Here is a 42,419-nt window from a genome sequence, read left to right on the forward strand (position 1 = left end):
CCGCGCCGAGGCGCGCCACGACCTCGGCCTCCGCGGCGGCGCCGGTGCGGGGTTCGCGCAGATACGGCGTGAGGTCGGCGAGCAGAGTGTCGGCGTCCTCGGCGCTCAACCCCGTGTCGGTGAAGCGCCGGTCGTACAGGCGCGCGGCCCGCAGACAGCTCAGCATCGCGGCGTGGAAGGCCGGATAGTCCTCGGCGTGGACGGCGTGCAGCGTGATCCGCATCAGGCCGGCCTTGACGATCCGGCCGTCCGCGAAGGCCGCGTCCAAGTGCTCGGGCGCGAAGTCCGCGACGCGGTTCCACAGCGCGAGATACGGGGAGGCGGGCGTCTGCGCCTGGAGTGCGCACAGGCGCCGTACCGCGTCCGTCACGTCGATCGGCCGGCGCTCCAGGAGGAGCTGCCGGTCCAGGGTGGCGAGGGCGAGGCGGCGCGCGGAGAGGGTCACGTCGGGATTATGCCGCCCGCCCGCGGGCGACGGCCGGGGGTCAGCGCACCGACCAGGACTCGCGGTTGTTGAGGTGGGCGACGTCCGCACCCGTGGTCGTGCGGTAGGCGGCGTGGAACGCGGCCAGTTCCCCGGCGGTCAGCACGTCCTCGATCCGCGCGAAGCCCTCGGGGGCGCGCCGGGCGACCGTGGCCAGGAGCCGGTCGGCGGGCATGGCGCGGTGGGCGCGGACCAGGGCGTCGGTGACGGGGCGGCGTTCGGCTTCGTACGCCTCGAGGCCCTGTTCGGGACCGGGCGCCGTCGCCAGGTGGCGGGCCAGCGCGCGGGCGTCGAGGACGGACTGGGAGGCGCCGTTGGAACCGATGGGGTACATCGGATGCGCGGCGTCGCCGAGCAGGGTGACCCGGCCGCGGCCCCACCAGGGCAGCGGGTCGCGGTCGACCATCGGGTATTCGAGGATGCGGCCGGTGGTTGCGAGCAGTGCCGGGATGTCGAGCCAGCCGAGCCGCCAGTCGGCGAAGTGCGGGAGTACGTCGGCGAGTTGACCGGCGCGATCCCAGTCGGCGGCCGGCCTGCCGGAGCCCGCGAGGCGTACTTCGGCCACCCAGTTGACCAGGGCGCGGCCGCGGATCTCGGCGGAGCGCGACACCGGGTAGGCGACGAATTTGGCGGTCTCGTTGCTGCCCGCGACTGCGAGGGTGCGGCCGCCCAGGAACGGGGCCGTCTCCACCAGGCCGCGCCACATGCGGATGCCGTTCCAGAGCGGCGGGCCCTCGCCGGGGTGCAGTTGCGCGCGGACGGCCGAGTGGAGTCCGTCGGCTCCGATCAGCACGTCCGCCTCCAGGGTGCCGCCGCCGGCGAATTCCACCCGGACGCGGTCGCCTTCGTCGTGGAAGGCGGTCACGGCGGCGTCTGTGCGGATCTCACCGATGCGGGCGAGCACCGCGTCGAGCAGCAGCCGCTGCAGATCGCCGCGGTGCAGGGAGTACTGCGGCCAGTGGTAGCCGAGAGCGCGCCCGCGCGGCTCGCCCCAGATACGGTTGCCGTGCCGGTCGAAATGGACCATCTCGGCGGTGGGGATGCCGGTCTCGGCGAGGACGGTGCCGAGGCCCAGCTCGGTCAACTCCCGTACGGCGTGCGGCAGCAGATTGATCCCGACGCCGACGGGCCGCAGCGAGTGCGCGGCGTCGACGAGCGTTACACCGAGCCCTGCGGCGTGCAGGGACAGGGCCGCGGTGAGCCCGCCGATACCGGCGCCCGCGATGAGGACGTGGGTCATGTCCGCCGTACCGCCCTTCCTCGTCCGTTCGCGGGGCCGCGCGCCGGCTGACCCCGATGACCGACACGGCTATCCCTGCCCACAGTCACCCGGTCCGGAAGCCTCACTGCGCCGGGAACGCCCGCACCGACGGTTCGTAGGCCGCTGGGAGCACCGGCCCTGCGGCTCGTAGGCGGCTGGGAACACCCGCCCCACGGCTCGTAGGCCGCTGGGAACACCCGCCCCACGGCTCGTACGCTCCCTTCATGCTGATCGAACACCGCGGCCACCGGCCCTCCGTCCACCCGTCCGCGTACGTGGCCCCCTCCGCCGTACTCTGCGGCGCCGTCACCTTGGGCGAGGGCGCCCGGGTCCTGCACGGTGCCGTCCTGACCGCCGAGGACGGCGAGGTGCGGATCGGGGCGAACACGGTTGTCATGGAACAGGCCCTGGTGCGCGGCCGCGCCGGGCATCCGGCCGTGGTCGGCGCCTCGGTCCTGATCGGCCCGCACGCCCATGTCAACGGGGCGACGATCGAGGACGAGGTCTTCGTGGCGACAGGCGTGTCCGTGTTCCCGGGCGCGGTGGCCGGCGCGCGCTCGGAGCTGCGGATCAACAGCGTCCTGCACGCCAACTCGACCCTTCCGCCGGACACCGTCCTGCCGATCGGCTGGATCGCGGCCGGCACCCCGGCCCGCCTCTTCTCCCCCGACCGGCACGAGGAACTCCAGCCCGCGCAGATGGAGTTGGACTTCCCCCGCACCGTGTACGGCGTGGAACGCGGCACCCCGATGCACACGATCATGGCCCGCCAGTCGGAGTACTACGGAGCGCATCGCACGGACCGCGTGATCGACGAGCCGTAGCCGGGCTCTACGGTACGCGGATGCTCCCCTTGCTCTTCCTCGACGTCGACGGAGTGCTCATCCCCTTCGGCGGCGCCGATCACCCGACGTACGAGCCCATGCCTGCCAGGGACGCGAACCCGCTCCTGGCCCGGATCAACCCCGCACTCGGCCCTCGCCTGCTCGCCCTGCCCTGCGAGCCGGTCTGGGCCACCACCTGGGGCGAGGACGCCAACGCGGAGGTGGCACCCAGGCTCGGACTGCCGGACCTGCCCGTGCTCGGGTGGGTGGAGAGTGGGCGGCCGGAGGGGCTGCTGCACTGGAAGACGCGGCCGATCGTGGCGTGGGCGGGCGGTCGGCCCTTCGTCTGGATCGACGACGAGATCGGTGAGCGGGACCGGTCCTGGGTGGCGCGGAACCACCCGGGACCGGCGCTGCTCCTGCGGGTCGCTCCGGAACTCGGTCTGACCGAGGACGACCTGGCCGCCGTGGGGCGCCGGCTGGCGGAGCTCGACGGCTAACGTACGACCGGGAGTTGGACCGTACCCGTGTCACCGGGTGCGCTCGTCACCGTGACCGGCTTGACGCCCTTGTTGCCGAGGTAGGCCCCGTCGCTGGCCGCGATCACGAACTGGATGCGGTGACCCTTCTCGTAGCGGTGCACGATGCCCGGCAGGGACACCGTGAACGGCTTGGTCACGTCCGGTACGCGCACGGGGGCGACAAGCCGGTGCACCAAGGTCTTCCCGCCGTCCGGAGCCACGTCGTACAGCTTCGCGAAGAGCACCAGCTTGTCGGCGGCGTCCGACGAGTTCTGGACGCGTTCCGTCCTGGGCGAGACCACCTTCAGCGTGGCCTTCGGGATGCCCACGACGTCCGTCGCCTCGGCGAGCGGCTCGGTGGACCAGTCGAGATACGTGCCGCGGGTGTCGTACGGCGCGGGGTCCGGCAGACCGATCAGGCCGGCGAGCGAGGACTCGGAGTGCGAGGTGGGAATCAGCCAGTTGCGGTACTCACGGCTGCCGCGCACCACCTTGCGCCGGTTGTCGACCAGCTTGCCGTCGCCGGAGAGGTAGTACGTGGTGGTCGGCGACGGGGGCCGGGACGCGGTGGCGTAGGTGCGCTGCGGGTCGGCGACCCAGTCACGGTAGTACGCGAAGTCCGGCCCGGTGTCGGCGCCTTCATCGTCCTGCAGATAGCGGTCGAACCAGGCGAGCACCCGCCGCCCGACGTAGCTCGACTCCAAGTTGCCCGAACCCAGGCTCAGTTCACCGCTCGCCGGGTCCGTGATCCCTCCGCTGTGCCCCCACGACTGCCAGATCATCTTGGCCGTGGTGCCCTGCGCGCGCAGCGTTTCATACGTCGCCTGCGCCTCGTTGAGGTTGAACAGCGAGTCCGCCTGCCCCTGCACGAGCAGCGTCGGCGCCTTCACCTGCTTCAGATACGAGACGGGCGAGACGCTGCGCGCATAGTCGAGCAGCTCGTCGGTCCGCCCCGCCGGGTAGCGGCCGGAGTTCAGCATCCGGATCGTGTCGCAGGCCTGGTCCACGAAGTGCAGACAGCCCAGCTTGTTGATCCGGGAGGGGTCGAGCGAGGGGGCGAGCAGCGGCTGGCCCTCCCCCATCAGATAGAACCCGTTGGCCCACTGCCACTTGTACGCCCCGGGCACGTCGGTGCCCACGGCGTTCTGCGGGTCGAGGGCGTAGGCGAGGTTGTTCCATGTGATCAGCGGAACAAGGGCGTCCACGCGCCGGTCCACGGCCGCGGTCGCCAGCTGGATCGCCCCGCCGTAGGAGCCGCCGATCATCCCGACGCGCGGATCGCCGCCCTCGCCGCCGTCCGCCGTGACGTAGTCGACCTTCGTCCCGTCGTCGGCCGCGCGCTTGCCGGCGAGGAAGTCGATGAGTGCGGAGGCGGCCTTCGCGTCGATACGGGGGTCGTCGAGGGAGATCAGACAGCCGGAGTTCCCGAAGCCGAGCCCGGAGTAGGCGAGCCCGACGTACCCGCGCTGCGCGAACGCCTTGGCCGCACCGGCCGTTCCCCCATCGGCCTTGTTCCCGCCGAACCCGTTTGTGGTGATCACGGCGGGGGCGGTGTGCCGGGCGTCGACCCCCGCGGGCCGGTAGAGGTCGGCGTCGACGACGCAGGTGCGGTCGCCGGTGTCGACGGTGAACTTCAGTGCGGTGACGGTGTATTCGCCCGACCCCGGCGTGGCCGCCGCCGGCACGGTGAGGGCGAGCGGCGCGGCGAGGGCTGCGGCCGCGGTGCCGATGGCTGCGGTGAGGGTGGCGCGGGATCTGGGCACGGCTCGGGGCACGGTGACCTCCACGGGGTTTATACCGACCGGTAGGTTCGGGAATCGAGGTCATGGTGGGGGCACCGTTACTGGTGGGTCAATAAGCGTGCGGTGGGATTTGTGGACCTGCCACGTATCTCCCCAACTTGGGGTTGCTCCAGGGCCTCGGTCGGCGCGACTCAGAGGTCCAGGTCGGTGACCGGGATGACGCGGAATGGCAGGTGGCCGCCGACGGGCGCGACAACTCCCTTTCCTGTGGGCGGGCCTGCGTACCAGATGGCCTGAGGGTCGTCGCCGCCACGTCGCGCAACTGTGTAGCTGAAGGCGACGGACTGGAGGAGCAGCTCATCGTCCGAGCTGGGCATCTCGACGCAAAGGCGGTAGTTGCCTGGGCTGTCCACTCGCCGGCACGACACCTCCTGCCACGGGTATGTGCGCAGGATGCGGCGCGCCCGCCATGTGTTGTATGCGCACACCATGCCCACTTGTACGCCCATGACGGTTGCGATCATCGAGAAGACGAACGCCAGCACTGACCAGCTGCTCGCGATGAAGGCGTAGCCCACCGCAATGCCGGCGGCGATGGCCGAGAGCACCACCAGCGCCCACACCGTCCCGCGTCCCTGCGCACGCTTCAGGCTGTTCGCCGTAGCCGGTTCATCCATCGCGGTCTTGGCAAGGGAATCGGTAGTCACGTGATCAACTCCGCGATGCGAGATGTGGGTTGGCGTGGTGCGGGCGCATGCTTCGGCTCTTCGAAACTGATCGTGTTCGCCACGGCGCGGAGGATCTCCGCGTACGCCTCCGCCTGCGTGAGATCGGTGCTGGTCAGCGTTGCTGTGATCAGAGTCGGATCGCCGGGAACCAGAAAGGTGCACGTGGCCTGGCAGACCCTCGCGGAGCCCTCATCACCGCAGCGAAGTACCCCAGTGGTGAAGGCGGCGGCAGTTGTCCGTGCGACGGTTCGCAGCTCACAGCTGTCTGCGGTCCAGTGAGCCCACCGCTCTCGGGAGATCAGGGCCCGGGCGGCAGCCACTTGAGGATCACTCACCAGCGTGCGGGTGGAGGACAGGATGAACAGCGAGGTGGTCACCTCCTCGTACACATCGGTGCGGTGCAGCCCCAACGCCGCGTAGAAAGTTCCATGTCGGAAGATCTCGTCCAGGGCATAGGCCCACTCGGGAGCACGCTCTCGGATCGGGGCCAGGCCTGCCGGGTCGAACTCTTGGTATCCCGGAGGCAGTCGGAACCACAGTTGTGGCCTGTCATCCATGGACGTCCTCACAGGGTTGTTGCGGCGCGCGACAGTCGCGCGAAGGTGCTGGGGATGTCATCTGCGACGATGCGGGCACCGTCGACGGCCGGCGCTGCGGTTTCGTAGGTCCCGTCGTCCTTCAGCGGGGTCACGTCGCCCAGACTCGTCGCAACACCCGCGGTCGCGATGCCTGCCTCGACCGTTTCCTTCGTCCGCGAGCTGACACCGTGCAAGGCCCATTCGGTCACGCGATTCGTTCCCCTGGCCATCTCCAGACCAGTCGCCTTCGCACCGTCCACAAGACCCACCGCCCCGGCACGAGCAGCGTCATCCAGCGAGCCGGCTGCCCTGACGGCGGTCACCGCACCCTTCGTTCCCCCCGCGGCCAAGCCGAGCACGGGAAGCGCACCGATGCCGTCGCCGATCAACGTGACCGCGCCGTCCCAGAATTTGGCGTCCAGCTTGCCCTCGGTGATGCCGCCCCAGACCGCATCACGGATCTTCGGATCCTTGAGGTGCAACCCGAACGCTCCCGCACTCGCCGTCGTGGCGAGCGTCAGTGCAATGGCGACCCCGACCGGCGGGGTGGCCAGAACGGCGGCGAGTCCGGCGACGGAGGCCGCCACTGACAGGTAATCGCCGAGATCCTCCTCAAGGAACCCCACCACCTCCTCCAGCACCCCCGGCTCCTCCGGAGCCAACCCGTCGTCGGCCGAGGCGAGGGCGCGGGCCGCCTCCCGCGCCGCCTCCTGGTGCACGCCCTCCAACTCCCGCGCCAGCCGCCGCACATCAGCCACCGCGTCCTGCGCCTTGGAGAGCTGCTCGGGGTCATCCGAGGCCCGGGCCTCCGCCTCCGCGAGCGAGGAAGCCGCCGCCCTCGCCCGGTCCTCGTAGGACTGGGCCGTCAGCCTGCGGTCGACGACGCCGTCGTGCCAGCGCAGCAGCGCGCCCGAGGCCTTCGAGAGGGACTGGTGCGCGTCGAGTAACCGCTTGGGCAAGTCCTGCGACAGCGCCCGGCGGAACGCGTCCCCGCCCTCGCCCCGCCAGGAAGAGGCCGACCGCAGCAGACGGTCGACCAGCTCATGCGCCGTCCCCGTCGACTTCGCCGCCTTCGCCACCTGCTTCTGCAGCGCCGAGATCTCGCCGGGATTCCCTGGCACGGGGTTGAACCCCAGGTTCGGATACGGCCCGCCGGCCGGCCCACCGTCATCCATCGACCCGCACCGCCCTGAACGCTTCCGCGATCGCCCGGTTCAGCTCGGCGTACCCGTTGTGGCTGAGCGCCACCGCCGACTGGATGCGGGCGATCCGCTCGCCGAGCTGGTCGGCGCCGTGGCCCCAGGAGTCCTGGAAGGAGTCGCAGGCCGCGTCGAGTTCCGCCGTGCCGATCTGGTCGGCGCGTACGTGGTCGAGCGCGCGCCGCGCCTCGGCCAGCGACTCCACCGAATCGTGCAGGGCCTTGGCGAACCGGCCCAGCTCGGTCGTCTGCACGCGCAGATCGGGGTGATCACCAGTCATGGGCGAGCACCTTGGCAGAGTCGGCGGCTCATCGGGCAATCAGCGCTCACCCGTACGTGGGCCGGGCCGGGAATTCAGGGCGCGGAGCACCAGACCTGGCGCACCGACCCGCCACCCGGACAGGTGGCGCGCAGGACGGCGGATGACAGCCGTCAGGACCTCACAACGCCCCCGCCCGCCGCTCGAACACCTCCGGCCGCGCCGCCCGCACCGCCAGGGTGAGCGCACCCAGGAGGACCACGTCGTCGCCCGCGGTGCTCGCCTCGATGCGGGGACGCAGCGGGGTGAGGCGGTGCAGGGTCTGGGTGACCGTGGTGAGGAAGAGGTCGGCGCCGCGGCCGACTCCGCCGCCCAGGACCACCAGGTCGGGGTCGAGTACCGCGGTCACGGAGGCGACGGCGAGGGCGAGGCGTTCGCCTTCCTGACGGACGGCGGCGACGGCTGCGGGAGCTCCGGTGCGGGCTGCGTCGAAGACGCGTTTCGCCGTGAGCGGGCCCGTCATGCCGAGGTCGCGGGCGGCGCGGACCACGCCGTCGGCGGAGACCGCGTCCTCGAGCAGGCCCCGGCGCGGGGCCGTGCCGGTGGCGGGGACGCCGTCGAGCGGCAGATAGCCGATCTCGCCGGCCGCTCCGTGGGCGCCGAGGAAGAGCTCGCCGTCGGCCACGACGCCCATGCCGAGTCCGGTGCCGATCAGCAGGTACACGAAGAGACGGCTGTCCGCGCCGCTGCCGAAGGTGTACTCGCCGAGCGCCGCCAGGTTGGCGTCGTTGTGCACGGAGAGCGGGGTGCCGAGGCGGTCCCGCATCCGTTCGATCAGGCCGGGACGCCCCCAGCCGGGCAGGTTGACGGCGTAGCGGACCCGGCCGGTGGCGCGGTCGAAGACTCCGGGGGTGCCGACGGCGGTGCGCACGATGTCCGCGGAGGTCAACGCGGCTTCGGCGAGGGACTGTTCGGCGCAGCCCACGGCCGCGTCGGCGACCGACAGGGCGCCGCGGCCACGGTTGCGTATCTCGGTGCGGGCGACGATCTCGCCGGAGAGATCCGCCACCGCCGTACGCAGTCGGGCCCGGCCGATGTCGATGCCGAGGACGAAGCCCGCACGCGGGTCGGGCTCGTACAGGACGGCCACCCGGCCGCGGCTCTGGGCGTGGGTACCGGCCTCCCGGACGAGTCCGGCGCGTTCCAGAGCGGCGAGTGCGGAGGAGACGGTCGGTTTGGACAGGCCGCTGTCGCGGGCGAGTTGGGCGCGTGAGGCGGGCCCTTGCAGGCGCAGGCGTTCCAGGAGCAGCCATTCGTTGTTGCTGCGCAGGCGCCGGCGGTTCCAGGGCGGAATCGTCACGTGGCGGTCCCGGGCGCGGTGACATGGCAGGCGGCCGTGTGCGCGGGGCCGGCCGGCCGCAGCCGTGGGGTGACCCGGTGGCAGATGTCCTCGGCCAGCGGGCAGCGGGCGCGGAAGCGGCAGCTGGGCACGGGGTCGATGACGACCGGCGGGTCGGTCCTCGCGGTGGCGGCGTCCACGTCGAGCGGGGCGCGCGGGTCGGGGACGGCGGACAGGAGCAGTTCGGTGTACGGGTGGCGGGGGCGGGCCAGGACCTCTTCGGTGGGCCCGGTCTCGACGACATGGCCGCCGTACATGACGGCGATCCGGTCGGAGAGGTAGCGGGCGCCGGCGATGTCATGGGTGATGTAGAGGAAGGAGACGCCTTCGCGCTCGCGCAGTTCGGCCATTACGTTGAGCAGCCCGATGCGGATGGAGACGTCGAGCATCGAGACCGGTTCGTCGGCGAGGATGAGTTTCGGCCGGTGCGCGAGGGCCTGGGCGAAGCCGATGCGCTGGCGCTGGCCGCCGGAGAGTTCGTACGGGTAGCGGGCAAGGACGTCGGCGGCGGGTGTCAGCCCGACGGCTTCGACGACCCGCTCCGCTTCCGCTTCCCGTTCGGTGCGGGACAGTTCGGGCCGGTGCAGGGTGAGGGAGCGCAGGATGCCGTGTGAGACGCGGTACGCCGGGTTGAGGGACGCGAAGGGGTCCTGGAACACCATCGGGACGGCGCCGCGGTACGCGAGGCGGTCCCGTCGGCGGCGCAGCGAGCTCAGCGGGCGCCCCTGATAGCGGATCGAGCCCGCCGACGGCTTGTACACCTGCGCGATCAGCCGCGCGAGCGTGGATTTCCCGCTGCCGCTCTCCCCGACGAGCGCCACGATCTCCCGCTCCCCGATGGCCAGATCCACCTCGTCCACGGCGTGCAGGGAGCGGCGCGATAGACCCGTACCGACTTTGAAGTGCCGTGTGAGGCCCGAGGTTTCAAGCAGCGGACCGTCCATCGGCCCGTTCGTGCCGGCACCGCTCATGACGTGGCCTCCGTCGCAGCTGACGTGTGCAGCAGGCACCGCGAGCGCACCGCGCCCACTGCGTACAGCGAAGGCTGCACGGCATCGCACGGCTCGAAGACGAGCGGGCAGCGCGGATGGAAACGGCAGCCGGACGGCGGTGCGGCGAGATCCGGCGGGCTGCCGGGGATGCCGCGCAGCGGGACGCGCGGGCCGCGGATCGACGGGAAGGCCTCGAGCAGGCCCCGGCTGTACGGATGCGAGGGCTGGTCGAAGACCGGGCGGGTGGGCCCTTGCTCGACCACCTGGCCGGCGTACATCACGAGGAGCTGATCGGAGAAGTGGCTGACCAGGGACATGTCGTGGGTGACGAACACGACGGCGAAGCCGAGGAGTTGCTGCAGCTCCTTGATCTGCACCATCAGGGAGCGCTGGGCCACCACGTCGAGCGCGGAGGTCGGCTCGTCCATGATGACGAGGTCCGGGGTGAGCAGCAGTGCCATCGCGATCATCGCGCGCTGCCGCATCCCGCCGGAGAGCTGGTGCGGATAGCTGCGCAGATGGACCGGGTCGATGCCGACGAGCCGGAGTACTTCCACGCTGCGGTCGTGGATCTGCTCCTTCGTGTACGTGCCGTGCGCGGCCATCGCGTCCTTGTACTGGGCGGCGAGCGTGGCCACCGGGTTGAGCGCGTTCATGGCCGACTGGAGGACGACGGAGTAGTCACGCCAGCGCAGTTCGTTCAGCTCGCGCTCGGTCATCGCCACCAGATCCGCGCCACGCAGGCGGACCGAGCCGGTGGAGATACGGGCGGGCGGGCTGAGCAGGCCGGCGATGGCGAACAGGAGGGTGGACTTTCCGCAGCCGGATTCGCCGACCACGGCAGCGAACTCACCTTCCCTGACTGTCAGTTGTACGCCGTCGACCGCCGTGACAGGACCGCGGTCGGTCTCGTACACCACGCTGAGGTCATGAACTGCGAGCAGTGGTTCAGGCACGCTTGCGCCTCCTTCGTACGGGACGCAGAGCGGGGTTGCCGATCTCGTCGAAGGCGTAGTTGACCAGGGCGAACGCAACGCCCAGGAGGGCGACGCAGAGTCCGGGCGCGAGCGACCACAGGGGCAGACCGGTCTGCAGGGCCTGCTGGTTCTGGGCCCAGTAGAGCATCGTGCCCCAGCTGCGGGAGTTGGGGTCGCCGAGCCCGAGGAACTGCAGTCCCGCGGCCGTGAGCAGTGAATACAGCGCCGCACCGAGGAAGTTGGCGACGATGAGCGAGGTCATGTTCGGCAGCACTTCGCGGACGATGATGTACGAGCGCCGCTCACCGCGCGCCCGCGCCGATTCGAGGAACTCCCGGTTGCGCAGGGAGAGGGCCTGGGCGCGCAGCTGGTTGGCGCCGTAGGACCAGCCGGTGAGGACGAGGACGGCGAGGATCACGGTGAGGGAGCCGGTGCCCGCGTACTTGGCGAGGATGATCACCAGCGGGAAGGCCGGGATGACCAGGACGACGTTCGTCAGGAGCGAGAGCAGATCGTCCGCGATACCGCCGAGGTACGCGGCGGAGACCCCGACCAGGACCGAGAGCACGGTCGCGAGGGCGCCCGCCACGACGGCGATGATCAGGGATTCCCTTGTGCCGTGGATGAGTTGGGAGTAGATGTCCTGGCCGAGGCTCGTGGTGCCGAGGAAATGGGCGGTGGAGGGGTCGAGGCCCGCGTCGAAGTTCAGCGCGTCCGGGTCGTCGACGGAGGTGACCAGGCCCGGGAACGCGGCGATCAGGGTGAAGACGAACAGGATCACCGTGCCTGCGAGCGCCTTGCGGTTGCCGCGGATCGCACGCCACAGACCGGATCCCGCGCGGGGCCGGCCCGGCGCGGTGGTGACAGCGGTGGTGGTGGCCATCGTCATCCCTTCGCCCGGGCGCGCGGATCCAGCCATACGGTGGCGATGTCCACGATCAGCAGGGCCACCAGGACGGCGACCGTGAAGAGCATGAACAGGGCCTGCATCAGCGGATAGTCGACGTTCTGCACGGAGTTGTAGAGCAGATAGCCGACGCCGGGGTAGTTGAAGACGTACTCGATGAGGATCGCGCCGGAGATCACGAAGCCGAGGGACATGGCGAATCCCGCGAGGTTCGGCAGAACGGCGTTGCGGGCTGCGTACGCGTACATGACGCGCCGCGGGTTGAGCCCTTTCGCGCGTGCCATCCGCACGTAGTCCTCGGCGAGCGTGGTGATCATGTTGTTGCGCATGGTCAGGATCCAGCCGCCGATCGTCGTGATCAGCAGGGTCGCCGCCGGCAGGATCGCGTGGGTGAGCACACTGCCGACGAAGCCTGGTGAGAAGCCGGGGACGATCGAGGTGTCGTAGTTGAAGTTGGAGGGCAGCAGCCCGCCGGTCCACTCCGAGAACACCAGGATCAGGAGCAGGCCCACCCAGAAGTACGGCAGCGCGGACGTCACCACGAAGATCGGCGGCAGGATCGCGTCAAGCCTGCCGCCGCGCCGCCAGCCCGCGACCGTACCGATGAAGGTGCCGAGCACGAAGGCCAGGACCGTGGTGAGGCCGACCAGGCCGAGCGTCCACGGCAGTGCGCCGCCGATCAGCGAGGTGACCGGTTCGCCCAGGGTCTGGCCGATGGAGCGGCCCCAGTCGCCGGTGAACATATGGCCCAGGTAGTCGACGTACTGGACCAGGACGTTCGTGTCCGGCTTGAAGCCGAACGAGGTCAGCATCCCCTCCAGGGACTCCCGCGAGACCCGGCCGCGGGTGCGCACGATCAGCGCGTCGACCGGGTCGCCCGGCATGAAGCGCGGGATGAAGAAGTTCAGGGTGAGCGCCGCCCAGAGCGTGAGGACGAAGAACCCCAGGCGGCGCAGGATGAAGCGCACAAGTCACCGCCTACTGTGCGGACTTGGAGTAGATGCTGCTCAGCACCTGTCCGTTGTCGGGGAAGTTGTACGCGGCGGGCTGGGCGTACGGGTTCTCCTCGGTGGGCCAGCCGGCGATGTCCTTGGTGTTGTACTGGTACCAGTCCACCGCGCAGACCACCGGGATCACCGGCACGTCGTCCAGCATGAACTGCGAGACCTCCTTGACGATCTCCGCCTGGCGGCCCTCGTCGGCGGCCGCGTACTCGTTGAGCAGTGCGTCCACCTCGGGGTTCTTGTAGCGCTCGAAGTTGCTGGGCGCGTTCTTGCCGAGCGGTGCGGTGTTCGCGGAGTGCAGCATCTGCCGGAACTCGTAGTACGGGGACGGGCCGCTGGTCTGCTGGTTGTAGTACGCGAAGTCGTAGTCACCGGTGTAGAGGCGCCCGACGAAGGTCTGCTGGGCGAGCGTCTGGACGGTGAGGTCGATCCCGACGGCCTTGAGGTTCTGCTTGATGACCCTGAGCGAGGCGTCCCAGTCGGTGTATCCGGTGATGGACAGGATCGTGAGCTTCAGCGGCTTGGACGGCGAGTAGCCGAGGTCGGCGAGCAGTTGCTTGGCGCGGTCGGGGTCGGGTTTGTCGAAGCCAGCCTTCTCGACGGCCGCCGCGTCGTAGTACTTGTCGAAGGTCGGGATCACGACGCCGGACTGGTTCGCGGCGGGCACCTGGCCGCCGACGCCGATCTTCGCGACCTGTTCGCGGTCGATGGCGTACGAGATGGCCTGTCGGACCGTCTTGTTGCTGCTGAACTCCTTGGACGGATCGAGGTTCGGGTAGATGCCGACGTTCAGGACGGGCGGCGACCAGGTGTGGTTGTCCTGGGACTTGTCCAGATAGAACTGCTCGATCCCCGGGATGAACTGGCTGCCCCACTGCGCCTTGCCGCTCGCGAGGTCCAGATTCGCGGGCGCGTTGTCGAGATACGCCGGGTACTGGACCTTCTGGATGTACGGCTTGCCCTGCTGCCAGTAGTCGGGGTTCGCCGTGTACTGGATGTTGTTGGGCGAGCACGGGTCGACCTCGAACGGGCCGGTGCCCACGGGCTTCTTGTCCGCCCAGGTCTCAGGCTTGCCCGCGGCCTCCCCCGCGCCGAAGACATGCTCGGGGACGATCGGCTGCTGGTTCGCGAAGGCGTAGAAATACGGCTGCGCGGCCTGCTCGAACTTCAGGGTGACCTGGTCGCCGGAGGCCGTGGCGGACTGGAGTCCCGCGGTGGTCCACAGCGCGTAGAGGTCGATCGGAGGGTGCTTCTTCATCAGGTTGAAGGTGAAGGCCACGTCCTTCGCCGTGAACGGTTTTCCGTCGTTCCACTTCACGCCCTCGCGGATGGTGAAGTCGATCTGTGTCTTGTCGGCGTTCCACTTGTAGCTCTTGGCGAGCATCGGGGTCTCGGCCGCATCTTTGAGGGCGTTGACGAAGACGAGCGGTTCGTAGACGAAGCCGATCGAGGTGTTGTAGACGGCGGGGTTGAACGGGTTGAAGTTGCATGTCCACGTCTGGCCCGCCGTGTTGGCGATGGTGACCTCGCCGCCTTTCTTGCGCGGCCCGGCACTCTCCGTGGGGTTGCTGTCGTCTTTCCGCTTGGTCTCCGAACAGGCCGTTGCCGTCCATGCGAGTGCGACGACGACAGCGGCGGCGAGGGTGCGCGTGGGCCTCATGGCTGCCAGTCCCTTCGGGGGTTCACTCGGTCATACGGGGTGGTGCGCGGCCTCGACGGCCAGCGCGAGTGCGCCGAGCAGCGGCGCTTCGTAGGGGTGCGCGGCGCGGAGGAGCTCGGGCGGGTAGGGCACGGCGGCGTCCAGGGCGCGGCGCAGCGGACCGTGCAGCGCCTCCCAGGAGCGGACCATGCCGCCGCCGACGACGATCCGCTCGGGATCGAGGGCGATGGTGAGGTTGACCAGATGGAAGGCGAGCTGTTCGAGGAACTCGCCTTCGTGCAAGGGCCGTTGAGCATGCGCCTTTCCGCTGACCACGGCTTCCAGGGGGACGGGGTCCCGCTTGCCGACGTCGGCCGGTGAGCGCAGGTTGTACCCGATCTCCCCCGCCGCCCCGTGCCGCCCGCCGAGCACCGTGCCGCCGACGACGATCGCGGCGGCGAGTCCGGTGCCGAGGTTGAGGTAGAGGCCGGGGTCGGCGCCGGCCAGGGCGCCGTGGTCGTGTTCGTGTCGGGCCGCGGCCTTCACATCGTTGACCAGGCGCAGCTGCGACTGGGGGAACGCCAGGGCGAGTTCACGGCCGAGCGCGAGCTCTTCCCAGCCGGGGATGTTCGGTGCGAGCGCCACCGCGTCCTCGCCGGGGATCCCGATGGTGGAGACGCCGACGGCGATGGGTTCACGTCCGTCGAGGAGGGTGCGGGCGGCGTCGACCGCGTTCTTGAGCCCGGCCTGGGCGCCCTGGTCGGCGTGGGTCTCGACGGTGCGGTCGGCCAGTCGTGCGCCGTGGAGATCGGCGACGGTCAGGGCTGTTTTCGTCCCGCCGATGTCGAGGGCGAGGACGACGGGTAACGGAGCGTTCTCGTTCACTTGGAGCTCCTCGCACGAGGGGAGGCGCCGGTAAGTGCACTGCTGCGTCGGTAAAGTTACGTAACTATACGAGCGACGGCGGCCGACGGTAAGACGCGTGCGCACAACGATCGGGCCGGGCGTTCCCCCGTACGAGGAGACGCCCGGCCCGAGCGGTGCAGCCGCGTGGTGACCGCTACTTCTTACTGCCGCCGAAGTTGCCCAGGCCCTTCGGGTTGAGATGCGCGATGTGGCCGCTCTCGGTGCCGGCCGACGGGTCGATGACGCAGTCGATCAGCGCCGGTCCGCCGGCGGCCAGCGCCTCGGTGAGGGCGGCGGTGATCTCGGCGGGCGTGGTGGCGCGGTAGCCCTTGCCGCCGAAGGCCTCGATCATCTGGTCGTGCCGTGCCGCGCTCATCAGGGCGGTCGGCGCGGGGTCGCTCGAGCCGCCGCCGGGTGCCTCGTCGCCCTTGTACACACCGCCGTTGTTCATGATGACGGTGACCACGGGCAGGTTGTAGCGGCAGATCGTCTCCAGGTCCATGCCGCTGAACCCGAAGGCGCTGTCGCCCTCGACGGCGACGACCGGCTGCCCGGACTCCACGGCCGCTGCGATCGCGTACCCCATGCCGATGCCCATGACGCCCCAGGTACCGCTGTCGAGGCGGTGGCGCGGCACCTGCATGTCGATGACATTGCGGGCGATGTCGAGCGCGTTGGCGCCCTCGTTGACGAGGTAGACCTCCGGGCGCTCGCGCAGCACGTCCCGTACGGCCTTGAGCGCGCCCATGAACTGCATCGGGTGCGGGTCGGCCTCGAGCCGCTTGGCCATCTTGGCCACGTTGTCCGCGGTCTTCGCGGCGAGTTCGTCCTTCCACGCCTGGGGCGCGGCGATCTGGCCGGGCTTGGTGCGCTCGGCGAGCGCGTCGAGCACCGACTCGATATCGCCGACGAGCGGTGCGGCGATGGGCTGGTTGGAGTCCATCTCCTTGGGCTCGATGTCGATCTGGATGAACTGGGCGTCCGGGTTCCAGCCCCGCTCGCCGTGGTTGAGCAGCCAGTTGAGGCGCGCGCCCATGAGGACCACCACGTCGGCGCGCTTCAGCGCGAGCGAGCGCGCGGCGGCCGCGGACTGCGGGTGGCCGTCGGGCAGCAGGCCCTTGGCCATCGACATCGGCGCGTACGGGATGCCCGTGGACTCGATGAACTCCTTGATCTTGTCGTCGGCCTGGGCGTACGCGGCACCCTTGCCGAGCACGACGAGCGGGCGCTCCGCGGAGGCGAGCAGCTCGATCGCGCGGTCCACGGCCTCGGGCGCCGGCAGCTGGCGGGGCGCCGGGTCGACCAGCTTGCTCAGGGTCTTCGCACCCTCGTCCGCGGGCATGATCGAGCCGAGTACGGCGGCCGGGATGTCGAGGTAGACACCGCCGGGCCGGCCGGAGATCGCGGTGCGCAGGGCGCGGGCGATACCGCGGCCGATGTCTTCGACCCGGCTGATGCGGTACGCGGCCTTCACGAAGGGCTGGGCGGCGGCGAGTTGGTCCATCTCCTCGTAGTCGCCCTGCTTGAGGTCGACGAGATGGCGCTCGCTGGAACCCGAGATCTGCACCATCGGGAAGCAGTTGGTGGTGGCGTTCGCCAGGGCTACGAGCCCGTTGAGGAATCCGGGCGCGGACACGGTGAGCGCGATACCGGGCTTCTTGGTGAGGTATCCGGCTATCGCGGCGGCGTGCCCGGCGTTGGACTCGTGCCGGAAACCCACGTACCGGATGCCCTCGGCCTGGGCGAGGCGTGCGAGGTCGGTGATCGGGATGCCGACGACTCCGTAGATCGTCTCGACATCGTTGAGCTTGAGCGCGTCGACGACCAGGTGATACCCGTCGGTGAGCTCGGCCCGGTCTTCATCGCTCGCCGCGGTGTCGGTGGCAGCAGCAGTGTCAGTCATGGTCCGAGCTCCTCCTTGAGCGGTCAAACATGCTTCGGCCTCGAGGGGCAAACATGCTTCGGCGGTCATGCGTGCGGCTACTGGTCTCACCTTGCGCACCCCGCTCGCCCCCGTCCAAGACGTATCGGCGACCAGCCGATAGACGGCGTCTATCGAGCAGCCGACTCCCCTTCGCCACCTGGGGGTTCGCCATGGTTGATAAGCGCCCGCTATCGGCTGGTCGCCAGTGCGTATTGGACGTGCGCCGACGGGCCGCGCACGCTCGCTAGACGGCAGCCTTCCGCGGGCTGCGCCCCGGTGGTTCCTCCGTACGAAGAGGTGGTGGTCATGGCAGCTGCGACCGCAGCATCGGTGCGGGGCGTATCGCTGTACCGTCCGCCGGCGATCACCGGCCTCGCGGATCTCCTCGACCGGCCGGTACGGGAACGGCCCTCGGCCACCGCCCTGGTGTACTCCGCCGACCGGATCAGCCTGTCGTACCGCGAACTGCACACGCTGGTGGACGACTTGGCGGATCGGCTCACCGCGTCGGGCCTGCGACGCGGCGACGCCGTGGTCCTGGTCTCGGCCAACACCGTCGAGTTCGTGGTCGGCCTGCTCGGCGCGGCACGGGCCGGTCTGGTCGTGGCCCCGGTGGACCCGGAGTGGGCGAAGGACCAACTCGGTGGGCGGCTCGCCGGGTTGGCGGCACGGGCGGTTCTGACTTCGCCCGACGTCGGCGTACCGGGGTCCTGGACGCTGACGGTGGATGCGCCGCGAGGGACGGTGGGTCTCTCGGCGGACGCACCGAGGGAAGCGGCTGTTCGTTCGGCGGACGAGCTGCGGGAAGCCCGAGGGGAACACGACCCCGCCGACGCGTTGGTCCTCTTCACGGTCGGCACGAGCGACCGCGCCAAGATGGTGCCGCTCACCGACATCAACGTGATGGCGGCGATCCGCGGGATCTGCGGCACGTATGAACTCGGACCCGGCGACGCGACGGTCGCGGTGATGCCGTTCTTCCACAGCCACGGCCTGTTCGCGACGCTCCTCTCCTCGTTGGCGAGCGGGGGCCGTGTGCTGCTGCCCGACGGGGGACGCTTCTCGGCCGCCGCCTTCTGGGACGACGTACGCACGGTCGCGGCCACCTGGTTCACCGCGGTTCCGGCCGTGCACGAGCTGCTCCTCGAGCGCTCAGAACTCGACTGTCCCGGCCCGCGGGCGGCCCCCCTGAAGTTCGTCCGCAGTTCCAGCGCCCCGCTCAACACCGCCACCCAGCGCGCCCTTGAGCGCACCTTCGGGGCGCCGCTTCTGACCGCGTACGGCATGACGGAGTCGACGCATCAGGTCACGAGCGAGCCGCTCCCGCAGCACGGCTTCCTCAAGCACGCCTCGGCGGGGCGGCCCACCGGGGTCGAGCTGCGGATCGCGGACGCACAGGGCCGGCCGTGCGCGACCGGCACGGAGGGCGAGGTGTGGGTCCGCGGTCCTGCCGTGGCCCGCGGCTACCTCGCCGACCCGGCGGCGACCGCGCGCGGTTTCCAGGATGGCTGGCTGCGCACCGGAGACCTGGGCCGCCTCGACGAGGACGGGTATCTCTTCCTCTCGGGCCGGATCAAGAACCTCATCCACCGCGCCGGCCGCAGAATCTCCCCCGAGTACGTGGAGGACATCCTGGCCGGCTGCCCCGGCGTCCTGGAGGCGGCGGTCTTCGCCCTGCCGGACCCGGAGTTGGGTCAGCGGGTGGGGGCGGCCGTGGTCGCTCGGGAAGGCGAGTACCTGGGCTCGGAACAGGTCCTGCACTACTGCCGGGGGCGGCTGGGGATCACGGGGGTGCCGGACCGGGTGGAGATCGTCGGGTCCTTGCCGCATACGGCGCAGGGGGGCCTGGACCGCCAGGCAATCAGGGCAACCTTCATCTAGCCCCTGCGTCACATCCAGCCCCTGCGGCGCTTGAGCAGATCCGAGCGAAGTGCGGTCTCGGGGGTCCGGGTGCGGAGCCCCCGGTTTCGGGAAGGGGCGGGCAGGGGAGAAAGGCCCGCCGCAGGCGTCCCACCGCAACCACCCACCGGACGCTCACCCGACAGGCTGCCGCACCCGACGCCCGCCCGCAGGCAACGGCTCCTCGAAGAACTCGTCCAAGGACAGGCCTGTCGCGGCGGCGACAAAGGCACGCGCGGCCACCGATCCGGGCGTGGCCGCGTGAATCGCGACGGACACCTGCGCCCGGGCGTCCGGCGACACCAACCGCACCGCCCGCGTCCGCCCGATCACCGGCATCGCCCGCAGCCAGGAGTGCGGCACGATGCTGGCCCACTCCCCCACGCCGACATGCGCGTACAGAGATGCGATCGAGTCGGTCTCGACCTGCGGTGTCGCGACGAGTCCGCAGCTGGTGAGCACCTCGTCGATGAGCTGCCGGATCCGCATGTCCGGGGTCAGCAGCGCCAGCGGAAGCTGCGCGGCCTCGGCCCAGCTCATGGTCGCGGCCGGGGGCAGGAGCTGGTCGCCGGAGACGACCATGTACCGCTCCTCGTACAGCGGCACGACCTGCAGCCCTTCCTGGTCGTCGGCCCCGAAGTAGCCGATCACCGCGTCCAGCTCGAACTCCCGGAGCTGGCGCAGGAGCTCCTTGGTGGCGAGCCGCGAGCGCACCTGCACCTTGGCCAGGGGATGCGCCGAACAGAACGCGCCCACGGGCAGCGCGAGCGTCGTCGACGCCGTGGGTTCCGTGCCGAGCCGCAGCGTCCCGGTGATCCCGGACTGCACGGCGGCCACCTCGGCCTTGAACGCCTCCTGCTCGGCGAGGATCCGCTTGGCCCACACGACGAGCCGCTCACCCTCGGGCGTCAGCCCTTCGTAGGTGTGGCCGCGGTTGATCAGCGTGACGTTGAGCTCGCGCTCCAGCTTGGCGATCGCCGCGGACAGCGCAGGCTGCGATACGTAGCAGGACTCGGCGGCCCGCGCGAAGTGCCGCTCCCGCGCCACGGCGACGAAGTACTCCAGCTGACGAAACAGCATGGGTGGCCCCTCCCGCCCGGCGCATGGCCCGATCCGGTCACCGGATCGCAGATTGCATACAGTAGACGACGCCGTGGGGGGCAACAAGGAGTTGCGCAGAGCGCGAGGTGCCTACCGAACAGCCGCGCCCCGCGGAACAGCCGCTCTACGGAACAGGCGCCGCAGCGGGACGCGGCAGGGCGGGCCTGCGCGGCGACGGTACGGACTTGTGCTCCCAGCGCTTGCTGATCCGCACATAGCCGTAGATGACCGAACCCATCGCACCGAGCACGATCAGGCCGAAGAGCACGGGGTACCGGGACATCTCGACCGATGCGTAGCGGTACATGAACAGCATGACCGTGAAGACGCCCGCGCCGTAGCCGGCGAGCTTGAGCGCCGAACGGTCCCAGCCGTGCTCCTGCGCACGCAGCGCCGCCTCGATCGTCAGGACGAACACCACGCCGGACGCCAGATCGACCCCGTAGTGATAGCCGAACCCGAGCGTCGCGCTGAGCGTGGCCACGAGCCAGAACGTGCCCGCGAACCGCAGCAGGCGCGGCCCCTTGCGGGAGTGGATGAACAGCGCCGTCGCCCACGCGGTGTGCAGGCTGGGCATGCAGTTGCGCGGGGTGATCTGGTCGAAGGGGATCGCCTGCGGAGCGGTCAGCTTCACGGGCGTGTGCGGCCACACCTGGCCGGCGGCCCACAGGCCACCGTCGATCCCGTACGCGAAGACGGGTCCGACCACCGGGAAGATCATGTAGATGCCGGGCCCGAGCAGACCTATGAGCAGGAAGGTCCGTACGAGGTGGTGCCGCGGGAAGCGGCGGGCGGCCGACACGTTCCGCAGCTGGTAGAGCGAGATGACGACCGCGGCCACGGCGAGCTGCACATAGACCCAGTCGAGGACATGCGCGCCGACCGGACCGATGGCCTCCAGGATCCGGCCGGCCACCCACGAGGGATTGCCGAGCGCATGGTCGGCGGTGGCGAGATAGGGGTCGAGCACGGTCGGGCGGGTCTTCGACGTGATCAGCAGCCAGGCGTCACCGGTCTTGCGGCCGGCGACCAGGAGCAGTCCGAGACCGACGCCCTTGAGCAGCAGCACCCGCTCCGGGCCGGTGCGGCGGGTGACCGCTGTGGCGGCGACGCCGGCCATCACCCACAGCGCACCGTTGCCGAAGTTCATATCGGCGCCGACGGCCCAGCGCACCCCCCAGAAGGCCAGGTCGATGCCGACCGCGGCCCCGAAGGCGATGTACCGCTCGCGTTTGGTGAGCACGACCATCATCAGCGCCATGGCCGCGTACAGGAGCGGTCCCGAGGCGGGCGCGAAGATCAGCTCGCGCGCCTGCTGGGTGAGCGGTCCGGGCACGCCGTACCGACGGGCCGCGACCTCCAGACCCACGACGAAGCCGAGGGCGATGACGCCCGCCGCGACCCAGAGCAGGGTCTTCGGCTGCCACCGTGCGGACTCCCGCGTGCGGCTGCTGCTGCGCGACAATTCCCGCGACGGAATCGGTATCAATGCTCCTGGCCAGTTCGCTCGATATTGGCTCGATGGTCGCTATGTGTCCTTGAAGACGTTGCTTCCCGGGAGAAGGTTCATGCGCGCGATCTCCATGCGATCGAACATGCTAACGGAGCAGCTCGGGCCCCTGTGCATCGGCTGTGACCCGTGCCCTCGAAGGGGTGGAAACAAAGTCCTGATCCCCGTGGTTCGCGTGGCCGGGAATCGACCCTGCCCACCCCACGGGACAGGTCAGCGCAGCCGGATCACATTCCACGACAGGGGCTCGAGGACCGCCTTCAACGTGCCGTCCGCCAGGGTCGTGCCGGTGACCTCGTGCGGAGCGACGCGCTCGGGGTCGTCGAGGGTGTTGCGTGCCTGAGGGTCGGCGTCGGCGAGCGCGCTGTGCCCGATGAGCTCGCTCAGACCGAGCTCGCGCAGAGCCACCTCGAGCGGCAGCTCGTCCCTCCGGCCGCGGTTCACGGCGAAGACCGTGACCGTACCGTCCTCGCCGCGTACCGCCGTGGCGTGCAGCAGCGGCACCTGGCCGTACTTCTTCGTCGCGTACGAGGGAGAGTCCACGCGGACGTCGAGGACCTCGCCGCGGCCGTACCGGGACGCTTCGGCGAAAGGGAAGAAGGTGGTCTGCTTCCAGGCCGGGCCGCCGGGCTCCGTCATGACCGGCGCGATCACGTTGACGAGCTGGGCGAGACAGGCGATCTTCACGCGGTCGGCGTGGCGAAGCAGGGCGATCAGGAGCGAGCCGAGCACGACGGCGTCGGTGACGGTGTAGCCGTCCTCGAGGAGGCGCGGGGTCTCGGGCCAGTCCAGGGGGTTGCTCGCCGCCTCCTCCTGGTACCTGGTCATGTACCAGACGTTCCACTCGTCGAAGGAGAGGTTGATCTTCTTCGGCGACTTGAGCTTCGCGCCGACGTGGTCGCAGGTGGCGACCACGCTCTCGATGAAGGACTCCATGTCCACGGCCGAGGCCAGGAACGAGTCCACATCGCCGTCGAGCGGCTCGTAGTAGGCGTGCAGGGAGATGTGGTCGACGACGTCGTACGCCTCCGTGAGGACCGTCGCCTCCCACGCGGCGAAGGTCTCCATGGACCGGCCGGACGAACCGCAGGCGACCAGTTCGACGCCGGGGTCGATCTGCCGCATGGCGCGGGCGGTCTCGGCGGCCAGACGCCCGTACTCCTCGGCGGTCTTGTGGCCGGTCTGCCAGGGGCCGTCCATCTCGTTGCCCAGGCACCACAGCCGGATGCCGAACGGGTCCTTGTCGCCGTGCGCCGCCCGCAGGTCCGAAAGCGCGGTCCCCGAGGGGTGGTTGGCGTACTCCTGGAGTTCGATGGCCTCGCCGACGCCCCGGGTGCCGAGGTTGAGGGCCATCATCGGTTCGGCGTCCGGGCCGAGCTTCTTCAGGAAGGCGATGAACTCGGAGAGCCCGAAGCGGTTGGTCTCCGTGGACCGCCAGGCCGGGTCCAGGCGCCGCGGGCGCTCGTCCACGGGCCCGACGGAGTCCTCCCACCGGTACGCGGAGACGAAGTTGCCCCCGGGATACCGGATGACGGTGACCCCCAACTCCCGTACGAGAGCCAGCACATCACCCCGCAGCCCGGCCTCGTCGGCGGTGGGGTGGCCGGGCTCGAAGACGCCGGTGTACACACAGCGGCCGAGGTGCTCGACGAAGGAGCCGTAAAGGCGGGGGTCGACCCGGCCCACGGTGAAGGCCGGGTCGAGGGTGAGGCGGGCAGCGCGGGACATGAAGGTCCTTTGTTCGAGATTTCGAAGGCTGATCGTCACATCGAACGGGACCGTAGAGTCGTGGCGCTCGCGCGTCAATGCCAGTTGCTGATCCGAACGTCGTGCGGGGCGGGTTCGCCGTTGCCCGTCTCGGTCAGCTTCTTGAGGCTCATCAGGAAGGTGGCCCACTTGGTGCTGCAGTGGTGCATGAACTCCCCCGACTCCGCCCAGCCTTCATGCCGGAACAGCACGATGGTGTACCCGTCCTCCTGCTTCAGCTCGAAGACGATCCGCGTACCGATCCACTCCTCGGGGCCGTCGACGACCTCCCAGAGCACCCGCTCGGCGGGCTCGGCCTGCAGCACCTTCATGTCGAAGCCGTCGGGCATCGGCACTCCGTGGAAGCGGAACCTGAGGATCCCGCCCACGTCGCTCTCACCTGAGGTCTGCTCCGTCCACCAGCCCGCGAGACCGTCGACCGTGGTCAAGGCGGCATAGACCTTCTCGGGAGTGGACGTCGTTCCGATCCTGTGCAGGATGTCGACCATGTCGTATCTCCTTGTCGTCTGCGGTTCCGCATGAGGTTTCGTACGAGGCTTCGTACGAGGCTTCGTGCGCGGTCAGTTCTCCTGACCCCGCTGGATCGCCTCGGCGATCCGCTTGATGCGCTGCAACCGGGCGTCCCAGGCGGCGGTCACCGAGGACAACTGCTCGACGGCTCGGGCGAGTTGCCCTTCGTCCACGCGGAAGCGACGCTCGCGCCCGGAGGCGGTGGAGTGGACGAGCCCGACCCGTTCGAGCAGCTGAAGATGCTTGGCCACCGCCTGCCGCGTCACGGGGAGGCGGTCGCTCAGCGAGGTGGCCGTTCCGCCGCCCTCGGCCAGCATCAGATCGAGCATCCGGCGCCGGGTGGGGTCCCCCACCGCCGACCACAGCTCGTCGTCGACGGTGTCGCTCACGCCGTGCGCACCAGCCGCGCGGCGTAGGCGACGAGGCGGGGCAGGAAGTGGTCCCAGCCGGTGACGTGCTCGTGGTAGTGCTGCTCGCACTCCTTCCGGTCGGAGAACTTCTCCGTGAATCCGGTCTCGGTGAACCGCAGCAGCGTGCCGGCGCCCGAGGGGATCAGATCGAAGGTCACCAGGAAGGAGTTGGACGGCGCGGCGGCCTCGCCCTCGCCGTAGGCCCAGCGGAACGAGAACCGGCGGGGCGGGTCGGCTTCGAGGACCGTGAGAGGTACGACCTTCGCGTCCGGCGCGCCCTTGTCGCCGAACGTGATGACGCCCGTGGCACCGGCGGCCGGCGTGAGCTCGGCCTCGTCCGGCCACCACTGACTGAGGTGTTCGGGCGTGCTGATGACCTTGTAGACGACCTCGGGTGCGGCGTCGATCCGGATCTCCCGCTCGATCCTGGCGTGCTGCATGCTGTCCTCCATCATCGCGCAACCTTTCGTTGCACATGACGATAGAGCAACCCGCCCCTATGCGCAACCATTGGTTGCACATAGGGGCGGGGACCCATGGTCAGCTCAGCGAGAACGTGGCGAGCCGCAGCCCCTCCGTGAGGACGAGGTACACGTCCTGGCGCCGGGAGGCACCCGAGAGCGCGGCTGTCACCTCGGTGTACGCGTACCGCGAGCCCGTGCTCGTCACCGTCGCGCGGCCGGCGAGCCGGCCGTCCGGTGCGCCGAGCCGGACCTCGATCGTTCCTTCGCCCGACGACTCCTTCGCCACCCGTGCGGTCAGGCGCCGCGCGCCGCCGCGCAGGTCCGCGTCGGCGAACAGCAGCCAGGCCCGGGCGGATTCCGCGCCGACGGCCGTGCCGCGCGGCTTGGCCTCGTCGACCAGCCGCACGCCCGCGTAGTCGTCGAAGTTCTCCGCCCGCGTGGAGCGCGACAGATCGCGCGCCGGCACGGTCTCGCCCCGGACCTCCAGGGTCGTACGGCCGCGCAGGTCACCGGAGGACGAGCCGACCATGACCTCGTACGTGCTCTCCTCCACCACCCACCGGGAACGGGTGACGTCCCAGTGCGCCAGGTCCTCCCGCGACAACGGCAGGGTGACGGTCCGCGTCTGGCCCGGCTTCAGCGTGACCTTGCGGAACGCCTGCAGCCTCTTCAGGGGCTGCTTGACGCGGGAGGTGCGCTGCCGCGTGTAGAGCTGTACGACCTCCGCGCCGGTGCGGCGCCCGGTGTTGGTGACGGCGACTTCGATCCCGCCGCGCACGGCGCGCGGCTTGCCGTAGCGGAAGGAGGTGTACGAGAGGCCGTGCCCGAAGGGGTAGAGCACCTCGCCCTTGAAGTACTGATAGGTGCGGTCGAACTTGATGTTGTCGTACTCCAGCAGGGAGGGCAGGTCGTCCTCGGAGCGGTACCAGGTCTGGGTGAGCTTGCCGGACGGGCTGACGTCGCCGAAGAGGACATCGGCCAGCGCGTTGCCCGTCTCCTGGCCCGCGTGGGTCGTCCAGAGCAGGGCGGGGACGTGCTCCTGTTCCCAGGTGAGCGTCGTCGGGTAGCTGTTCTCCACCACGACCACCGTCTTCGGATTGGCCGCCCGCACGGCCTTGACCAGCGCCGCCTGCGTCTCGGCCAGGCCCATGTCCTCGCGGTCGTCGGTCTCCCGGGAGTTGATGAAGGGCATGGAGCCGACCACGACGATCGCCGTGTCCGCCGTCCGCGCCGCCGCGACCGCCTCCTCGATGCCGTCGCGCACGACCTCGCGGGTGTAGCGGCTCGCCTCGGCCGCGGAACCGAGGACCAGGACACCGTCCGCGGCGCGGGCACGGAGGTAGACGTTCTCGCCGAGCCAGTTCTCGTATCCGACGTACTTGAGCAGGACCGTGCCGTCGCTCTGCTCCTGGAGCGAGAACAGCTGCGAGACGAACCAGCCGTTGGGCTGCGCCTGGTCGTTGAAGAACTGGTAGCCGCTCCCGCCGGGGTCGCGCATGCCGACGACCTTGCCGTTGGCGGCCGCCCGCAGGGTGACCACACCCTGTCCCCAGCCGAAGACGTCGAAGTGCTCCGTGACGCCGGCGTCCGTGGCGCTCTCCTTGAGGGCCGCGCCGCTCGCGCCGGTGCCTGCCGTGATGTACGCGCCGGTCGAGGCGTTCTTGAGCGCGATACGGTCGACGCCCTCGCTGCTCACCACGTCGGCGCCCGCGCCGAGCCGCTTGGTGATGCCGCTCAACGGCGTGACACGGTACGGCAGTTCGCCGGAGTACCAGTCGGTGTAGAGGGTGTCCGCGAGCGGGCCCACGACGGCGACCTTCCGCAGCGCGCGGGCGTCGAGCGGCAGAGCGCCGCTCTCGTTCTTCAGGAGCACGATCGCTTCGGTGGCGGCCTTGCGGGCGAGCCGCCGGTGCGCCGGGCTGTCTATGACGGACTTGTCGAGATGTCCGTAGGGGCCGCCGTTCTCGTCGAACTCGCCGAGGCGGAACCGGATGTCCAGGATGTGCCGTACGGCGGTGTCGACGTCGGACTCGGCCAACAGGCCCTTGTCCAGCGCCTCGTTGATCGCCGCGACGGTCTTGGAGGGGTCCGTGTCGTCGGTGGTGAAGCTGTCGAGGCCCGCCTTGAGGATCGCGGCGTCCGCCTCGGCGAGGGTGTCGAAGTACTTCTGCGAGCCGTCGGCCGGCAGGTTGTTGGGCGCCCAGGCGTCGGTGACGTTCAGGAGCGTGCGGTCGGTCCAGGTGCGCACCGAGTTGTTGAGGTCGGTGACGGTGCAGGGGCGGCCGTTGACCAGGTTGTACGCGGTCATCACTCCGCACGCCGCGTCGGCCGCGATGGCCGCCTTGTGCGCGGGTTCCTCGTACTCCTTGAACACCCGGGGCCGCAGATCCGACGAGGTCTGGTCCCGCCTGACCTCGTTGTTGTTGGCCAGGTAGTGCTTGACCAGGGGTGCGGTCTTGAGGTGGTCGGGGTCGCCGCCGATGAGGCCCTTCGCGTACGCCGTCGCCATCACGCCGACCAGGTGCGGGTCCTCGGAGTAGCCCTCCTCGTTGCGGCCCCAGCGCGGGTCGCGCAGGAGCTGGGTGACCGGCGCCCATACGTTCAGGCCCCAGCCCGCGGGGCGTTCGTGCTGCAGGCCGCGCACCTCGTCGCCGACGGCGGAGCCGACCTCCTCGATCAGCTCCGGGTTCCAGGTGGAGCCGAGGCCGATGGCCTGTGGGAAGACGGTGGCCGGGCCGAGCCAGGCAAGGCCGTGCAGCGCCTCGGTGCCGGTGCGGAACGCCTTCATGCCGAGGCGGGGTATCGCCGGCTGCCACTGGTGCAGGAGCGAGATCTTCTCGTCCAGGGTCAGCTTGCCGAGCAACTCCTCGACGCGGCCCGCGAGTCGGGCGGCGCCCGGCGATGCGGCCGGGGCGCCGGCGGCGGCCGCCGGTCCGGAGACGGCGCCGGCGAGTGCGGCGGCGAACGGGATGGTGAGCATGGTTCTGCGTCTCACGTACGTGACTCCTTCTGATCTGGTCGAATCGCTTCGACTCACGTCATGGATCGGGGTGTTGCCGTACGTAGGTCGGGCGCCGCTCCTCAGGGGAAGCGGACAGTGGGCCGCTCCTCGGCGGAAGCGGCCCCACGGCACCGCCCCTCAGCCCGAAGCGGACCGCGGCGCCGTGGTCTGCCGGCGCGTCAACCGCGGCGGCAGCAGGGTGGATTCGGGCACGGGCAGCTGCTCCAGCTTCTGCATCAGGAGCTCCACCGCCTCGGCCCCGATCTCCGCCGACGGAACCGCCACGTTCGACACCGGCAGGGGCGCCTGTTCGGCCTGCGCGTCGGGACAGATCGCCACCACCGACAGGTCCCCCGGCACCCGCAGGCCCAGCTCGCGGAACGCGTCGATGAGCGGCTGCACCAGCGGTTCGTTGTGCACCACGAGGCCGGTAAGCCCCGGGTGTTCGCGCAGCAGCCGCCGCGCCATGTCGCGCGCCGCCGCCTGCGTGGCCTCGCAGGGGTGGACGGTCGACGTGAGCCCGCGCTCGTCCGCGGCGGCGGTGAACCCGCGTGTGACGCGCTGGGCGAAGCCGGTCTCCCGCAGGTAGACCTCGGGCGGCGAGCCGACCAGGGCCACGCACCGGTGGCCCAGCTCGGCCAGATGCCGTACGCACGCACCGCCCGCCGCCTCGAAGTCGAGGTCGATGCAGGTGAGCCCCTGCGGCTCGGCGGGGAACCCGATGAGGACGCTGGGCCGGTCGAGCGCCCGCAGCAACGGCAGCCGGGCGTCGTGCAGTTGGACGTCCATCACGATCAGCGCGTCGACGAGCGCCGTGTCCGCGACGCGCCTCAGCCCCTCCTCCCCCTCCTCCTGCGTGAGCAGCAGCACGTCGTGGTCGTGCCGGCGCGCCGCGGTCACCACCGACACGGCGAACTGCATGACCACCGGCACATGCATCCCGGTGCGGAACGGCACCACCAGGGCGAGCACGTTGGACCTGCTGCTGGCCAGCGCGCGGGCGCCGGCGTGCGGCCGGTAGCCGAGCGTGTGGATGCTGGCCTCGATGCGCTGCCTGGTCTCCGCCGAGATCGGCCGCTTCCCGCTCAGCGCGTACGAGACCGTGCTCGGCGACACCCCGGCGTGCCGGGCCACATCGGTGATCTTGACCATCAACTCCCCCTGGACTACTGGTCGGACGGGCCCGGCTCAGCCCAGCTCCGCCACGACCACTCCGGTGCCGGCTTCGGCACGCACCTCGGTGCCGCCGGCCACCTGAAGCCCCCACGGACGGCTCGTGTCGCTCGCCGAGGCCCGTACCGTGGAGCCCTCGCGTACGACCGTGAAGTCCACGCCGCCCACGGTCAGTTCGACCCGCTCGCCACCGCGCAGCCCGTACGCACGCAGCGTCACACCGTCCGCGTGGTCGTAGTCCGGCCGGTCGTCGACGGCGCCCACCGGCAGCACCGCGCCCGGGCGTACGAGCACCGGCGCGCTGTCGAAGCCGTGGCGCTCCTTCACCCAGCGCGGACCCTGTACCTCTTCGCCGGTCAGCAGATGCGTCCAGGTGCCTTCGGGCACGTAGTACGAGACGTCGCCCGCGTCCGAGAACACCGGCGCGACAAGGAGGTCGGGGCCGAGCATGTACTGCCGTTCCAGGTGGGTGCACGCCGGGTCGTGCGGGAATTCGAGGACCATCGCCCGCATCATCGGCACGCCTTCGGTGTGCGCCTGGCGCGAGACCGCGTCGAGGTACGGCATGAGGCGCAGCTTCAGACGGGTGAAGAGCCGCAGCACGTCCACGGCCTCCTCGTCGAACAGCCACGGCACCCGGTACGAGGACGAGCCGTGCAGCCGGGAGTGCGAGGAGAGAAGGCCGAAGGCGATCCACCGTTTGAACAGGGCGGGCGACGGTGTGCCCTCGAACCCGCCGATGTCGTGGCTCCAGTAGCCGAAGCCGGACAGGCCGAGCGAGAGACCGCCGCGCAGCGACTCGGCCATCGCCTCGTAGGTGGATTCGCAGTCACCGCCCCAGTGCACCGGGAACTGCTGGCTGCCGGCCGTCGCCGAGCGGGCGAAGACCACGGCCTCGGCTTCCCCTCGGTGCTTGGTCAGCACGTCGAAGACCGTCTGGTTGTAGAGGTACGTGTAGTAGTTGTGCATCCGCTCCGGGTCGGAGCCGTCGAAGTACGCCACGTCCGTGGGCACCCGCTCGCCGAAGTCGGTCTTGAAGCAGTCGACGCCCATTTCGAGCAGCGCCTCCAGCTTCCCCGCGTACCAGGCACGCGCCTGCGGGTTGGAGAAGTCGACCAGGGCCATGCCCGGTTGCCACAGGTCCCACTGCCACACACCGCCGTCGGGCTTCTTGAGGAGATAGCCGCCTTCGCGCCCCTCGGCGAACAGCGGGGAGCGCTGCGCGATGTACGGGTTGATCCACACACAGATCCGCAGCCCCTTCTCCTTCAGACGGGTGAGCATGCCCCGCGGGTCGGGGAAGACCCGTGGGTCCCAGGTGAAGTCGCACCAGTTGAACTCGCGCATCCAGAAGCAGTCGAAGTGGAAGACGGACAGCGGCAGTTCGCGCTCCGCCATCCCGTCGATGAAGGACGTCACCGTCTCCTCGTCGTAGGAGGTGGTGAAGGACGTCGACAGCCACAGCCCGAACGACCAGGCCGGCGGCAGCGCGGGCCGGCCGGTGAGCGCGGTGTACTTGCGCAGGATCTCCTTCGGGGTCGGGCCGTGGATGACGTAGTACGTCAGGTCCTGGCCCTCGACGCTGAACTGCACCCGCGAGACCGCCTCCGAGCCGACCTCGAGGGACACCCGGCCGGGGTGGTCGACGAAGACTCCGTATCCCGCGTCCGTCAGGTAGAACGGCACGTTCTTGTAGGCCTGTTCGGTGGCCGTGCCGCCGTCCGCGTTCCAGATGTCGACCACCTGGCCGTTCTTGACCAGCGGCCCGAAGCGTTCGCCGAGGCCGTAGACGCTGGTGCCGACCGTAAGGTTCAGCTGCTCGCGCAGATAGTGCTCGCCGGTGTCCGTCTGCATGATGCCCATGGCCTTGGGCCCTGAGGACGTGAGCGGCTTCATCCCGTCCGCGGTGAGGAAGTCGAGCTGCCAGGGCCCGCCGCGCGACACCCGAAGGGCGAGGCTGCCCGCGACGAGCAGCGCGTGGTCCTCGTCGTACGACACCTGGGCGTGCGTGTCGCCCTCGGCCAGGGCGAAGTGCGGGCCCCGGTCGACCTCACCGTCGAAATGGGTGAGGGTCACGCCGATCACATCGGGCAGGGGCGAGTGGCACGAGACCGTCATGACCGGGCCCTTCAGCAGATCGCCGCGGTGCCGGATGGGCTGGGTGGGGGCGTGGATCTCGAGTGTGCCGCCTTCGGCGTCGGTCACGTCGAGGACCTCGACCGGATGAGCGGCGCTCACGCCCTTGCGCAGCATCCAGTAGCCGTCGGTGAACTTCATGCGGCCGCCTTTCGGGGTGTACCGGGGTGGGTTCGGGGATCACTTGACCGCGCCCACGGCGATGCCGCGGGTCAGCGTCCGCTGGAAGAGAAGGAAGAAGGCGATGGCGGGCAGCACGCCGAGGAGCGCGGCGGCGTTCGTCATCGTGGCGTCCATGTCGCGCTGGCCCTGCAGCACACCGAGGGCGACGGAGACGGTCTGGACGTCGTCGGAGACGAGCATGACCAGGGGCAGCAGGAACTCGTTCCAGGTCCAGATGAAGAACAGCACCATCAGGACGCCGATGGTGGGCCGGCTGACCGGCACCACGACCCGCCACAGGACCTGCCACTTGGTGGCCCCGTCGATCCGGGCGGCCTCGATGATCTCGCGCGGGAAACCGGAGAGCACGGAGGAGAGCAGATAGGTGCCGAAGGCCGACTGGATGACCGTGAAGACGATGATGACGCTGAGCCTGGTGTCGTAGAGGCCGGCCTCCTTGGAGAGGTAGTAGATCGGGTAGACCAGGGACTCCTGCGGCAGCATGTTCGCCAGCACGAAGAAGGCGAGCACCCACGGCCGTCCCTTGATCCGGCCGATGCCGATGGCGTACGCGCTGAACACGGAGAGCACGACGGCGAGCACCGCCACCGACCCGGAGATCAGCACGGAGTTCCACAGCTTCTCGCCGAAGTCCACGCGCTCCCAGAAGTCGGCGAGGCCGTCCAGGTACACGCTGTCGGGCAGGCTGAGCGGGCCGTCGGAGGAGTACTCCTCGGGCGACTTCACCGCGTTCATGACCACGACCACGAACGGCAGGATCATGAACAGCGCGCCGAGCACGAGCGCCGCGAGCACGGGGTACTTCCTGAGGGCGGTCATCCGGCCTCGTCCTCCACCCTGGTCTGCAGGCGCAGCGCGACGAGGGCCAGCACCATGATGAGGATGGTGAGCACGGTGGAGACCGCGGCCCCGTAGCCCGCCTGGAAGTTCTCGAAGAAGTTCTGGTACGCGAAGTAGGAAGGCACGTTCGTCGACCCGCCAGGACCGCCGCCGGTCAGGACGTACACCATGCCGAAGACCTTCAGGGCCGCGATCGTGCACCAAAGGAGCACCACCGCGATCTCCGGCCGCAGTTGCGGCAGGGTGACGTGCCAGAACCGCCGCCACCAGCCGGCGCCGTCGAGCTCCGCCGCCTCGTGCAGGGCCGGGTCGAGACGCTGCAGTCCGGACATGAAGATGACCAGCGGGAAGCCGATCTGCACCCAGACCATGACGGCCATGACGCTGTACAGCGCCCAGTCGGGATCGCCCAGCCAGTCCTGCTGGAGCGAGTCGAGGCCGAGGGCGCCGAGCAGATCGTTCAGGGAGCCGTTCTCGGGGGCGAGGATCCAGCTCCAGACGATGCCGGCGACCGCGATCGGAAGCACCTGCGGCAGATAGAAGCAGGCGCGCAGGGCCGACGCCCAGCGGCTGCCGGCGTGCTTGGCGACCACGTCGAAGAGCGCGGAGGCGAGGACGAGTCCGAGGGCGGTGGGCACCCCGGCCATCGCCACGACCATCGCCAGACTGTGCCGGAACGACTCCCAGAAGTCCTCGTCGCCCGCGAGCTTCTCGTAGTTGTCCAGACCCGTGAACTCCGGGGTGCCGACGCCGGACCACTCGGTGAAGCTGATGCCGGTGTTCATGACGAACGGCACGACGATGACGACGAGGAACGCGAGCGCGCCCGGCAGCAGATACAGCGCGTACGACCCGTCCGTCCGGGAGCGCCCGGCGCCCGCCCGGCGCCGACGGGAGAGGGCCTGGCCCCCGTCGGCGCCTGCCGAGGCCTTGGTGGCGAGGTCGGTCATTCCTTCAGCACGTTCTCGTCGTACTCGGACTGGAGCGACTTCAGTACGTCACCCGGCCCCGCGCTCTGGGTGATCAGCTTCTGGACCTCGGAGGCGAGGCTGTCGTAGAAGCCGTTGGCCGGCCAGTCCGGGTAGAACGCGAGGCCGTCGTTCCCCGCGAGCGTGTCGAACTGCTCGATCAGCTTCTTGGCCCGCTCGTCGGTGATGGCGGAGGAGTCCGCGGCGACCGGGACGCCGCCGGCGTTGCCGAGGGTGTTCTGGGCCTGCTTCTTCATCGTGATGTCGATGAAGTCGTAGGCGAGTTCCTTGTTCTTGGCGCCCTCGGGCACCACCCAGAGGTTGCCGCCCGAGCCGAGTGTCAGCTTGCTGCCGGGCCACATGAAGGTGTCCCAGTCGAAGCTCTTCACCTCCTCGGCGAAGCGGCCGAACCACCAGCTGCCGGAGAAGAACATCGGGTGCTTGCCCTGCATGAAGGAGACGCCGGCGTCCTCGGCCTTCAGACCGCTGGAGCTCTTGGCTATGTAGCCCTTGTCGACCCAGTCGGCGAAGGTCTCGGCGGCGTAGGTCCAGGCGGCGTCGGAGAAGTCGGTTTTGCCCTTCATCTGGAAGTCGTCGACCCAGGAGCGGTCGGCCTGCGAGAGGGCCAGCTGGTAGACGTACTGCTGGGCGATGTATTCGGCGCCGCCGTTGGCGAACGGGGTGAGGCCGGCGTCCTTGAAGGTCGCGAGGGCGTCCTCGAGCTCGTCGACCGTGGTCGGGACGTCGACCTTGTGCTCGGTGAACAGGTCCTTGTTGTAGTAGACCATCGTGTACTCGGCGTAGTTGGGCACGCCGTACCAGGCGCCCTTGCCCATCACGCCCTTGTCGTACCTGCTGGTGATGGCGACGGTGGGCGGGACCGACTTGTCCCAGCCGCGCTTCTTCGCCTCGTCGGTCAGATCGGTGAGCAGCCCCTGCTTCGACAGCTGCCCGGTGGTGGCGTTGCCCTTGTTGTACTCGAGCAGGTCGGGTGCCTTGTCGGAGTTCAGGACCTGCGGGGCGGTCTTCTGGATCTGTTCGAAGCCCTTGGCCTCGAACTCGACCTTGACGTCCGGGTGCGTCTTCTTGAACTCGGCGATGGCCTCGTTCCAGGCCTTGCCCATGGCGCTCTCGGGCGCCTCGTAGTGCCAGAGCCGCAGCGTCTTGCCGGACTCCTTGTCGCCTGCGTCGTCGCCGCACGCGGCGAGCGTGCTCATCGAGAGAATCCCTGCCAGGGCGGCCGCCAGTAGGCGCGCCCTTCTCCGTGCCTTCAACATCGGCTGCCTCCATGGGAGTTGGAAATGCCGGAAGGAAGTGCGGGTGCGTCGAATCGATTCGATGACTGCTGTCGAATCGCTTCGACGGAGCAAGGTAGGGATGTGTCGGCAGTAGGTCAATGGCGTGAACAAATCGAATATCACTTAGGCTCGGCCCACGATGAACAGCAGTGACCCGTTCGCCAGCTCCCCCAAGGCCGACAAGGCGACCCTGCGCCGGCACAACCTGAGTCTCGTGCTGCGTACGGTGCACGACGCGGGCGAGGCGACCCGGGCCGCGGTCGCGGGCCGGGTCGGGCTGACCCGGGCGGCGGTCTCCTCCCTGGTGGACCAGCTGCTCGGCGACGGTTACCTCACCGAGTGGGGCAAGACGTTCAGCGGCCAGGCGGGCCGTCCCGGCACCGTCCTGAAGATGGCGCGCACCGGGCCCGCCGGGCTCGGCGTCGAGATCAACATCGACTACATCACCGTGTGCGTGGTCGATCTCGCCGGCACCGATCGTGTACGTCTGGTCGAGCGCCTCGACAACCGGGCCGCCGCGCCCACCGCCGTACTGACGCAGGCCGCGCGGATCGCGGCCCGAGCCCTGGAGTCCGCCGCCGAGCAGGAACTGCGCCCGGTGGCGGCCGAGTTGGCGCTGCCCGGCCTGGTGTCCGGCGGCGCGGTGCGGCAGGCGCCGAACCTCGGCTGGAACCGGGTGGCCGTCGAGGGTGTGTTCGCCCAGGCGTTGTCCGCCCTGCGGCCCGCGCACCGCGCGCTGCCGGTCAGCGCGGACAACGAGGCCAATCTGGCGGCGATGGCCGAGCTGTGGTTCGGCGACGGCGTGGGGGACGGTGGCAGCAAGAGCGCAGGGCACGACGGCACCGGACGCGTGTCCAGCTTCATCTATCTGACCGGCGAGATCGGCATCGGCGGCGCGCTGGTCCTGGGCGGCCGGCTGCTGCGCGGCGCCCATGGGTTCGCGGGCGAGATCGGGCATGTCGTGGTGGAGGCGGACGGGCCCGAGTGCCGGTGCGGGGCGCGCGGCTGTCTGGAGCAGTACGCGGGACAGGCCGCGCTGCTGCGGGCGGCGGGCCTCGACGAGGGCTCGGGGGCGGCCGGTGTCGCGGAGCTTGAGTCGCGGGCACGGGACGGGGACAAGCGGTCCCTTGCGGCGCTCGAGGACGCCGGACGGCGTCTGGGCCGGGTGCTTTCGGGCGCCGTGAACCTCATCGATCCGGACGCGGTGCTGCTCGGTGGTGTCTTCCGCGGGCTGATGCCGTGGCTGGCCCCGGCCGCTGACGCGGAGTTGACGGCGCGGGTGGTGTCGGGCCTGTGGACGCCCGGCAACGGCCGGCTGCGCGCCTCGTCCTCGTCCGGCGACGCGGCGCGTGGCGCGGCCGCGCGCGTGATCCGTGAGGTGCTCGCGGATCCGGCGGCGTACGCGGAGCGCGGGAAGGACTGACGCCCTGCGTCAGCGGGGCATGGCGGCGCCGGACCGTCCCGCGCTCCGGGTCAAGGGTGGGACAGGTCGGCAGCGGACCTGTCCTGCTGTGCGTGTCAGGTCAGCTCTGCGTCCTGTCCCGGTGTGCGGCGATCAGCTCGCGGTACCAGTGGTAGCTGTCCTTCGGGGTGCGCTCCTGGGTGTCGTAGTCGACACGGATGATGCCGAACCGCTTGGCGTATCCGAGGGCCCATTCGAAGTTGTCGAGCAGGGACCACACGTAATAGCCGCGCACGTCGACGCCCGCGTCCATCGCGGCGCGCAGGGCCGTGAGGTGGTCGTGCAGGTAGGCGACGCGGTCGGTGTCGTGGACGGCGCCGTCCGCCGCGACCTCGTCGTGCTCTGCGGTGCCGTTCTCCGTGATGTGGATCGGCGGCAGGGCGTCGCCGTAGCGGTCCTTGAGGCCGGTGAGCAGCTGGGTGAAGGTCTCGGGGACGACCGGCCAGCCCATGGCGTTGCGCCTTACGTCCGGCCAGGGCTGCTCCGCGTACCGGTTGTCGGTGGCGACGCGCACCGCCGGGTCGGTCTGACGATGGGGGGCGTCGGCGACGAGCGTGGGCCGGTAGTAGTTGACGCCGAGGAAGTCCAAGGGCTGGGCGATCAGGGCGAGGTCACCGTCGCGCCGGAAGTCCTGGCGGGTGATGAGCTCGCCCCAGGTGTCCTGCTCCGCTTCCGGATAGCGGCCCGCCAGGATCGGGTCCGTCCACACCAGGTTGTGCTGGGTGTCGGCGCGCAGGGCGGCGGCCCGGTCGGCGGTGGAGTCGGTGGCGGGCACGTTGAAGTCGGGGTTCAGGGTGATGCCGACCTCGCGTACTCCGGCGGCACGCAGCGCCTTGACGGCGAGTCCGTGGCCGACGAGGAGGTGGTGGGCGGCGGCCAGCGCTCCGGTGCCTTCCTGGGCGCCGGGCGCGTGGCGGCCCACCGAGTAGCCGAGGAACGCGCTGCACCAGGGCTCGTTGAGGGTGATCCAGCGGGGCACCCGGTCGGCGAGGAGTTCGGCGACAATCGCCGTGTACTCGGCGAACCGCTCGGCGGTCTCCCTGACCCGCCAACCCCCCTTGTCTTCGAGGGCCTGCGGCAGGTCCCAGTGGTAGAGGGTGGCGGCAGGCTCGATGCCTGCCTCCAACAGCTCGTCCACCAGACGCGAGTAGAAGTCGAGCCCCTTCTGGTTGGCGGGCCCCTCCCCCGTCGGCTGGATGCGCGGCCAGGCGACCGAGAAACGGTACGAGTCGACACCGAGCCCGCGAAGGAGTCCGATGTCCTCGGGGTAGCGGTGGTAGTGGTCGCAGGCCACGTCACCGGTGTCGCCGCCCGCGGTGCGGCCGGGCGTGTGGCTGTAGGTGTCCCAGATGGAGGGGCCCCGGCCGTCGTCGTACGCGGCGCCCTCGATCTGGTACGAGGCGGTGGCCGCGCCGAACACGAAGCCGTCGGGGAACACCGGCTGAGGGTTCAAGTCACTCATGGAAGGCCTTACTTGACGGATCCGCCGGTGATGCCGGCGGCGATGTACTTCTGGGCGAGGACGAGCAGCACGGCGGCCGGGATCGCCGACAGGACGGAGGCGGCCATGACCGAGCCCCAGTCGCCGACGTGGGCGCCGATGTACTGATAGATGCCCAGCGTGACGGGCTTGACGTCGTCGGTGGTGTTGAGCGTGAGCGCGAACATGAAGTCGCTCCATGCGTACAGGAAGGCGAACAGCCCCGCTGTGATGAGGGAGTTGCGGCTCATCGGCAGCACCACCTGGAGGAATGTGCGCAGCCTGCCCGCGCCGTCGACCTCCGCCGCCTCGATGACCTCCTTGGGGATCGCCACCATGAACGAGCGCATCAGGACGATGGCGAAGGGGATGCCGAGCGAGGCGTCGGCGAGCATCAGGCCGAAGTACGAGTTGACCAGGCCGAGATCGACATACGCGCTGTACAGGGCGTTGGCGATGACGATGCCCGGCACCATCTGGGTGATCAGGGTGCCGAAGACGATGCTCTTCGTCCCGGGCAGCCGGAATTGCGCGAGCCCGTACGCGGCAGGCGCGGCGATCGCCAGACAGATGGCGACGGCGCCGAGTGCGACGACGAGGGAGGTCAGCAGGTGACCGCCCTGCTCGGTGATCGCGGAGGTGAATCCGGACAGATCCAACGACCCCGGAACCGGGGAGACTTCGAGGAGTCCTGAGTCGGGCTGCAGGGCCGTGTTGACCATCCAGTACAGCGGGAACAGCATCGCGCACAGGATCACGAGGCCGGCGACGGTGGCGCCCCAGTGGCGCTTGGGCTTGCTGGTCACGGTGACGGTTGCCATGCCGGTCACTTCCCCTCGGAGCGGTTGGCCCGCAGGTAGAACACCGCGAAGACGGCGGAGATGAGGATGAGCACGTTGCCGACCACGGCGCCCGCACCGAAGTCCAGCTGGACGAAGGAGTTCTGGTACGTGAGGGTGCCGAGCGTCTGCGTGGAGTCGGCGGGTCCGCCGTCGGTGAGGGCGAGGATCAGATCCAGGATCTTCACCGTCGACATGAAGCCGAGCACGAGCACGACCGTGATGACCGGCTTGAGCAGCGGCAGTGTGACGGACCGGAAGGTGCGCCAGGCCGAAGCGCCGTCCAGGGCGGCCGCCTCGTGCAGCTCCTTGGGTATCTCCTGGAGTCCGCCGTAGAGGATGACCATGTTGAACGGGATGCCGATCCAGATGTTCACCATGATCACGGAGAACAGGGCCATGCCCGGGCTGGTCAGCCAGGGGGTGCTGCCGCCGAACCCGAGGGTGTCGAACAGGGAGTTCAGGACCCCGGTGTCCTGGTCGAGGATGCGCCGCCACACGATGCCGGAGACGACCATCGGGACGAGCCAGGGCAGCAGGATCAGCGAGCGCAGGAACCCGTTGAGCGGGAACTTCTTCGTGAAGAAGACGGCGAGGGCGAGCCCGATGCCGAACTGACCGATCAACGAGCCGATCGTGAAGACGATGGTGTGCCAGAGCGCCTTGCCGAACAGGTCGTCCTGGAAGACCTTGCTCCAGTTGTCGGTGCCGTTGAAGGGCGCCTTGCCGTCGAAGAACGTGGACGGCGAGAAGTCCTGGAAGCTCATCACGATGTTGCGGACGAGCGGATAGCCGAAGAACAGCAGCATGAAGACGACGGCGGGGGCGATGAACCCCCACTGGGAGAGCCTGCGCCGGCGTCGGGCCCGCAGCGGGTCGGGCTGCTTCGCGGCGGAGTTGTTCTCGGCGGCCGTAGGGACGGCGGGCGGTGCAGCCGTGGTGGTCGACATGTTCGTGAGTCCCCTCAGTTCCCGCTCGCGGCGCGGGCCTGCGCCTTCTTCAGCGCGGCCGCGCTGTCCTGCCCGGTGAGCGCCGACTGGAAGGCGCTCTGCAGGGCCAGCGATACGGAGGCCCAGCCGGCCCCGACCTGCGTGGTGCGCGAGCGGGCGGTGGCCACCTGGTCGGCGAGCGCGTCGAGTTCGGGCACTTCCTTGCGCCAGATCGCGGCCGCCTTCGCGTTGGCGGGCACCATCCAGCTGTTGCGCGCGTAGGTGATCTGCTCCTGCTCGGAGGACATGCACCCGACGATCTTCGCGGCGGTCCTCTCACGGGCCGTGTCACCGGTGTTGGGCACGGTGAGGATGGCGCCGCCGAGCGGTCCGACCGAGTCGTCGCCGGTCTTCGGGACGGGTATCTGTGCGATACCCCAGTCCAGGTCCTTCTTGGTGTTGAGGGTCTCGACCTGCCACGGACCGTTGATCATCATGGCGGCGTTCCCGGCCATGAACTGGTCGTTGACGTCGGCCTGGGTCCAGTTGACGGTGGACTTGGACAGGGAGCCGTCCTTGATGAGGCCCTTCCAGTAGTCGAGCGCCTCGGCGACGTTCTTCGAGTCGAGCTCCCGCTCGTCTCCGCCGTTGGACCACATGAACGGCGTGAACTGGAAGACGCCGTCCTCCGCGCCGCCCGCGCTCAGCGCGATGCCGTACCGCTTGCCCTGCGTGAGCTTCTTCGCCGTGTCCCTCATCTCGTCCCAGGTGGTGGGGACTTCGAGTCCGGCCTCGTCCAGGATGTCCTTGTTGTAGAAGAGGGCGAGGGTGTTCACCGTCCGCGCGGCCCCGTAGTACGTCCCCTCGTAGGAGCCGAAGTCGACGATGCCCTTGGGGATGTCCTTCGTGGACAGGCCCAGGGTGCGCAGGTCGATCAGGCCGCCGGCCTCCGCGAACGTCGGCATCTCGGAGGCGTCGAACTGGATGACGTCCGGGAGCGACTTCGACGAGGCCATGCGCAGGGACTTGGTCATCACCTGAGGCGCGGGCACGCTCTGCTGCTCGATGGTGATGCCGAGCTTCGCGCTGCATCGCTTCAGGGTGGCCGCGTCCCAGCTGTGGTACGAGTCGTCGGTGGACGAGTTGAGCACGGTGTAGACGTCGGGGTCGCGCTGCTGTCCGCAGCCCGCGAGGGCGGCGGTGGCGACGAGCGCGGAGACAACGGTGAGCGGGGCTGCGACTCGTCGGCCCCGTCGGACCTGTCGGCCGGAACGGCGGCGCCTGGCACGCGTCGCGTCCGGAGGAGGAACTGCTGTCACGGTGGTTGCCCTTGCCTGGGAGGGGTGGCCGGCCCCGACGGAACGCCCGTGTCCCGTCGGGGTGTTCGCGGTGGCCCGGTACGGCTCCGGCCTGCGCCGTACCGGCCGTGTCGCGAAGGGATCGGCCTCACGGGACGTCGAAACGTCCAGCTGCCGAATCGCCTGAAGTGAGCGGCGTCAGCGGACGCCGAGCAGGTGCTCCATGGCGAGCTGGTCGAGGCGCTCGAAGGCCATCGACCGTTCGGCCGCGGCCGTCACGTCGAACTCCTCGAACGCACCCTTGTCCGCGAGGAGTTCGGCGAGGCCGCCGGCGGTGGGCCGGGCGAGCTCGTCGAGCCGGGACGCGCGCAGCGCCTCCTGCACCTCGGAATCGGCGCGGAACGCGGCCGCACGCGCCTTGAGGATCAGGTAGTTGCGCATGCAGTTCTTCGCAGACTCCCACACGCCGTCGAAGCCGTCGGTGCGCACCGGCTTGAAGTCGAAGTGGCGCGGGCCCTCGTATCCGGCCGTCTCCAGGAGGTCGACGAGCCAGAACGCCTGGCGCACGTCGCCGGCGCCGAAGCGGAAGTCCTGGTCGTACTTGATACCGGTCTGGCCGTTGAGGTCGATGTGGAAGAGCTTGCCCGCCCACAGCGCCTGGGCGATGCCGTGCGGGAAGTTCAGGCCCGCCATCTGCTCGTGGCCCACCTCGGGGTTCACGCCCACGAGTTCGGGGCGCTCCAGGCGCTCGATGAACGCGAGGGCGTGGCCGATGGTCGGCAGGAGGATGTCGCCGCGGGGCTCGTTCGGCTTGGGCTCGATGGCGAACTTCAGGTCGTAGCCCTGCTGCGTCACGTACTCGCCGAGGAGGTCGAAGGCCTCCTTCATACGGTCGAGGGCGTCGCGCACGTCCTTGGCGCCGCCGGACTCGGCGCCCTCGCGGCCGCCCCAGGCGACATAGGTGTGCGCGCCGAGCTCGACCGCGAGGTCGATATTGCGGATCGTCTTGCGCAGCGCATAGCGGCGCACGTCGCGGTCGTTGGCGGTGAAGCCACCGTCCTTGAAGACCGGGTGCGTGAACAGGTTCGTCGTCGCCATCGGCACCACGAGGCCCGTCTCGTCCAGAGCGGCCCGGAAGCGCTTGACGATCGCGTCGCGCTCACTGCCGGAGGCGCCGAACGGGATCAGGTCGTCATCGTGGAACGTGACGCCGTGCGCGCCGAGTTCGGCCAGGCGGCGCACCGACTCGACGGGGTCGAGGGCGGGGCGGGTGGCGTCGCCGAAGGGGTCGTTGCCACGCCAGCCGACGGTCCACAGACCGAAGGTGAACTTGTCGTCAAAGGTGGGGGTGAAGCGATCGGACATGCTGCGGCCCTTTGCTGCTCACGTGCTTCGCGTCGGCCCGGCGTTCACCGAGCTGTTTGTTTTCTGACATGACTAATACGCGATGAAGCGTCGAAGCGCTAGACCCTTGAGCTCAAATGACCCCCAGCACACCCTCAATCACCAGCTGTAAGAAGGATCGAAGCGCTTCGATGATTCTTCCGCTCCCACCTCTTGCCCTTTTGTTTTCTGTACGATCAAATGGCGGCGACAGAGCCTTTGCCTTCAGGATCGCAAGCAAGTGGAGAGGCGCCATGCCACCGTCAGCAACGCCTTCCGCAGTCGTGATCGGCGTGGACAGTTCGACGCAGTCCACGAAGGCGGCCGTCACGGACGCCGGCACCGGACGCCTGCTGGCCGTGGGCCGCGCCCCGCACGCGGTGACCGGAGAGCACGGCGCGCGCGAGAGCGACCCGGAGCTGTG

Annotated in this window: 36 protein-coding genes and 1 pseudogene; 5 read left to right on the top strand and 32 right to left on the bottom strand. The window is 69.7% G+C overall.

The features are described from left to right. Positions 1-445, bottom strand: a 445-nt coding sequence (locus tag ABT367_RS22870; protein WP_352254935.1) for a DNA glycosylase AlkZ-like family protein, incomplete at its 3' end; no start/stop codon positions are given. A 40-nt stretch (positions 446-485) separates the two neighbouring features. Further along, on the bottom strand, positions 486-1,724 hold the full coding sequence (locus tag ABT367_RS22875; protein WP_352254936.1) for a flavin-dependent oxidoreductase: 1,239 nt from the start codon (positions 1,722-1,724) through the stop codon (positions 486-488). Positions 1,725-1,969: 245 nt separating this feature from the next. On the opposite strand from ABT367_RS22875, the gene ABT367_RS22880 reads away from it, so the two are divergent. Both ABT367_RS22880 and ABT367_RS22885 read left to right on the top strand, forming a co-directional pair. Further along, positions 1,970-2,569, top strand: coding sequence for a gamma carbonic anhydrase family protein (locus ABT367_RS22880; protein WP_352254937.1), 600 nt, complete (start codon positions 1,970-1,972; stop codon positions 2,567-2,569). A 20-nt stretch (positions 2,570-2,589) separates the two neighbouring features. After that, positions 2,590-3,069, top strand: a complete 480-nt coding sequence (locus tag ABT367_RS22885) for an HAD domain-containing protein (protein ID WP_352254938.1) — start codon at positions 2,590-2,592, stop codon at positions 3,067-3,069. On the opposite strand, the gene ABT367_RS22890 is transcribed toward ABT367_RS22885, so the two are convergent. The 13 genes from ABT367_RS22890 to oxc all read right to left on the bottom strand — a co-directional run bounded on the left by ABT367_RS22890 (position 3,066) and on the right by oxc (position 17,323). Then, positions 3,066-4,877 (bottom strand): CocE/NonD family hydrolase, encoded by a 1,812-nt coding sequence (locus tag ABT367_RS22890; protein WP_434975515.1) that lies wholly within the window; start codon positions 4,875-4,877, stop codon positions 3,066-3,068. The genes ABT367_RS22885 and ABT367_RS22890 overlap by 4 nt on opposite strands. Before the next feature lie 146 nt (positions 4,878-5,023). Next, a complete protein-coding gene (locus tag ABT367_RS22895; RefSeq protein ID WP_352254940.1) occupies positions 5,024-5,539 on the bottom strand; it encodes a hypothetical protein in 516 nt (171 codons plus the stop codon). Then, entirely contained in the window at positions 5,536-6,117 is a 582-nt protein-coding gene (locus ABT367_RS22900; protein ID WP_352254941.1) for a hypothetical protein, read from the bottom strand. The genes ABT367_RS22895 and ABT367_RS22900 overlap by 4 nt, the downstream gene beginning before the upstream one ends. Before the next feature lie 8 nt (positions 6,118-6,125). Further along, positions 6,126-7,313, bottom strand: a complete 1,188-nt coding sequence (locus ABT367_RS22905; protein ID WP_352254942.1) for a hypothetical protein — start codon at positions 7,311-7,313, stop codon at positions 6,126-6,128. Further along, positions 7,306-7,617: a hypothetical protein gene (locus ABT367_RS22910; protein ID WP_352254944.1), complete on the bottom strand. Its 312-nt coding sequence runs from the start codon at positions 7,615-7,617 to the stop codon at positions 7,306-7,308. Before ABT367_RS22910 ends, ABT367_RS22905 begins: the two co-directional genes overlap by 8 nt. 160 nt (positions 7,618-7,777) lie before the next feature. Then, complete coding sequence (locus ABT367_RS22915) at positions 7,778-8,956, bottom strand: ROK family transcriptional regulator (protein ID WP_352254945.1); 1,179 nt, start codon at positions 8,954-8,956, stop codon at positions 7,778-7,780. Continuing rightward, on the bottom strand, positions 8,953-9,966 hold the full coding sequence (locus ABT367_RS22920) for an ABC transporter ATP-binding protein (RefSeq protein WP_352254946.1): 1,014 nt from the start codon (positions 9,964-9,966) through the stop codon (positions 8,953-8,955). The genes ABT367_RS22915 and ABT367_RS22920 overlap by 4 nt, the downstream gene beginning before the upstream one ends. Beyond that, the gene (locus ABT367_RS22925) at positions 9,963-10,943 is read right to left on the bottom strand and encodes an ABC transporter ATP-binding protein (protein WP_352254947.1); all 981 of its coding nucleotides are present in this window, start codon (positions 10,941-10,943) and stop codon (positions 9,963-9,965) included. Before ABT367_RS22925 ends, ABT367_RS22920 begins: the two co-directional genes overlap by 4 nt. After that, on the bottom strand, positions 10,936-11,847 hold the full coding sequence (locus ABT367_RS22930; RefSeq protein ID WP_352254948.1) for an ABC transporter permease: 912 nt from the start codon (positions 11,845-11,847) through the stop codon (positions 10,936-10,938). Before ABT367_RS22930 ends, ABT367_RS22925 begins: the two co-directional genes overlap by 8 nt. A gap of 2 nt (positions 11,848-11,849) precedes the next feature. Then, positions 11,850-12,839, bottom strand: coding sequence for an ABC transporter permease (locus ABT367_RS22935; protein WP_352254949.1), 990 nt, complete (start codon positions 12,837-12,839; stop codon positions 11,850-11,852). 10 nt (positions 12,840-12,849) lie between these two features. Then, complete coding sequence (locus ABT367_RS22940) at positions 12,850-14,535, bottom strand: ABC transporter substrate-binding protein (RefSeq protein WP_352254950.1); 1,686 nt, start codon at positions 14,533-14,535, stop codon at positions 12,850-12,852. A 30-nt stretch (positions 14,536-14,565) separates the two neighbouring features. After that, positions 14,566-15,399 carry an ROK family protein gene (locus tag ABT367_RS22945; protein ID WP_352254951.1) on the bottom strand — a complete coding sequence of 278 codons (834 nt, stop codon included), beginning with the start codon at positions 15,397-15,399 and terminating at the stop codon, positions 14,566-14,568. A 175-nt stretch (positions 15,400-15,574) separates the two neighbouring features. Then, positions 15,575-17,323 (bottom strand): oxalyl-CoA decarboxylase, encoded by a 1,749-nt coding sequence (gene oxc, locus ABT367_RS22950; RefSeq protein ID WP_352254952.1) that lies wholly within the window; start codon positions 17,321-17,323, stop codon positions 15,575-15,577. A gap of 327 nt (positions 17,324-17,650) precedes the next feature. Here oxc and ABT367_RS22955 point away from each other — a divergent pair, with 327 nt between their 5' ends. After that, on the top strand, positions 17,651-19,225 hold the full coding sequence (locus tag ABT367_RS22955; protein WP_352254953.1) for a FadD7 family fatty acid--CoA ligase: 1,575 nt from the start codon (positions 17,651-17,653) through the stop codon (positions 19,223-19,225). A gap of 153 nt (positions 19,226-19,378) precedes the next feature. Here ABT367_RS22955 and ABT367_RS22960 read toward each other — a convergent pair whose 3' ends face one another. The 12 genes from ABT367_RS22960 to ABT367_RS23015 form a co-directional block, all read right to left on the bottom strand. Beyond that, positions 19,379-20,323 (bottom strand): LysR family transcriptional regulator, encoded by a 945-nt coding sequence (locus ABT367_RS22960; protein ID WP_352254954.1) that lies wholly within the window; start codon positions 20,321-20,323, stop codon positions 19,379-19,381. Between the two features lie 145 nt (positions 20,324-20,468). After that, positions 20,469-21,809, bottom strand: coding sequence for a phosphatase PAP2 family protein (locus ABT367_RS22965; RefSeq protein ID WP_352254955.1), 1,341 nt, complete (start codon positions 21,807-21,809; stop codon positions 20,469-20,471). Positions 21,810-22,067: 258 nt separating this feature from the next. Continuing rightward, positions 22,068-23,582, bottom strand: a complete 1,515-nt coding sequence (locus ABT367_RS22970; RefSeq protein ID WP_352254956.1) for an alpha-N-arabinofuranosidase — start codon at positions 23,580-23,582, stop codon at positions 22,068-22,070. 74 nt (positions 23,583-23,656) lie between these two features. Continuing rightward, positions 23,657-24,109 carry an SRPBCC family protein gene (locus tag ABT367_RS22975; RefSeq protein ID WP_352254957.1) on the bottom strand — a complete coding sequence of 151 codons (453 nt, stop codon included), beginning with the start codon at positions 24,107-24,109 and terminating at the stop codon, positions 23,657-23,659. A gap of 72 nt (positions 24,110-24,181) precedes the next feature. Continuing rightward, positions 24,182-24,520, bottom strand: a complete 339-nt coding sequence (locus tag ABT367_RS22980) for an ArsR/SmtB family transcription factor (protein WP_352254958.1) — start codon at positions 24,518-24,520, stop codon at positions 24,182-24,184. Continuing rightward, on the bottom strand, positions 24,517-24,981 hold the full coding sequence (locus tag ABT367_RS22985) for an SRPBCC family protein (RefSeq protein WP_352254959.1): 465 nt from the start codon (positions 24,979-24,981) through the stop codon (positions 24,517-24,519). The genes ABT367_RS22980 and ABT367_RS22985 overlap by 4 nt, the downstream gene beginning before the upstream one ends. Positions 24,982-25,081: 100 nt before the next feature. Further along, positions 25,082-28,000: a glycoside hydrolase family 3 C-terminal domain-containing protein gene (locus ABT367_RS22990; RefSeq protein ID WP_352254960.1), complete on the bottom strand. Its 2,919-nt coding sequence runs from the start codon at positions 27,998-28,000 to the stop codon at positions 25,082-25,084. Positions 28,001-28,144: 144 nt separating this feature from the next. Next, positions 28,145-29,158: a LacI family DNA-binding transcriptional regulator gene (locus ABT367_RS22995; RefSeq protein WP_352254961.1), complete on the bottom strand. Its 1,014-nt coding sequence runs from the start codon at positions 29,156-29,158 to the stop codon at positions 28,145-28,147. 36 nt (positions 29,159-29,194) lie between these two features. Then, on the bottom strand, positions 29,195-31,456 hold the full coding sequence (yicI, locus tag ABT367_RS23000; RefSeq protein WP_352254962.1) for an alpha-xylosidase: 2,262 nt from the start codon (positions 31,454-31,456) through the stop codon (positions 29,195-29,197). A 39-nt stretch (positions 31,457-31,495) separates the two neighbouring features. Continuing rightward, positions 31,496-32,317 carry a carbohydrate ABC transporter permease gene (locus tag ABT367_RS23005; protein WP_199547844.1) on the bottom strand — a complete coding sequence of 274 codons (822 nt, stop codon included), beginning with the start codon at positions 32,315-32,317 and terminating at the stop codon, positions 31,496-31,498. Further along, complete coding sequence (locus ABT367_RS23010) at positions 32,314-33,288, bottom strand: carbohydrate ABC transporter permease (protein ID WP_352254963.1); 975 nt, start codon at positions 33,286-33,288, stop codon at positions 32,314-32,316. The genes ABT367_RS23005 and ABT367_RS23010 overlap by 4 nt, the downstream gene beginning before the upstream one ends. Further along, the gene (locus tag ABT367_RS23015; RefSeq protein ID WP_352254964.1) at positions 33,285-34,583 is read right to left on the bottom strand and encodes an ABC transporter substrate-binding protein; all 1,299 of its coding nucleotides are present in this window, start codon (positions 34,581-34,583) and stop codon (positions 33,285-33,287) included. The genes ABT367_RS23010 and ABT367_RS23015 overlap by 4 nt, the downstream gene beginning before the upstream one ends. A gap of 160 nt (positions 34,584-34,743) precedes the next feature. Between ABT367_RS23015 and ABT367_RS23020 the strand changes: the two genes are divergently transcribed. Continuing rightward, entirely contained in the window at positions 34,744-36,027 is a 1,284-nt protein-coding gene (locus ABT367_RS23020; protein WP_352254965.1) for an ROK family transcriptional regulator, read from the top strand. A 100-nt stretch (positions 36,028-36,127) separates the two neighbouring features. On the opposite strand, the gene ABT367_RS23025 is transcribed toward ABT367_RS23020, so the two are convergent. The 5 genes from ABT367_RS23025 to xylA all read right to left on the bottom strand — a co-directional run bounded on the left by ABT367_RS23025 (position 36,128) and on the right by xylA (position 41,977). Then, positions 36,128-37,528: a GH1 family beta-glucosidase gene (locus tag ABT367_RS23025; RefSeq protein WP_352254966.1), complete on the bottom strand. Its 1,401-nt coding sequence runs from the start codon at positions 37,526-37,528 to the stop codon at positions 36,128-36,130. An 8-nt stretch (positions 37,529-37,536) separates the two neighbouring features. Beyond that, the gene (locus ABT367_RS23030) at positions 37,537-38,367 is read right to left on the bottom strand and encodes a carbohydrate ABC transporter permease (protein ID WP_352254967.1); all 831 of its coding nucleotides are present in this window, start codon (positions 38,365-38,367) and stop codon (positions 37,537-37,539) included. Between the two features lie 5 nt (positions 38,368-38,372). Continuing rightward, a complete protein-coding gene (locus tag ABT367_RS23035; protein ID WP_352254968.1) occupies positions 38,373-39,335 on the bottom strand; it encodes a carbohydrate ABC transporter permease in 963 nt (320 codons plus the stop codon). 14 nt (positions 39,336-39,349) lie between these two features. After that, positions 39,350-40,633 carry an ABC transporter substrate-binding protein gene (locus ABT367_RS23040; protein WP_352254969.1) on the bottom strand — a complete coding sequence of 428 codons (1,284 nt, stop codon included), beginning with the start codon at positions 40,631-40,633 and terminating at the stop codon, positions 39,350-39,352. Positions 40,634-40,810: 177 nt separating this feature from the next. Continuing rightward, positions 40,811-41,977, bottom strand: a complete 1,167-nt coding sequence (gene xylA, locus ABT367_RS23045; RefSeq protein ID WP_352254970.1) for a xylose isomerase — start codon at positions 41,975-41,977, stop codon at positions 40,811-40,813. 272 nt (positions 41,978-42,249) lie between these two features. On the opposite strand from xylA, the pseudogene ABT367_RS23050 reads away from it, so the two are divergent. Further along, positions 42,250-42,419 (top strand): annotated as a pseudogene (locus ABT367_RS23050) (xylulokinase); the annotation flags it as partial.

The sequence above is a fragment of the Streptomyces mesophilus genome (assembly GCF_040300965.1).
Lineage (GTDB): Bacteria > Actinomycetota > Actinomycetes > Streptomycetales > Streptomycetaceae > Streptomyces > Streptomyces mesophilus_A.

Excerpts from the sequence above, each read along its gene's own strand:
- ABT367_RS22875 (WP_352254936.1), bottom strand. The coding sequence starts at position 1,724 with ATGACCCACGTCCTCATCGCGGGCGCCGGTATCGGCGGGCTCACCGCG.
- ABT367_RS22880 (WP_352254937.1), top strand. The coding sequence starts at position 1,970 with ATGCTGATCGAACACCGCGGCCACCGGCCCTCCGTCCACCCGTCCGCG.
- ABT367_RS22885 (WP_352254938.1), top strand. The coding sequence starts at position 2,590 with ATGCTCCCCTTGCTCTTCCTCGACGTCGACGGAGTGCTCATCCCCTTC.
- ABT367_RS22900 (WP_352254941.1), bottom strand. The coding sequence starts at position 6,117 with ATGGATGACAGGCCACAACTGTGGTTCCGACTGCCTCCGGGATACCAA.
- ABT367_RS22905 (WP_352254942.1), bottom strand. The coding sequence starts at position 7,313 with ATGGATGACGGTGGGCCGGCCGGCGGGCCGTATCCGAACCTGGGGTTC.
- ABT367_RS22910 (WP_352254944.1), bottom strand. The coding sequence starts at position 7,617 with ATGACTGGTGATCACCCCGATCTGCGCGTGCAGACGACCGAGCTGGGC.
- ABT367_RS22920 (WP_352254946.1), bottom strand. The coding sequence starts at position 9,966 with ATGAGCGGTGCCGGCACGAACGGGCCGATGGACGGTCCGCTGCTTGAA.
- ABT367_RS22930 (WP_352254948.1), bottom strand. The coding sequence starts at position 11,847 with ATGGCCACCACCACCGCTGTCACCACCGCGCCGGGCCGGCCCCGCGCG.
- ABT367_RS22940 (WP_352254950.1), bottom strand. The coding sequence starts at position 14,535 with ATGAGGCCCACGCGCACCCTCGCCGCCGCTGTCGTCGTCGCACTCGCA.
- oxc (WP_352254952.1), bottom strand. The coding sequence starts at position 17,323 with ATGACTGACACTGCTGCTGCCACCGACACCGCGGCGAGCGATGAAGAC.
- ABT367_RS22955 (WP_352254953.1), top strand. The coding sequence starts at position 17,651 with ATGGCAGCTGCGACCGCAGCATCGGTGCGGGGCGTATCGCTGTACCGT.
- ABT367_RS22960 (WP_352254954.1), bottom strand. The coding sequence starts at position 20,323 with ATGCTGTTTCGTCAGCTGGAGTACTTCGTCGCCGTGGCGCGGGAGCGG.
- ABT367_RS22970 (WP_352254956.1), bottom strand. The coding sequence starts at position 23,582 with ATGTCCCGCGCTGCCCGCCTCACCCTCGACCCGGCCTTCACCGTGGGC.
- ABT367_RS22975 (WP_352254957.1), bottom strand. The coding sequence starts at position 24,109 with ATGGTCGACATCCTGCACAGGATCGGAACGACGTCCACTCCCGAGAAG.
- ABT367_RS22985 (WP_352254959.1), bottom strand. The coding sequence starts at position 24,981 with ATGCAGCACGCCAGGATCGAGCGGGAGATCCGGATCGACGCCGCACCC.
- ABT367_RS22995 (WP_352254961.1), bottom strand. The coding sequence starts at position 29,158 with ATGGTCAAGATCACCGATGTGGCCCGGCACGCCGGGGTGTCGCCGAGC.
- yicI (WP_352254962.1), bottom strand. The coding sequence starts at position 31,456 with ATGAAGTTCACCGACGGCTACTGGATGCTGCGCAAGGGCGTGAGCGCC.
- ABT367_RS23005 (WP_199547844.1), bottom strand. The coding sequence starts at position 32,317 with ATGACCGCCCTCAGGAAGTACCCCGTGCTCGCGGCGCTCGTGCTCGGC.
- ABT367_RS23010 (WP_352254963.1), bottom strand. The coding sequence starts at position 33,288 with ATGACCGACCTCGCCACCAAGGCCTCGGCAGGCGCCGACGGGGGCCAG.
- ABT367_RS23015 (WP_352254964.1), bottom strand. The coding sequence starts at position 34,583 with ATGTTGAAGGCACGGAGAAGGGCGCGCCTACTGGCGGCCGCCCTGGCA.
- ABT367_RS23020 (WP_352254965.1), top strand. The coding sequence starts at position 34,744 with ATGAACAGCAGTGACCCGTTCGCCAGCTCCCCCAAGGCCGACAAGGCG.
- ABT367_RS23025 (WP_352254966.1), bottom strand. The coding sequence starts at position 37,528 with ATGAGTGACTTGAACCCTCAGCCGGTGTTCCCCGACGGCTTCGTGTTC.
- ABT367_RS23030 (WP_352254967.1), bottom strand. The coding sequence starts at position 38,367 with ATGGCAACCGTCACCGTGACCAGCAAGCCCAAGCGCCACTGGGGCGCC.
- ABT367_RS23035 (WP_352254968.1), bottom strand. The coding sequence starts at position 39,335 with ATGTCGACCACCACGGCTGCACCGCCCGCCGTCCCTACGGCCGCCGAG.
- xylA (WP_352254970.1), bottom strand. The coding sequence starts at position 41,977 with ATGTCCGATCGCTTCACCCCCACCTTTGACGACAAGTTCACCTTCGGT.